The sequence below is a fragment of the Pseudomonas sp. CCNWLW23 genome (assembly GCF_037095675.1).
Classification (GTDB): domain Bacteria; phylum Pseudomonadota; class Gammaproteobacteria; order Pseudomonadales; family Pseudomonadaceae; genus Aquipseudomonas; species Aquipseudomonas atacamensis.
On sequence record NZ_JBAWKM010000015.1, the window covers coordinates 115,344 to 157,390 of the forward strand.

Annotated in this window: 40 protein-coding genes and 4 tRNA genes (1 of these 44 only partly in view); 16 read left to right on the forward strand and 28 right to left on the reverse strand. The window is 59.7% G+C overall.

Annotated elements, in window-relative coordinates; translation table 11 throughout:
- A protein-coding gene (locus V8J63_RS19145) for an FAD-dependent oxidoreductase (protein ID WP_336464497.1) crosses the window boundary here: on the reverse strand, positions 1–865 show its 5' portion. It extends 527 nt beyond the left edge of the window; only the first 865 of its 1,392 coding nucleotides appear in the window; it begins with the start codon at positions 863–865; its stop codon lies off the left edge, out of view.
- 72 nt (positions 866–937) lie between these two features.
- The gene (locus tag V8J63_RS19150) at positions 938–2,263 is read right to left on the reverse strand and encodes an MFS transporter (RefSeq protein WP_336464498.1); all 1,326 of its coding nucleotides are present in this window, start codon (positions 2,261–2,263) and stop codon (positions 938–940) included.
- 271 nt (positions 2,264–2,534) lie between these two features.
- Between V8J63_RS19150 and V8J63_RS19155 the strand changes: the two genes are divergently transcribed.
- Positions 2,535–3,407, forward strand: coding sequence for a LysR family transcriptional regulator (locus tag V8J63_RS19155; RefSeq protein ID WP_336464499.1), 873 nt, complete (start codon positions 2,535–2,537; stop codon positions 3,405–3,407).
- A gap of 125 nt (positions 3,408–3,532) precedes the next feature.
- On the opposite strand, the gene V8J63_RS19160 is transcribed toward V8J63_RS19155, so the two are convergent.
- Positions 3,533–4,399, reverse strand: a complete 867-nt coding sequence (locus V8J63_RS19160; RefSeq protein WP_125927383.1) for a LysR substrate-binding domain-containing protein — start codon at positions 4,397–4,399, stop codon at positions 3,533–3,535.
- Between the two features lie 113 nt (positions 4,400–4,512).
- On the opposite strand from V8J63_RS19160, the gene V8J63_RS19165 reads away from it, so the two are divergent.
- Both V8J63_RS19165 and phnX read left to right on the forward strand, forming a co-directional pair.
- Positions 4,513–5,622 carry a 2-aminoethylphosphonate--pyruvate transaminase gene (locus V8J63_RS19165; protein WP_336464500.1) on the forward strand — a complete coding sequence of 370 codons (1,110 nt, stop codon included), beginning with the start codon at positions 4,513–4,515 and terminating at the stop codon, positions 5,620–5,622.
- Between the two features lie 141 nt (positions 5,623–5,763).
- A complete protein-coding gene (gene phnX, locus V8J63_RS19170) occupies positions 5,764–6,591 on the forward strand; it encodes a phosphonoacetaldehyde hydrolase (protein ID WP_150634910.1) in 828 nt (275 codons plus the stop codon).
- Positions 6,592–6,675: 84 nt separating this feature from the next.
- Here phnX and V8J63_RS19175 read toward each other — a convergent pair whose 3' ends face one another.
- From V8J63_RS19175 to V8J63_RS19185, 3 genes are all read right to left on the reverse strand, one after another.
- Complete coding sequence (locus V8J63_RS19175) at positions 6,676–7,374, reverse strand: hypothetical protein (RefSeq protein ID WP_277751624.1); 699 nt, start codon at positions 7,372–7,374, stop codon at positions 6,676–6,678.
- A gap of 211 nt (positions 7,375–7,585) precedes the next feature.
- Positions 7,586–8,509: a 1-aminocyclopropane-1-carboxylate deaminase/D-cysteine desulfhydrase gene (locus tag V8J63_RS19180; RefSeq protein ID WP_130889200.1), complete on the reverse strand. Its 924-nt coding sequence runs from the start codon at positions 8,507–8,509 to the stop codon at positions 7,586–7,588.
- A 162-nt stretch (positions 8,510–8,671) separates the two neighbouring features.
- The gene (locus tag V8J63_RS19185) at positions 8,672–10,711 is read right to left on the reverse strand and encodes an NADPH-dependent 2,4-dienoyl-CoA reductase (RefSeq protein WP_336464501.1); all 2,040 of its coding nucleotides are present in this window, start codon (positions 10,709–10,711) and stop codon (positions 8,672–8,674) included.
- Between the two features lie 208 nt (positions 10,712–10,919).
- Here V8J63_RS19185 and V8J63_RS19190 point away from each other — a divergent pair, with 208 nt between their 5' ends.
- Positions 10,920–12,050 carry a nitrilase-related carbon-nitrogen hydrolase gene (locus V8J63_RS19190; protein ID WP_122612106.1) on the forward strand — a complete coding sequence of 377 codons (1,131 nt, stop codon included), beginning with the start codon at positions 10,920–10,922 and terminating at the stop codon, positions 12,048–12,050.
- A 3-nt stretch (positions 12,051–12,053) separates the two neighbouring features.
- Positions 12,054–13,094 carry an AraC family transcriptional regulator gene (locus V8J63_RS19195; protein WP_122612105.1) on the forward strand — a complete coding sequence of 347 codons (1,041 nt, stop codon included), beginning with the start codon at positions 12,054–12,056 and terminating at the stop codon, positions 13,092–13,094.
- Positions 13,095–13,481: 387 nt separating this feature from the next.
- Here the strand turns inward: V8J63_RS19195 and V8J63_RS19200 are convergent, their stop codons facing one another.
- From V8J63_RS19200 to V8J63_RS19255, 11 genes are all read right to left on the reverse strand, one after another.
- On the reverse strand, positions 13,482–14,336 hold the full coding sequence (locus V8J63_RS19200; RefSeq protein WP_110600741.1) for a DUF2242 domain-containing protein: 855 nt from the start codon (positions 14,334–14,336) through the stop codon (positions 13,482–13,484).
- Positions 14,337–15,081: 745 nt separating this feature from the next.
- Positions 15,082–16,953, reverse strand: a complete 1,872-nt coding sequence (locus V8J63_RS19210) for a SurA N-terminal domain-containing protein (protein WP_110646902.1) — start codon at positions 16,951–16,953, stop codon at positions 15,082–15,084.
- Positions 16,954–17,180: 227 nt separating this feature from the next.
- The gene (locus V8J63_RS19215) at positions 17,181–17,453 is read right to left on the reverse strand and encodes an HU family DNA-binding protein (RefSeq protein WP_016775333.1); all 273 of its coding nucleotides are present in this window, start codon (positions 17,451–17,453) and stop codon (positions 17,181–17,183) included.
- Positions 17,454–17,602: 149 nt separating this feature from the next.
- Positions 17,603–19,999 carry an endopeptidase La gene (gene lon, locus V8J63_RS19220; RefSeq protein WP_016775334.1) on the reverse strand — a complete coding sequence of 799 codons (2,397 nt, stop codon included), beginning with the start codon at positions 19,997–19,999 and terminating at the stop codon, positions 17,603–17,605.
- Positions 20,000–20,162: 163 nt separating this feature from the next.
- Positions 20,163–21,446, reverse strand: a complete 1,284-nt coding sequence (gene clpX / locus V8J63_RS19225) for an ATP-dependent Clp protease ATP-binding subunit ClpX (RefSeq protein ID WP_016775335.1) — start codon at positions 21,444–21,446, stop codon at positions 20,163–20,165.
- 112 nt (positions 21,447–21,558) lie between these two features.
- Positions 21,559–22,194 (reverse strand): ATP-dependent Clp endopeptidase proteolytic subunit ClpP, encoded by a 636-nt coding sequence (gene clpP / locus V8J63_RS19230; protein ID WP_016775336.1) that lies wholly within the window; start codon positions 22,192–22,194, stop codon positions 21,559–21,561.
- 92 nt (positions 22,195–22,286) lie between these two features.
- Entirely contained in the window at positions 22,287–23,597 is a 1,311-nt protein-coding gene (gene tig / locus V8J63_RS19235) for a trigger factor (protein WP_016775337.1), read from the reverse strand.
- A 401-nt stretch (positions 23,598–23,998) separates the two neighbouring features.
- Positions 23,999–24,074 (reverse strand) — tRNA-His (locus V8J63_RS19240).
- Positions 24,075–24,151: 77 nt separating this feature from the next.
- Positions 24,152–24,236: transfer RNA gene (locus V8J63_RS19245), tRNA-Leu, on the reverse strand.
- Positions 24,237–24,293: 57 nt separating this feature from the next.
- Positions 24,294–24,369: transfer RNA gene (locus tag V8J63_RS19250), tRNA-His, on the reverse strand.
- A gap of 32 nt (positions 24,370–24,401) precedes the next feature.
- Positions 24,402–24,478: transfer RNA gene (locus V8J63_RS19255), tRNA-Arg, on the reverse strand.
- Between the two features lie 275 nt (positions 24,479–24,753).
- Between V8J63_RS19255 and folD the strand changes: the two genes are divergently transcribed.
- Positions 24,754–25,608, forward strand: coding sequence for a bifunctional methylenetetrahydrofolate dehydrogenase/methenyltetrahydrofolate cyclohydrolase FolD (gene folD, locus V8J63_RS19260; protein ID WP_110600737.1), 855 nt, complete (start codon positions 24,754–24,756; stop codon positions 25,606–25,608).
- A gap of 230 nt (positions 25,609–25,838) precedes the next feature.
- A complete protein-coding gene (gene pbpG, locus V8J63_RS19265) occupies positions 25,839–26,777 on the forward strand; it encodes a D-alanyl-D-alanine endopeptidase (protein WP_016775339.1) in 939 nt (312 codons plus the stop codon).
- A gap of 54 nt (positions 26,778–26,831) precedes the next feature.
- Here pbpG and V8J63_RS19270 read toward each other — a convergent pair whose 3' ends face one another.
- The 3 genes from V8J63_RS19270 to V8J63_RS19280 all read right to left on the reverse strand — a co-directional run bounded on the left by V8J63_RS19270 (position 26,832) and on the right by V8J63_RS19280 (position 28,019).
- Positions 26,832–27,038, reverse strand: coding sequence for a hypothetical protein (locus V8J63_RS19270; protein WP_016775340.1), 207 nt, complete (start codon positions 27,036–27,038; stop codon positions 26,832–26,834).
- A 12-nt stretch (positions 27,039–27,050) separates the two neighbouring features.
- On the reverse strand, positions 27,051–27,257 hold the full coding sequence (locus V8J63_RS19275) for a DUF6021 family protein (protein WP_024013462.1): 207 nt from the start codon (positions 27,255–27,257) through the stop codon (positions 27,051–27,053).
- Positions 27,258–27,347: 90 nt separating this feature from the next.
- Complete coding sequence (locus tag V8J63_RS19280; RefSeq protein ID WP_024013463.1) at positions 27,348–28,019, reverse strand: peptidase C39 family protein; 672 nt, start codon at positions 28,017–28,019, stop codon at positions 27,348–27,350.
- 235 nt (positions 28,020–28,254) lie between these two features.
- Between V8J63_RS19280 and V8J63_RS19285 the strand changes: the two genes are divergently transcribed.
- The gene (locus V8J63_RS19285; protein WP_024013464.1) at positions 28,255–28,422 is read left to right on the forward strand and encodes a hypothetical protein; all 168 of its coding nucleotides are present in this window, start codon (positions 28,255–28,257) and stop codon (positions 28,420–28,422) included.
- A 126-nt stretch (positions 28,423–28,548) separates the two neighbouring features.
- Here the strand turns inward: V8J63_RS19285 and V8J63_RS19290 are convergent, their stop codons facing one another.
- Entirely contained in the window at positions 28,549–29,298 is a 750-nt protein-coding gene (locus V8J63_RS19290) for a TerC family protein (RefSeq protein ID WP_016775343.1), read from the reverse strand.
- 29 nt (positions 29,299–29,327) lie between these two features.
- Positions 29,328–29,570, reverse strand: coding sequence for a hypothetical protein (locus tag V8J63_RS19295; protein WP_024013465.1), 243 nt, complete (start codon positions 29,568–29,570; stop codon positions 29,328–29,330).
- 133 nt (positions 29,571–29,703) lie between these two features.
- Here V8J63_RS19295 and nhaR point away from each other — a divergent pair, with 133 nt between their 5' ends.
- On the forward strand, positions 29,704–30,603 hold the full coding sequence (nhaR, locus tag V8J63_RS19300; RefSeq protein ID WP_130889170.1) for a transcriptional activator NhaR: 900 nt from the start codon (positions 29,704–29,706) through the stop codon (positions 30,601–30,603).
- On the opposite strand, the gene V8J63_RS19305 is transcribed toward nhaR, so the two are convergent.
- Positions 30,598–31,755: an MFS transporter gene (locus V8J63_RS19305; protein ID WP_024013467.1), complete on the reverse strand. Its 1,158-nt coding sequence runs from the start codon at positions 31,753–31,755 to the stop codon at positions 30,598–30,600. The genes nhaR and V8J63_RS19305 overlap by 6 nt on opposite strands.
- Before the next feature lie 306 nt (positions 31,756–32,061).
- Between V8J63_RS19305 and sstT the strand changes: the two genes are divergently transcribed.
- Entirely contained in the window at positions 32,062–33,294 is a 1,233-nt protein-coding gene (gene sstT / locus V8J63_RS19310; RefSeq protein ID WP_125927603.1) for a serine/threonine transporter SstT, read from the forward strand.
- Positions 33,295–33,452: 158 nt separating this feature from the next.
- Here the strand turns inward: sstT and V8J63_RS19315 are convergent, their stop codons facing one another.
- Positions 33,453–33,962 carry a DUF1993 domain-containing protein gene (locus V8J63_RS19315; protein ID WP_016775348.1) on the reverse strand — a complete coding sequence of 170 codons (510 nt, stop codon included), beginning with the start codon at positions 33,960–33,962 and terminating at the stop codon, positions 33,453–33,455.
- A 125-nt stretch (positions 33,963–34,087) separates the two neighbouring features.
- Here V8J63_RS19315 and V8J63_RS19320 point away from each other — a divergent pair, with 125 nt between their 5' ends.
- Positions 34,088–34,732 carry a YceH family protein gene (locus V8J63_RS19320; protein WP_125927601.1) on the forward strand — a complete coding sequence of 215 codons (645 nt, stop codon included), beginning with the start codon at positions 34,088–34,090 and terminating at the stop codon, positions 34,730–34,732.
- 132 nt (positions 34,733–34,864) lie between these two features.
- Here the strand turns inward: V8J63_RS19320 and V8J63_RS19325 are convergent, their stop codons facing one another.
- Together V8J63_RS19325 and V8J63_RS19330 are read right to left on the reverse strand one after the other, a co-directional pair.
- Positions 34,865–35,383, reverse strand: a complete 519-nt coding sequence (locus V8J63_RS19325; RefSeq protein WP_130889168.1) for a cupin domain-containing protein — start codon at positions 35,381–35,383, stop codon at positions 34,865–34,867.
- 186 nt (positions 35,384–35,569) lie between these two features.
- Positions 35,570–36,388 carry a shikimate 5-dehydrogenase gene (locus tag V8J63_RS19330; protein WP_071172956.1) on the reverse strand — a complete coding sequence of 273 codons (819 nt, stop codon included), beginning with the start codon at positions 36,386–36,388 and terminating at the stop codon, positions 35,570–35,572.
- 243 nt (positions 36,389–36,631) lie between these two features.
- Here V8J63_RS19330 and V8J63_RS19335 point away from each other — a divergent pair, with 243 nt between their 5' ends.
- The 3 genes from V8J63_RS19335 (at position 36,632) to V8J63_RS19345 (ending at position 37,722) form a co-directional block, all read left to right on the forward strand.
- Positions 36,632–37,012 carry a hypothetical protein gene (locus V8J63_RS19335; RefSeq protein ID WP_024013471.1) on the forward strand — a complete coding sequence of 127 codons (381 nt, stop codon included), beginning with the start codon at positions 36,632–36,634 and terminating at the stop codon, positions 37,010–37,012.
- Positions 37,013–37,241: 229 nt separating this feature from the next.
- Positions 37,242–37,436 carry a hypothetical protein gene (locus V8J63_RS19340; RefSeq protein ID WP_016770691.1) on the forward strand — a complete coding sequence of 65 codons (195 nt, stop codon included), beginning with the start codon at positions 37,242–37,244 and terminating at the stop codon, positions 37,434–37,436.
- Positions 37,437–37,539: 103 nt separating this feature from the next.
- Complete coding sequence (locus V8J63_RS19345) at positions 37,540–37,722, forward strand: hypothetical protein (protein WP_016770690.1); 183 nt, start codon at positions 37,540–37,542, stop codon at positions 37,720–37,722.
- Here the strand turns inward: V8J63_RS19345 and V8J63_RS19350 are convergent.
- Positions 37,719–38,780 carry an AI-2E family transporter gene (locus tag V8J63_RS19350; protein WP_024013473.1) on the reverse strand — a complete coding sequence of 354 codons (1,062 nt, stop codon included), beginning with the start codon at positions 38,778–38,780 and terminating at the stop codon, positions 37,719–37,721. The two genes, V8J63_RS19345 and V8J63_RS19350, sit on opposite strands and share 4 nt — an antisense overlap.
- A gap of 156 nt (positions 38,781–38,936) precedes the next feature.
- Between V8J63_RS19350 and trhP the strand changes: the two genes are divergently transcribed.
- On the forward strand, positions 38,937–40,265 hold the full coding sequence (gene trhP / locus V8J63_RS19355; protein ID WP_130889167.1) for a prephenate-dependent tRNA uridine(34) hydroxylase TrhP: 1,329 nt from the start codon (positions 38,937–38,939) through the stop codon (positions 40,263–40,265).
- Positions 40,266–40,484: 219 nt separating this feature from the next.
- Here trhP and V8J63_RS19360 read toward each other — a convergent pair whose 3' ends face one another.
- Positions 40,485–41,351, reverse strand: a complete 867-nt coding sequence (locus V8J63_RS19360) for a LysR family transcriptional regulator (protein WP_336464502.1) — start codon at positions 41,349–41,351, stop codon at positions 40,485–40,487.
- Between the two features lie 101 nt (positions 41,352–41,452).
- Between V8J63_RS19360 and V8J63_RS19365 the strand changes: the two genes are divergently transcribed.
- Positions 41,453–42,047: DMT family transporter (locus V8J63_RS19365; RefSeq protein WP_336464503.1), on the forward strand; the 595-nt coding region annotated here is incomplete at its 3' end.

Consider the following 42,047-nt stretch of genomic DNA (forward strand, 5'->3'; position numbering starts at 1 on the left):
GGTAGTAGTGCACGAAGATCCGCGAATCGAGGACGCTGACGCCGCTGGTCAAACCGATTTGCTGCAGCAGGTCCGGGCGCGGTTCGGTGATCAGCATGTCACTGGAAACGATCGCCACACTGCGCTCGAACTGAGGAAACGCGCGGGCCATCCACGCATTCATCGCCAGCACCACGCGGTCGGCGATGACCTTGCCGCTGGGTGTGTGGATGCGTGCCGGGCGGCCCTCTTCCAGACCGGTCATCGCCGTGCCTTCATGTATCTTCACGCCCAATTGCAGCGCCACCCGGCGCAGACCGCGTACCAGCTTGCCCGGTTGCACGCTGGCAGCCGCCGGGGAAAACCAGCCCTCCAGATGTTTTGCTGAGCCAGCCATGCGCTGCACATCGGCAAGCGGGCGCTGGCTGAACGAGTTGATGCCGTTACGCTCCAGCGCCGCGATCACCGCGTCAGTTGCGCCGACCTGGGCGCGATTGGTCGCGGTGTACAGCGTGCCGTCGAGGCGGTAGTCGGCATCGACGCCGTACTGCTCGCAGAACTCGCCGATCGCATGGATGCTGCGCTCCGACTCCCTGACCAGACGCACCGCTTCTTCGACGCCGAACAAGCGCTCCAGGGTGAAATACTTGGCCGACCATGACAGTGCGCAACCACCGTTACGGCCACTAGCGCCGGCACCGCAGATGTCTGCTTCGATCAGCAGCACCTCCAGCTCCGGGTTTTGCTGCTTGAGCATGATCGCCGTCCACAATCCGGTGTAACCACCGCCAACGATGCACACATCCGTGCGCACCTCGCCTTGCAGCGGTGGACACTGCTCGGATGGGTCGGCCTGCAAGGCTTGCTCGAGCCAGAACGGTCGCATGGGAAATCTCCAGTCAGATAGCCACGACGCAGCCTGCCGCGCACCGCGCAGCAGGCCACGGGGCGAAGGGTTTCAGGAACGCAGCGGTTTGACGCTCAGCGGGCAGTTGGGGATCGCCGCGCGCGGCTCCATCACGCCGACCGGCCGACTGTTCCAGTGCGGAATCAGCACCAGCGCCGAGAACAGCGCGCATCCGGCGAAGACGATAAACACCGTCACCGAGTCGAAGTAGCCCGGCAGCAAACCGCCGAGCACCGCGCCAACGGAGCCGCAGCCGTTGACGAAACCGGCGGCGGTGGCACCGGCCTTGGCCTTGCCGAAATCGATGGCCGCCGCACCGCTGATCATCGAGTCCGGGCCGTACAACGTCAGGCCCATGACGAACAGCAACGCGACAACGAGCAACACGCTGCCGGTGTTCAGCGCAGCCATGAACAGCGCCAGCGTCACGGTCAGCGCCAGCAGACTCAGCACGCAGGCCGGCATGCGTCGGGCGCCGAACAGTTTGTCCGAGGCCAGGCCGATCATGATCGGCCCGAGCAATCCGGCCAGTTCAAACGCGGTGGGAATGATCGCCGCGCCGACCTTGCCGACACTGGGCATCTGTTCGAAAACAATCACAGGGCCCCACAACAGAATCGCGTAGCGCGCCGGTTTCAGCAGGAAATACGCCAGGCCCAGCACCAGCACCGTGCGGTTGCGCAGGATTTCCTTCAACGGCTCCCAGACGCTGAGTTTGCTGTTGGCTGCGGCTTCTTCGGCGGTCAGTTCCGGCTCGGGCTCCACCGCCGGCAAGCCGACGTCTTCCGGTTTGTTGCGCTGGAAGATAAAGAACAGCACGGCGACCACCGCGACCACCGCCGCGCTGGAAATGAATGCCGCGTGCCAGGTGCCGACCAGCGTGTAGGCCCACCAGCCGGCGAACGGCGAGGCGACCAGACCACCAAACGCGTAACAGGAACTCCACAAGCCGAGCACGCGCCCGCGCTGCTCTGACGGGAAAAAGCTGCCAAGGTTTTTACACAGCCCGGACCAGCCAGTGGACTGCGCCAAACCTTGAATCAACATGCATGTGGCGAAGATCGGCAATGTAGCGAAACTGCCCATCACCAGCGCCGCAGCGGCGGATATCAGCAAGCCGCCAAACACCACCACTCGCGGGCCAAAGCGATCGGCGAGCATGCCCCAGGTGAACTGTCCGAGGGCATACGCCGCCAGATAGATCGCGTCGAGGTTGGCCATGGCCATTTTGTCGAGGGTGAAATCAGGGTCTTCGGCGATGCCCAGTTTGGCTACCGAAAAGGCTTTGCGGGTGAAGTAGAACGCGGCGTACGCGAGCCAGGTAATAGCGAAGATCTGCACGCGCCAACGCGCCAGGGTGCCGATGTGCTTGTTCATGGTGGTTCTGACCTCAGGGTGTGAGTGTGCCGGCAGAATCGATTAAGAAAAACGCCTGTGTTTTTTATTGTTGAGCACTGCGTTACCGCCCCTTCCCTTCGGCGATAACGGTCAGATGAGTCTGCTGTTGCACGCACAGGCTCATGGGCCGGCGCTGCTGTTCGACCGAACAGTCAGCGATGGCGTGAGCCGATCAAAGCAATTACTGTTTAATAAATAAAATCGATTTATCGTATTTCACACATAAGCTGAGCTTGTTACTGGAGCCACCATGTCCGTCTCTCATGCCCAACTCAAAGCGTTCCATGCGGTGGCCGTCCATGGCAGCTTCACCCGCGCCGCCGAGCGGCTTTATCTGACGCAACCGGCGATTTCCGACCAGGTACGCAAACTCGAAGAACGCTTCGGCGTGCTGCTGTTTCACCGCAATAAACGTTCCGTGCGCCTGACCGACCTGGGCGAGCGCCTGCTGGCGATCACCCAGCGCCTGTTCGTGATCGAAGCCGAAGCGCAGGAATTGCTGCAGGAATCCCAGGCCCTGCAGACCGGCAGCCTGATTCTCGCCGTGGACGCGCCGATCCACGTGTTGCCGCAGATCGCGCGGTTCTGCGAGCGCTACCCGGGGATCAGCGTGAAAATCGAAACCGGCAATACCGATGAATCGCTGTTTCGCCTGTTCAACTATCAGGCCGATCTGGCGCTGCTCGGCCGCGACGTGACCGATGAACGCTTGCTGTGCGTGCCGTTGCGCAACGATCCGATGGTGGCGTTCGTTTCGCGCAATCATCCGTGGGCAGAGCGCGAATCGATCTGTCTGGCCGATCTGGATGACACGCCACTGGTGCTGCGTGAGATCGGTTCAGTAACCCGGCAGACCCTGGAAGAGGAAATGGCCCGAGCGGGCTTGCGCATTCGCCCGGCGATTCAGGTTGAAGGTCGGGAAGCGGCGCGCGAAGCCGTCGTGGTGGGGATCGGGGTTGGTATGGTTTCAGCGGCGGAGTTCGGCGCCGACTCACGGGTCTGCGCGTTGCCGATCACCGACTGCACGAGGCGCCTGACCGAAACCCTGGTGTGCTTGCGCGAACAGAGTTCGCGGCGGGTGGTGGCGACGTTTCTCGATATGGTTCGCGAGAGCCTGACCTGACTCACTCCCTGTCCTGATCGTTCCCACGCTCTGCGTGGGAATGCCTCAACGGACGCTCCGCGTTCGGCTATTGGATGGGACGCAGAGCGTCCCGGGCTGCGTTCCCACGCAGAGCGTGGGAACGATCACGGTGCGGCTGGCGCCAGATCAAAAAACGCCTGAATCAGGCGCAACTCGCGCCGGCGCTCCATGCAGCCAATCATGTGCCGGTTCACCAGCCCTTCCCCGCCAATCGGGACCGCCACCACGCGCGGGTCATGACTGACCTCCACCGATGACACCACACCGACCCCCAACTCGGCCGCGACCGCTTCGGTCACCGCCTCGCGACTGTCCAGCTCCAGCAACACCCGCGGCTGAATCGACGCCTGCATACACGCCTGGTCAAACGTGCGCCGGGTAATCGAAGTCGGCTCGCGCAGGACCATGATCACTTGGTCCAGCTCCTTGAGTTTCACTTCCCCGGAGCGATTCGCCCAGCGATGCCCCGCCGGCACCAGCGCGCAGATCCGCGATTCGCTCAGCGCTTGCAGATGCAGGCCCTTGCGCGGCTCGACCTCGGTCAGCACCGCGACATCGGCGTGTTCCGACAACAGCGCCGCCAGGGTTTCCTGCGCGTTGCCCAGACGCAGGTTGACGGTGATGCCCGGATAGCGTGCGCGCAGGCTTGCCAGCATCGGCATGACCATGTGCGGCCCATCCGCCGCCACCTCCAGACGCCCGGTCAGTAACTGCCGATTGGCCTCGAGCAGCGTCTGCGCTTCTTCCGCCAGGCCGAACATGGCGCGGGTGATCGCTGCCAGTTTGGTGCCCTCCTCGGTCAATTCCACCCGTCGCGCGGTACGCCGCAGCAAAGTGATCTGGTAATGCTCTTCCAGTGCCTTGATGTGTCCGGTGACTGCCGGCTGGCTGATGAACAACCGCGCAGCCGCGCGGGTGAAGCTGCCTTCGCGGGCCACGGCATCGAAGGCGCGCAGCTGAAACAGGTTCATGGATAACCCTCACTGATGGCTGGCATAACAACAAACAATTTGATTGATGCAACGGCGAATTGCAACGTAGGCCCCGTAGCTTCATCCCACAGCGTTTTCGCGAGGACACACGAATGAGTACCGCCGCACCGATTCTGCTCACTCCCGGCCCGTTGACCACTTCGGCCCGCACCCGTCAGGCCATGATGGTCGACTGGGGTTCGTGGGATGACCGCTTCAACCAGCTGACCGCCAGCCTGTGCGAGCAATTACTGGCCATCCTCAACGGCGCCGCCAGCCACCATTGCGTACCGTTACAGGGCAGCGGCACCTTCGCTGTCGAAGCGGCGATCGGCACGTTGGTGCCGCGCGACGGCAAAATCCTCGTGCTGATCAATGGCGCGTATGGCAAGCGTCTGGCGAAGATCTGCGAAGTGCTCGGCCGGTCGTTCAGCACCTTCGAAACCGCCGAAGACGAACCGACCACCGCCGCCGACGTCGACCGCTTGCTGCGCGCCGACTCTGACATTACGCACGTGGCGCTGATCCACTGCGAAACCAGCACCGGCATTCTCAATCCGCTGGCAGAAATCGCCGAGGTCGTTGCGCAACACGGCAAACGTCTGATCATCGACGCCATGAGCTCATTCGGCGCATTGCCCGTGGATGCGCAAAACGTACCGTTCGACGCGCTGATCGCCGCCTCCGGCAAGTGCCTGGAAGGCGTACCGGGCATGGGTTTTGTCTTCGCCCGCAAGGAATCGCTGGCCGCCGCGGCTGGCAACTCGCACTCGCTGGCGATGGACCTGTACGACCAGCACGCCTACATGATGAAAACCGGGCAATGGCGCTTCACCCCGCCCACCCATGTGGTCGCGGCGCTGCACGAAGCGCTACTGCAATACAGCGAAGAAGGCGGCCTGCCAGCGCGGCATGCGCGGTATGCGGCGAACTGTCAGGCGCTGATGGAAGAGATGAACAAGCTCGGTTTGCGCAGCTTCCTGCCGGCGGCGATTCAGGCGCCGATCATCGCGACTTTCCATGCGCCGCAGGATCCGCGCTACCAGTTCAAGGACTTCTATGAGCGGGTCAAGGCCAAGGGTTACATCCTCTACCCCGGCAAACTGACCCAGGTCGAAACATTCCGCGTCGGCTGCATTGGCCACGTCACCCCGGACGAAATGCGCAAGGCCGTAGCAGCAGTGGGTGAAGTGCTGCGCGAGATGGAAGTGCTCGACATCTGAGCCTCACCTCAAATCCCCTGTGGGAGCGAGCCTGCTCGCGAAAGCGTCGTCCCAGGCGACACATAGGCTGATGTCAGACCGCTTTCGCGAGCAGGCTCGCTCCCACATTTTGATCTCATATTCAAATCAGGAATTCACGCCATGAACTACACCAATCCAAGCAAGCTGCAAGCCGCGATCCTCGACTGGGCCGGTACCGTGGTCGATTTCGGCTCGTTCGCGCCGACGCAGATCTTCGTCGAAGCCTTCGCCGAGTTCGATGTCCAGGTATCGATCGAAGAAGCCCGTGGGCCGATGGGCATGGGCAAGTGGGACCACATCCGCACCCTCTGTGATCAGCCGCAAGTGGCCGAGCGTTATCGCAAGGTGTTCGGTCGCACGCCGACCGACGATGACGTCACCGCTATCTACAACCGCTTCATGCCGTTGCAGATCGAGAAAATCGCCGAGCACTCGGCCCTGATTCCCGGCGCGCTGGACGCCATCGCCCAACTGCGCGCGCAAGGCATCAAGATCGGTTCCTGCTCCGGCTACCCGAAAGCGGTGATGGACAAAGTCGTCGAACTCGCCGCCAGCAACGGCTACGTCGCCGACCACGTGGTCGCCACCGACGAAGTGCCCAACGGTCGTCCATGGCCGGCGCAAGCGTTGGCCAACGTGATCGCTCTGGGCATCGACGATGTTGCAGCGTGCGTGAAGATCGACGACACCGTGCCGGGCATTCTCGAAGGTCGCCGGGCTGGCATGTGGACGGTTGCGCTGATTTGCTCGGGCAACGCGCTGGGTCTGGACTATGAAGGTTTCCGCGCGTTGGGCAGCGACGAACTGGCCAGCGAACGCCAGCGCATCCACGCGCTGTTTGAAAGCTCGCGCCCGCATTACATGATCGACACTATCAGCGATTTGCCGGAAGTGATCGCCGACATCAACAAGCGTCTGGCCAACGGTGAGATGCCGCAAAACGCCTGAGGCTGGAAAACTAAAACACCGCTGATGGTAATCAGCGGTGTTTTTTTTGCACGGCCTTGAATGAAGACATCGCTTGGTTATGACTTATTCGGAAATAAGGTTACCTTGCGCATCGTACGCAAGACCATCGGGATGTTTAACACTTCCGTCCGGCAATTGTTCAGTTCCATCTTCCCAGACAATACGGCCATCCGGATATTCAACGGTATTATCCGGCCAGACGATTCGCCCGTCCGGATACTCTACCCGGCCGTCTTCATATTGAATGATGCCGTCGGGACGCTTGATCGAAGTTTTATCTACAGCGACTACGCTGCCGTCAGGCAGTGTGGTGGAGCCATCGACATTGACTTTCGCACCAATTGTTTGAATCAGCGTTATCAAGGCCACAGGATCGATGTTGATGTTAAGGGTCGGCCATGGCATTGGCGGACGCTTGGTGTCAACCGGGGCCACTGGTTTGGTTGGCGCCACTGGCTTGGTTGGCGCTACCGGCTTGGTTGGCGCCACTGGCTTGGTCGGCGCTACCGGCTTGGTCGGCGCCACTGGCTTGGTTGGCGCCACTGGCTTGGTCGGCGCTACTGGCTTGGTTGGCGCTACCGGCTTGGTCGGCGCCACTGGTTTGGTTGGAATTACTGGCTTGGTTGGCGCAACTGGTTTGGTTGGCGCAACTGGCTTTGTTGTTACCGGCTTTGACGTAGTGGTAATAGGGCGAGGCTTCGAGATCGGACTTTTCATATTCACACTCAAATTGATAAATATAGTTTTGATCTTTAATAACAAACTAAAGAGCCGACCCGACAATAATCACGCACAACCAACTATTCAAACCAAAAGAAACCACAAGATATAAACAACATAGAGTTACGCTGCACAGACCAACGTACAACAATAACTTTCAATAAACAGAAGTCATAAACCGTAAAACTCGCACTTCGATTGATTGCAAATATCATCACGCCGCAGGTTGGCATGTATTGATCGCGACCATCGGCTACATCGCTGCAAATCCGCGCCGTCCCTGCAGGCCACCCGTGTGGGCAAAGACCAGACGCGTGCCGACCGCGAATTCGCCTGACTCGACATGCTGCTTGAGCGCCAGCAAGGCCTTGCCGGTGTACAGCGGTTCCAAAGGGATGCCGCTGGTTTGCTCGGTCTGATCGATGAAGGTCAGCAACGCCTGGTCAACTTTGGCGAAACCACCACGGCTGGCATCGATCAGTTGATAGTCAGCCGCAGGCTCGGTGGCGTGCGCGAGGATCGACTCGATGTTCGGCGCTACGCCGTGATCATCCGGCACTGCCAGAGCACCGTACACCACGCGCTTGCCTTGCTCGGCGAGCGCCAGTCCGGCCAGTGTCGTGCCGGTGCCACAGGCCAGCCACCAGGCGTCGAAATCATTCCAGCCCAGCTTGGCCAATTGCTCTTCGGCCTGCTGCCTGATCGCTGCGCAACCCAAGGCGCCGGCCAGTCCACCACCGCCCTCGGGCACCGCATGCAGCGTAGGAAATTGCGCTTGCCATGGCACCCAGAATCCCGCTTCGTGCCGCGCGCGGTAGCCGGCGTAACCGAGCCAATGCAACTGCATGCCGAACGTTTGCAAATCCCGCACTGTCGGCGTGTCCTGCGGGTGCCCGCGCAGCAGTCCCACGGTTTTGAATCCCAGCCGCTTGCCCGCCGCCGCCAGCGCGTGCAGGTGATTGGAATGCGCACCGCCAAGGCTGATGATGCCCTCGGCGCCGGCACGCTCGGCGGCTTTGAGATGTTCAACGAGTTTGAACCACTTGTTGCCGCTGATCAGCGGGTCGATGCGGTCCAGGCGCAGGATCGCGACCTCGATGCCGGCGTCTGCCAGCCAGCCTAGACGGAGCGGTTCGAGGGGGGCTTGGGCTAGCCAGTCGGGGGGAGGCAAAAGCATAAATGCCGGCTCTGTCTGCAGAGCCGGCATCTTAACAGCAGTGGCAAAAAACCTGCTGTTTGCAAGCGAACCTGCTCGCGAAGGCGTCGTGTCAGGCGAAATCCTCATAGCTGACGCTCCGCTTTCGCGAGCAGGCTCGCTCCCACAGGTGATGCGGTGCGCTTACAACTCAGCCGCCAGCCGCGAACCCTGATTAATCGCGCGCTTGGCATCCAGCTCCGCAGCCACATCCGCGCCGCCGATCAAGTGTACGTTCTGCCCGGCCTCAACCAGACCATCGTGCAACTCACGCAACGGATCCTGCCCCGCACAGATCACGATGTTGTCCACCGCCAGCAGTTGCGGCTCACCGCTTTCGCCGATGCGAATGTGCAAGCCTTGGTCATCGATGCTCAGGTATTCGACGCTGTTGAGCATCTGCACCTGCTTGTTCTTCAGACCGGTGCGGTGAATCCAGCCGGTGGTTTTACCCAGACCGTCGCCGACCTTGGTTTTCTTGCGCTGCAACAGGAACACCTCACGGGCCGGCGCATCCGGCGCCGCATTGATGCCCGCCACACCACCACGGGCCTCCAGTTGCGTGTCGATGCCCCACTCTTTCCAGAACGCCGCGCGATCCAGACTGGTGGCCACGCCTTGATGAACGAGAAATTCCGAGACATCGAAACCGATCCCGCCCGCACCGATCACCGCGACACGCTTGCCGACCGGCTTGCGCTCGAGGATCACATCCAGATAACTCAGGACCTTGGCATTCTCGACGCCCGGAATCGCCGGCACGCGCGGGGCGATACCGGTGGCTAGGATGATCTCGTCGTAACCGCCTTCAACCAACTTGGCCACGTCGACGCGTGTGTTCAGGCACACCTCGACATGGGTGGTTTGCAGCTTGCGGTTGAAGTAGCGCAGGGTTTCGAAAAACTCTTCCTTGCCCGGTACGCGCTTGGCGATGTTGAACTGGCCACCGATCTCGCTGGCCGAATCGAACAGCGTCACCTGATGACCGCGCTCGGCGGCCACGGTGGCGGCGGACAAACCGGCAGGGCCGGCACCGACCACGGCGATTTTCTTGATCTGCTGCACCGGCAGGTAATTGAGTTCGGTTTCGTGGCAGGCACGCGGGTTGACCAGGCAACTGGTGAGCTTGCCGCCAAAGGTGTGGTCGAGGCACGCCTGGTTGCAGCCGATGCAGGTGTTGATTTCGTCGGCGCGGCCTTCGGCGGCTTTGTTGACGAAGTCCGGATCGGCGAGGAATGGTCGGGCCATGGAGACCATGTCGGCATCGCCCTCGGCAAGAATCTGCTCGGCAATTTCCGGGGTATTGATGCGGTTGGTCGTGATCAGCGGAATGCTCACCGAGCCGCGCAACTTGGCCGTGACCTTGCTGAACGCTGCACGCGGAACCTTGGTGGCGATGGTCGGAATCCGCGCTTCGTGCCAGCCGATACCAGTGTTGATGATGGTCGCACCAGCCTGCTCAATGGCTTTGGCCAGCATGACGATTTCATCCCAGGTGCTGCCACCTTCGACCAGATCGAGCATCGACAGGCGGAAGATGATGATGAAATTCGGCCCGACCGCTTCGCGCACACGACGGACAATTTCTACCGGCAGGCGCATGCGGTTTTCGTAGCTGCCACCCCAGCGGTCGGTGCGGTGGTTGGTGTGCGCGGCGAGAAACTGGTTAATGAAGTAACCTTCCGAGCCCATGATCTCGACGCCGTCGTATTCGGCGGTTTGCGCCAATACCGAGCAGGTGACGAAATCGCTGATCTGCTTTTCGATGCCCTCTTCGTCCAGCTCTTTGGGCTTGAACGGGTTGATCGGCGCCTGAATCGCGCTCGGTGCTACTTGTTTCGGGCTGTAGGCGTAACGCCCGGCGTGAAGAATCTGCATGCAGATCTTGCCACCCGCCTCGTGCACCGCGCGGGTGACGATGCGGTGCTTGAGCGCCTCTTCTTCAGTTGTGAGCTTGGCCGCGCCGGAATACACGCCGCCCTCGTCATTCGGGCCGATGCCGCCGGTGACCATCAGGCCGACACCGCCACGGGCACGTTCGGCGAAGTACGCCGCCATGCGCTCGAAGCCGCCCGGCTTTTCTTCAAGGCCAGTGTGCATCGAGCCCATCAGGGTACGGTTGCGCAGCGTGGTGAATCCCAGGTCCAGCGGGGCCAGCAAATGCGGGTAATGAGCGGCGGTCATCGGTAACTCCACAACGAGCGATCACGGAAAAGTTGCGGGAGCTCTGCGTCCCCCGTCAGTCATGTTCGACAGACTAAGAGTCGCACCGCTGTCACTCAATGACCGTAACTGACAAGTTATTGATCCAAATGCGCAGCGCCCCTTGGCAATCAGGGCCATGGGCCCTACCCTAGGCGCCACACTCTGTACCCGGCTGTTGTTGGTTTTCATGCGCAAACTTCTGTATCTGTTTTTCTCCATGGCCCTCGTTGCCGCCCTGACCACCTACGCCATGTGGGCGGCAGACCGGCCGGCGGGACATTACCTGTCGGACCTGCGCATCAAGCTCGCCGTCAATCAGGGCACGCCCGCCGACCGTGGCAATCTGCTCGGCATTCAGCCCGAACTGTTCCCCACCGATTACCAAAGCTCCGCACGCCTGCACCGCAAACTCGCGGCGTATCTGCAGCAGGCCCGCGATCAGGGCTTGCTCAACGAAAAAACCGTGGTGGTGTTGCCCGAGCACGTCGGCACCTGGCTGATGATCAGCGGCGAGAAAGACGAGTTGTATCAGGCGCCAACGCTGGCGGAGGCAATGAACTGGCTGGCGGCGAGCAATCCACTGCTGTTTGCCCGTGCCTGGCTGCGGGCCAAGGGCGAGCAACGTCTGGATGACGCTTATCTGCGGATGAAAGCGAAGGCCATGGCCAAGGATTACCAGGCGCTGTTCGGCGGTCTGGCCAAGGAGTTCCAGGTCACCCTGGTGGCCGGCTCCATCGTGCTGCCGGAGCCAAGCATCCGCGACGGCCGGCTCAAGCCCGGCAGCGGCGCCCTGTTCAACAGCAGCGTGGTATTTGGTCGCGACGGCGTACCGTTGGGCCAGCCGCAGCGGCAGATGCATCCGATCTTTGATCAGCAAGGTGTGATTCAGGCCGAAGACAAACACGCCATACAGGTCGTCGATACCCCGGCCGGACGCCTGGGCATCCTGATCGGCAGTGACAGCTGGTACCCCGCCAACTACCGCACCCTCGATGAGCAAGGCGCGCAACTGGTGGCGGTGCCGGCGCAGGTTATCGGCCAAGGCGCATGGGACAAGCCATGGCGTGGCTACAAGGGTTCGAGCACGCCGGGCTCGGTCAGCCTCAAGCCCGGCGACCTCAGTGAAGGTCAGGCCTGGCACCGACTGACCCTCACCGCACAACCACCGAGCAGCCACGCGATTGCCGGCATGAGTGTGTTCATGCGCGGGCAGTTCTGGGACAAGCCGAGTACCGGCACAAGCTTTCTCAGCAGCAACGGCCAGCAGTTCGCCGATGGCGAGGCCCGTGGTGCGCGCTTGCTGAACGTCTGGCTGTAAACCATGAAGCCGCAGCCGATGCGCCTCGGGGATCTGTCGGTGGGCTTCGTCCACAGTCTGGCCGACGCCGTGCGCAGCCACGACGCCGATCCGCTGCCTCTGCTCGAGCAATACGGCCTCGATGCCGCGCGACTGGCCGAGGCCGGGGCACGCTTGTCGATCCCGCGTTACATGCGCCTGGGCCATGCGGCGATTCAACTGACCGGCGATCCGGCCCTGGGCCTGCGCATGGGCCGGATGATCCGCTTGAATCAGGCTGGGCTGGCCGGCATCACCGCCGCGCAAGCACCCACCGTGCGCGAAGCGGCCCGCTGCCTGACGCGCTTCGAACCGCTATACGGTTCCAACTATCGCGGGCAGTCCAGTTTCCACGAAGACGCCAACGGTGCGTGGCTGCGCTTCTACTCGATCAGCCCGTACAACGCCTATAACCGCTTCGTGGTCGACTCGATCCTCGCCGGCTGGCTGCATCAGTTGTCGAGCCTGTGCGGCGAAACGTTGCGCGCCGAGAGAATCGAAATCGAATTCGAAGCGCCGGATTACCGCGACGCCTACACAATGCTTGGCGACTGCCCGATCCAGTTCAGCGCCGAACGCAATCAGCTGCGCCTGAGCCTGAACAGCCTTGCCCTGCGCAACCCTGAACATTGCCCGAGCACCTGGCGACATCTGCTGCAATTGTGCGAGCGGGAGCTGGAACAACTGACCCGCACCCGCAGCCTGCGCGAGCGCATCACTCAGTTGCTCGGCCCGCTGCTGAACGGCGGCCGCGAGCCAGATCTCGAGGAAGTCGCGGCACGCCTGAAACTGCCGACCTGGACCCTGCGGCGCAAACTAGCAGAGGAAGGCACGCAATTTCGCGCGATCCTCAATGACACACGCCGCGATTTGGCGATGACCTACATCCGCGACACCGAACTGGCGTTCGGCGAAATCGCCTACCTGCTGGGCTTTGCCTCAGCTGAAGCCTTCCAGCGTGCATTCAAACGCTGGAGCGGGCAGACGCCCGGCGAATCCCGACGAAATTACCGCTCGGGAGCCTGAAGCTCAGAGCTCCGTCGCGTCGTCTGCAGGCTCTGGTTGATCCAGCTCAAAGGCCTGGTATTCGAGCAGTTCTTCCTGATACTCATCCATCGTATGAATCCCCCGACTACTCGCTATGAAAATGGCCTGATCAATCGACCTGTGCCCCGAGCATAAAGTGCCCGTGTGAAGGAAAAGTGAAACGCAGCCTTCATGAATAAAACGTAGCAGGTGGCTGGGGATTTATCGCGGCGATGATGTCGCAGGTATGTAACCAGATCTTAAGCCAACCCGAAAACCACTGTGGGAGCGAGCCTGCTCGCGAAGGCGGTGTCTCAGTCTGATCATCTGTCGACTGATACACCGCTTCGCGAGCAGGCTCGCTCCCACAGGGTCTCGCTTGGTTTCTTATTGGCCCGACGCAGGCATCGCCGGAATCGGCTCGGACGGTGGAGGAATATCCGGGTTGGTCGGTGGCGTGATGGTTTCGCTGGCCGGCGCGGGCTCTTCCACGGGCGCTGGCGCAGGCGTAATCGGCGTCGACTCCGCTGGCGGTACCACCGGCTCGGAACTCACCGGCGCGGCTTCAATCGGGGCCGGTGCAGGTTCCGCAACCGGCGCAGGGGCCGGTTCTGCTGCCGGTGTCGGCACCAGAGGCGCAGGTGCAGGTGCCGCTTTTGGTTCTGGCACACCAAGATCGGTTTTCGGCTTTTCTTCGATGTGTGCAGCTTTCTTCGCATCGGCGGGCAGGAACTGCTCTACCAGAGTGAAGAAGCGCTCGTAGAACTTCTGCGCCGTGACCGTCTCACTGGCGACCTTGACCATCGAATCATCCGAGGAGCCGATCGGCATCGACACCGAGCCCAACACACCAACCCCGAGGCTGGCCGAGTTGTTGGTCTTCTTCAACGCATAACGATCCTGCAAGGCGTTGGCGAACACCGTCGCATGATGGCCGGCGCTGCCATCTTCGGCGCAGACCACGTTGAAGCTGATCTCGAGATGGGTCTCGCCGGTCTGCTGGAAGCTCTTGTGACCGCTGACCAGCTTCGGATCACTGCTGGTAATGATGTAGCCCTGACTGAGCAACGCGCGCCGGGCCGCTTCGCAACTGGCGGTGTCGGTCACCGGATAATTGCGCGAAAAGGTGCCGGAGTCATCGAAGTTCTCATGCTCATAGATCGGCTTGTCCTTCGAACAACCGGCCACCGCAGTCAACAAAAGCGCCAGCCCGACAACACGCATGGGAGTGGAAATCAACATTGAACATCCTGAGGGAAAACAGTCCGGGGCGTATTGTGCAACAGATCGCCGCCCCATGGCGCATGGAATAGTGTCAAGAATCGGTTACAACTTTACCGGTCATGAGCGCCAGGAAAAAGCCGCGTGGACAAATGATCGATCAACGCGCGCAATTTCGCCGTGGCTTGTCGGCTCGACGGCCACAACACCCTAGCCGCCCGACGTGTTCTAAACGCCAAGGGACGGTGTATATCCAAGAATCAGGTCGGCTGTCAGGCCGCCTTCGCGAGCAGGCTCGCTCCCACAGAAAAGCAAAGCAGCGCAGCTGCCCGCGGCAAAGCCGACCCACTCAACAATGAGCGCAAGCTCGAGTGCTTCTGATCTTGCTTTTGATCCATCGGCGACGTCGGAAGGCTGAGCGGAGGGATTGATCCGGGTGTGGGAGCGTAGCGACCGTCTGGCGCAGCCAGACACAGCGGAAGGAGGTGCAGCGAAGCAAACCGGAGCCGCTGCGCCCGGATCGATCCCGCAGCGAAGGAACCCGAGCCTGCGAGGGCCGAACGTAGGAGCAAGCCTTTTCGGTTACCTTTTCGGCGTTTGGAAAAGGTGACCCGCCGTAAGGGCGGAACCGTAATCAGCAACCCCGCAGCAACGGATATTCACCCAAACCACCCAGAGCATGGCCGGCCCAAAGGCCGCCAAGCCACCAAAAACAAAAAAGCCCCGACCAACCAGGCCGGGGCTCCTTCAAACGTCAGTCAAAAGATCAGAACCGCTCGATCTCCGCCTCAGCTTCCAACTGCTTGCGATACGCCGCAAAGTCCTGCTGCCCTTCACGGGAAGCCAGGAAGCGACGATATTGCGCCTTCTCTTCATCAGTAGGCGCGGCAGCTTCGTTAACACCGTTGAGTCGCACAACCATCAGACTGCCATCCGGCAACGTAACACTGGAGAACGTCGGCTTGTCCTTGGCAGCCGGCTTCGGCATCCGGAACAGTGCCTGCAGCACAGCCGGATCAACCCCTTCCTGACCACGGGTGGCCGCTTCGGTGATCTTCCAGTTCTGACCGTCAATGGCCTTGTCCAGCGGCGCCTTGCCATCGCGCAGATCAGCGATCAGCTTCTCGGCACGGGTCTTGGCCTCGGCACTGGCGTGCTCCTTGGTCAGCTGAGTGCGGATCGCCGCGCTCACACTTTCCAGCGGCAGTTGCGCAGGCTTCAGGTGCTCCTTGGAACGCAGCACGATCACGGTTTCCGGGTCCAGCTCGATGGCGGTGCTGTTGGCACCTTCATCAATCACTTCCGGACTGAAAGCGGCAGTGACCACGGCACGGTTGGCTGCAACACCTTCGCCACCTTCACGGCCGAACGGTTTGGAAGTGTGCACGGTCAGTTTCAGATCCGCTGCTGGCTGCGCCAAGTCAGAGGCTTCGAACGCCGAGTCTTCCAGTTGCTTGGTCGCCTCAACGAAACGCTGCTCGACCTGAGCGGCTTTCAGCTCGCGGGTCAGCTTGTCTTTCAGGCTGGCCAGGGTCGGCACTTCAGGCGCTTCCACGCCCAACAGCTTGATCAGGTGATAACCGAAGTCGGTACGAATCGGCTCGGACACCTGGTCTTTCGACAAGGAGTACAGCGCTTTTTCAAAAGCTGGATCGTAAACGCCAGGACCGGCATAACCAAGGTCACCGCCATTGTTGGCGGAACCCGGGTCCTGCGAGAACTCTTTGGCCAGCGCTTCGAACTTCTCGCCCTTGGCCAGACGCGCCTGGACTTCGTCGATCTTCGCCTTAGCCTGCGCTTCGGTAGTCTTGTCGTTCACTTCGATGAGGATGTGCGCGGCACGACGCTGTTCCGCCAGGTTGGCGATCTCTTTCTGGTACGCCGCCTCAAGGTCTTCATCCTTGACCGCAACCTGATCAAAGAACGACGACTTCTTCAGCTCGACGTAATCGATGATCACCTGATCCGGCGTCATGAATTCCTTGGCGTGTTCGTCGTAGTAAGCCTTGACCTCGTCATCGGTCAGCTTGACCGCAGCCGGGTCGGCCTTGACGTTCAGAGTGGCGAAATCACGGGTCTGTTTTTCCAGACGGGCGAATGCCAGCACTTCGGCGTCGGTGACGAAACCGCTGCCGGCAACGCCAGCGCGCAATTGGCCGATGAGCATTTCCTGAGCCAGCATCTGGCGGAACTGCATGCGGCTGTAGCCCAGTTGACGGATCACCTGGTCGAAACGCTCGGAGCTGAACTTGCCATCGACCTGGAATTCAGGCGTCTGCAGGATCACTTGATCCAGCGCGGCTTCGGAGAACGAGAACTTCGCCTGTTCGGCGCCTTGCAGCAGCAACTTGCGGTCGATCAGGCCTTTGAGCGCCGATTCGCGCAGCATCTTTTCGTCGAGCAAGGAAGCATCGAAGTCCTTGCCCAGCTGTTGCATCAGCTGACGGCGTTGCATATCAACGGCCTGGCTCAGCTCGTTCTGGCTGATTTCGTCACCGTTGACCTTGGCCGCCTCGTTCTTGTGAGTCGTGGCCTGGAAAATGGCATCGAAACCGGTCAGGGCCATCAGTGCAACGATGACCCCGATAATGGTCTTGGCAATCCAGCCTTGTGAATTGTCCCTGATATTCTGCAGCATGCGTCCCCCAGAAACGGTTGAACTTCAATTTAGGCAACCGTGGAGCGTGGGTAGAATCCGGATAGAAGAAAGGCGCATCCGAGGATGCGCCTTCTCGTAACTGGCGGAGCGGACAGGGCTCGAACCCTCGATCCCGGCGTTACAGGTGGCTCTTTCAGCCACCTGCTCTACCGCTCCGCTGCCAAGTCAGGCTTGACCCCGACCCGGATGGGTAAAAACCTGGAAACTCAGTTAACAGCTTCTTTCAGCGCTTTACCGGCTTTGAAACCTGGCTTCTTGGCAGCCGGGATTTCCAGAGACTTGCCGGTTTGCGGGTTGCGACCGGTACGAGCCGGACGGTCAGTCACGGAGAAAGTACCGAAACCAACCAGAACAACGGAGTCGCCAGCCTTCAGAGCGCCAGTGACGGATTCGATTACAGCGTCCAGCGCACGGCCAGCAGCAGCTTTCGGGATATCAGCGGATGCAGCGATAGCATCAATCAGTTCCGACTTGTTCACTCTAAGTCCCCTTATATCTATTTTGAGATGTTTCTAAGTTTTTTGGTGAAAGCAAAAACGAGTGCTGAATGGCCTACAGACACTTAAGAGCCGCTTTATAACAAGGGCTCTAAAATGCTGTCAAGGAAAGCCCCCCAGGCTAAAACGTATTAATGCGTGCTAATTCTTTCCTTGGCATCAGACTCGCGTTTTTCGTCCTTGGCAACTATCTCCGGAGCCACATCCGGCAAGGGCTCCGGCGCGTATTGCAGCGCAATTTGCAGGACCTCGTCAATCCATTTAACCGGTTTGATCTGCAGATCCTGCTTGATATTGTCAGGAATCTCCTTCAGATCGCGGACGTTTTCTTCCGGAATAATCACAATCTTGATTCCGCCGCGATGTGCCGCCAGCAGTTTTTCTTTCAAACCGCCAATTGCCAACACCTGACCACGCAAAGTGATCTCACCGGTCATGGCGACATCGGCGCGCACCGGAATGCCGGTCAATGCCGAGACCAGCGCGGTGCACATGCCCACGCCAGCGCTAGGGCCGTCTTTCGGCGTAGCACCTTCCGGCATGTGAATATGGGTGTCGCGCTTCTCGTGGAAGTCCAGCGGGATGCCCAGGCTCTTGGCGCGGCTGCGCACAACGGTCTGTGCGGCAGTGATCGATTCGACCATCACATCACCGAGCGAACCGGTCTTGATCAGTTGCCCTTTACCCGGAATCACTGCGGCTTCGATGGTCAGCAATTCGCCGCCAACCTGAGTCCACGCCAGGCCAGTCACCTGCCCCACCTGATCCTGCTGCTCGGCCAGGCCGTAGCGGAACTTGCGCACGCCGAGGAAATGCTCGAGCAGATCAGCTGTCACTTTTACCGAGAAGCGTTTTTCCAGCGCATGCTCTTTCACTGCCTTGCGGCAGACCTTGGCGATCTGCCGCTCGAGGCCCCGCACGCCCGCTTCACGGGTGTAATAACGGATGATGTCGCGGATGGCTTCCTCGTCGAACTCCAGCTCGCCCTTCTTCAGACCATTGGCGGCGATCTGTTTCGGCGAGAGGTATTTCACGGCGATGTTGATCTTCTCGTCTTCGGTGTAACCCGGCAGACGGATGACTTCCATCCGGTCCAGCAGCGCTGGCGGGATGTTCATCGAGTTCGAGGTGCACAGGAACATCACATCAGAGAGGTCGTAATCGACTTCCAGATAGTGATCGTTGAAGTTGTGGTTTTGCTCGGGATCAAGCACTTCCAGCAACGCCGACGCCGGGTCGCCACGCATGTCGCTGCCCATCTTGTCGATTTCATCGAGCAGGAACAGCGGGTTGCGTACGCCCACTTTTGTCATCTTTTGAATCAATCTTCCCGGCATCGAACCGATGTAGGTCCGGCGGTGACCACGAATTTCCGCTTCGTCACGCACGCCGCCCAAGGCCATACGTACGAATTTACGGTTGGTGGCATGGGCAATCGATTCCGCCAGCGAGGTTTTACCCACGCCTGGTGGACCGACCAGGCACAACACCGGGCCACGGATTTTCTTCACGCGCTTCTGCACGGCGAGGTATTCAAGGATGCGCTCCTTGACCTCTTCGAGGCCGTAGTGATCGGCGTCGAGAATGTCTTCTGCACGGGCCAGGTCGAGGCGTACTTTGCTCTGCGCCTTCCACGGCACCTGCACCAGCCAGTCGATGTAGGAACGCACCACGGTGGCTTCAGCCGACATCGGCGACATCTGCTTGAGCTTGTTCAGCTCGGCAGTCGCCTTTGCCAGCGCGTCTTTCGGCAGGCCGGCAGCATCGATGCGCTTTTTCAGCTCTTCGATTTCGTTGTGGCCTTCGTCGCCGTCACCGAGTTCTTTCTGAATGGCCTTCATCTGCTCATTCAGGTAGTACTCGCGCTGACTGCGCTCCATTTGCTTTTTGACGCGACCGCGAATGCGTTTTTCAACCTGCAGCAGGTCGATTTCGGCATCCAGCAGCGCCAGCACGTGTTCGACACGGGCCGACAGATCGATGATCTCGAGGATTTCCTGCTTCTGCTCGATTTTCAGCGCCATGTGCGCGGCCATGGTGTCGACCAGACGACCCGGCTCATCGATGCTGTTGAGCGACGACAGGACTTCAGCCGGAACCTTCTTGCCCAGCTGGACGTATTGTTCGAACTGCGACAGCAGTGTGCGCACGAAGACTTCCGACTCGCGCTCGGCGGCGTCGACTTCTTCGATCAGAGACACTTCGGCGCGGCAGTGGCCATCGACTTCGCTGAAGCGCTCGACAGTACCACGCTGCTCGCCTTCGACCAGAACCTTGACGGTGCCGTCAGGCAGCTTCAGCAGTTGCAGAACCGTGGCAATTGTACCTACGCGATAGAGAGCGTCTTCACCGGGATCATCGTCAGCCGGGTTTCGCTGGGCCAGCAGCAGAATCTGCTTGTCACCCGTCATCGCTGCCTCGAGGGCTTCGATGGATTTCTCGCGCCCCACGAACAGCGGGATAACCATGTGCGGATAAACCACGACATCACGCAATGGCAGGAGAGGCAATTCGATGGTTGTCTTCATGATTTCGCCTCTACGGCGGCCGTATGGCCGTAATCAGATGGAATTAAGCTTAAAACCAAGATGGGGGCTGCCTCGAAAAAAAACAAGCGCAAAGCGGAGGTAAAAAACGACTTAAAAAAAAAGAGGCCCGAAGGCCCCTTCTTTGTTGCGGCGCTGTGAACGCTTACGCGTCCGGCGCTGCCTTGGCCGTCGGCTCACTGTTTTCGTAGATATACAGTGGCTTGGACTTGCCTTCGATCACGCTTTCATCGATCACGACTTTGCTCACCTCGGACTGCGAGGGGATCTCATACATCGTGTCGAGCAATACACCTTCGAGAATCGAACGCAGGCCACGGGCACCGGTTTTACGTTCCAGGGCACGCTTGGCGACCGATTTCAGCGCGTCGGAGCGGAATTCCAGATCCACGCCTTCCATCTCGAACAGCTTGGCATACTGTTTGGTCAGAGCATTTTTTGGCTCGGTGAGGATTTGCATCAGCGCAGCCTCGTCGAGCTCGTCCAGTGTCGCCAGGACCGGCAGACGACCGACGAATTCCGGGATCAGACCGAACTTGACCAGATCGTCAGGCTCGACTTCACGCAGGGATTCACCAACCTTCTTGCCCTCTTCCTTGCTGCGCACTTCGGCGTTGAAGCCGATGCCGCCTTTGGTGGAACGGTTCTGAATGACCTTTTCCAGGCCGGAGAACGCACCACCGCAGATGAACAGGATGTTACGGGTGTCGACCTGCAGGAATTCCTGCTGCGGATGCTTGCGGCCACCTTGCGGCGGTACCGAAGCGACCGTGCCTTCGATCAACTTGAGCAAGGCCTGCTGCACGCCTTCACCGGAAACATCACGGGTGATCGACGGGTTGTCGGACTTGCGGGAAATCTTGTCGATTTCATCGATGTAGACAATGCCCATCTGGGCTTTCTCTACGTCGTAATCGCACTTCTGCAGCAGCTTCTGAATGATGTTCTCGACATCTTCACCCACGTAACCTGCCTCGGTGAGGGTGGTTGCGTCAGCGATCGTGAACGGAACGTTCAGCAAGCGGGCCAGTGTTTCGGCCAGCAGGGTTTTACCGGAGCCTGTCGGGCCGATCAGCAGGATGTTGCTCTTGCCGAGTTCGACGTCGTCAGCCTTTTTGTCACGCTGGTTCAGGCGCTTGTAGTGGTTGTACACCGCTACGGCCAAAACCTTTTTCGCACGCTCCTGACCAATGACGTACTGGTCAAGGATGCCGCTGATTTCTTTAGGCGAAGGCAATTTATGCGCGCTGCTTTCGGCCTGTGCTTCCTGCACCTCCTCGCGGATGATGTCATTGCACAGGTCGACGCACTCGTCGCAGATAAAGACCGAGGGGCCGGCAATCAATTTGCGCACTTCATGCTGGCTTTTGCCACAGAAGGAGCAATAGAGCAGCTTGCCGTTGTCCTCGCCGTTGCGGGTGTCAGTCATTCGTTCGATCCAAATCCGATAGGCTTGCAACACAAGATGAAGGCTATTGCGGGCTTTTTCAAGCCCGCCGCTGATCGGACGTGCCGATCAGGCCTGTTTTGCGCTGCTTATATTAAGCTGGACGCTGGTTGATCACTTCGTCGATCAGGCCGTATTCCTTCGCAGCTTCGGCACTCATGAAGTTGTCGCGATTGGTATCGCGCTCGATTTCTTCCAGAGTACGGCCGCTGTGCTTGGCCATCAGCATGTTCAGACGCTCGCGGATGAAGAGGATTTCCTTGGCGTGGATTTCGATGTCCGACGCCTGGCCCTGGAAACCGCCCAGTGGCTGGTGAATCATCACGCGCGAGTTCGGCAGGCAGAAACGCTTGCCCGGTGCACCTGCGGTGAGCAGGAATGCACCCATGCTGCAGGCCTGACCGATGCAGGTGGTCGATACGTTCGGCTTGATGAACTGCATGGTGTCGTAGATCGACATGCCGGCAGTCACCGAACCGCCCGGCGAGTTGATGTACAGATGGATGTCCTTGTCCGGGTTTTCCGCTTCAAGGAACAGCAGTTGCGCACAGATCAGGTTGGCCATGTAGTCCTCTACCGGGCCCACCAGAAAGATCACTCGCTCCTTGAGCAGGCGCGAGTAGATGTCGTAGGCGCGTTCGCCACGAGCGGACTGCTCGACAACCATCGGGACCAGGCCGCCAGCGGCCTGGATATCAGAGTTCTGCTGAATATAAGAATTACGGAACATGCTCTGCAGTCGCTCCCAAATAGTTATGTCTTGAATACGCATAAGCCAGCTCGAGAGCTGGCTTATGGTGTGCACTTCTAACGCAAAATCAATCAGTCGGCTGCTGGAGCTTCTACCGGCTTGACTGCTTCTTCGTAGGAGACCGATTTGTCGGTCACACTAGCTTTCTGCAGAACAGTATCCACAACTTGTTCTTCCAGCACAACCGAACGCACTTCGTTCAGTTGCTGCTCGTTTTTGTAGTACCACGACACGACCTGCTCTGGCTCCTGGTAAGCGGAAGCCATTTCCTGAATCATTTCGCGAACGCGAGCTTCGTCAGGCTTGAGGTCGAACTGCTTGACCACTTCAGCAACGATCAGGCCCAGCACGACGCGGCGCTTGGCTTGTTCTTCGAACAGCTCGGCCGGCAGTTGGTCTGGCTTGATGTTGCCGCCGAACTGCTGAACAGCCTGCACGCGCAGACGGTCAACTTCGTTGGACAGCAGAGCCTTTGGCACTTCGATCGGGTTGGTGGCCAGCAGACCGTCCATTACCTGATTCTTGACCTTGGATTTGATCGCCTGACGCAGTTCACGCTCCATGTTCTTGCGAACTTCGGTGCGGAAACCGTCGATGCCGCTTTCCTTGATGCCGAATTGAGCGAAGAACTCTTCGTTCAGCTCAGGCAGCTTAGGCTCGGACACAGTGTTGACGGTCACGGTGAACTCGGCGGTTTTGCCAGCCAGGTCCAGGTTCTGATAGTCCTCAGGGAAGGTCAGGTTCAGAACGCGCTCTTCGCCAGCCTTAGCGCCAACCAGGCCTTCTTCGAAGCCCGGGATCATGCGGCCGGAACCCAGTACCAGCTGAGTGCCCTTGGCGGAGCCGCCAGCGAATACTTCGCCGTCAACCTTGCCAACGAAATCGATGTTCAGCTGATCTTCGTTCTGCGCGGCACGGTCGGCCACTTCGAAACGGGTGTTCTGCTTGCGCAGGATGTCGAGCATCTTGTCCAGGTCAGCGTCAGCCACTTCAGCGCTCAGACGCTCAACGGTGATGCCTTCGAAGCCAGCAACGGTGAACTCAGGGAAGACTTCGAATACAGCAACGTATTCCAGATCCTTGCCCGCTTCGAGCGACTTTGGCTCGATCGAAGGCGAACCGGCAGGGTTGAGCTTTTGCTCGACCACAGCTTCGTAGAAGGAAGACTGGATGACGTCGCCTACCGCTTCCTGACGCGCATCAGCACCGAAACGGCGCTTGATTTCGCTCATTGGCACTTTGCCTGGACGGAAGCCAGCAATTTTGGCCTTTTGGGCAGTCTGCTGCAGACGCTTGTTGACCTGAGTCTCGATGCGCTCTGCCGGCACGGTGACGCTCATGCGGCGCTCGAGAGCAGTAGTATTTTCAACAGAAACTTGCATGGATATTCCTCGTTGCACAGACGTTAGCCGGCCGTTTCCGACCCCAGAATCAAGGGCATGCATTCTAGTGGGTCAAACTCAAGAAGTCACCCTACTGGAAACGGGTAAAAAAACAGCAGGCAATTTATAGGGAGCGCCGCACGAATGCCGTGCACTCCACTGGCGAATACAAGCGATCACGTCAGGGCTCTGCAGCAACGCTTCTATATATAGAAGCAACTATCAAATCCGCCCCGACAGACGTTCCGGCAAAACCGGAACGACGAGCAGTTCAGCGTCATCCGATCCTTTAAAAGCGATGAAGTGCCCTGCCCTGCGCTTCGAAATCGGCCATGGCCGGATTTCGAAACCGCTAAAACAAAAAAGGCGCCAGACTGTTAAATCTGGCGCCTTTCGGAATATGGGGTGGACGATGGGGATCGAACCCACGACAACGGGAGTCACAATCCCGTGCTCTACCAACTGAGCTACGCCCACCATATTGCGTAACAAAAAAGCCAAACAACTTCTTTGTCGAAACTGCATCAGGCCCGAGGCACAGATGAAGCTTTATTTGGTGCGGATGAAGAGACTCGAACTCTTACGCCTCGCGGCGCTGGAACCTAAATCCAGTGTGTCTACCAATTCCACCACATCCGCGGATGAAGCTTTTAAAGCAAAGGCGCCAGACCGTTAAATCTGGCGCCTTTCGAAATATGGGGTGGACGATGGGGATCGAACCCACGACAACGGGAGTCACAATCCCGTGCTCTACCAACTGAGCTACGCCCACCATATCGCGTTACTTGTGCCAAAGCTGCCTAATGGCGCACCCGGCAGGACTCGAACCTGCGACCATCCGCTTAGAAGGCGGATGCTCTATCCAGCTGAGCTACGGGCGCCTTGTTAATCTGTACTCTTAAAGGACTACAAACTAAGTGCTTTCCAGCGTCGCAGAACCTTGATTCCGCTCCACCTTCTTAACCAGTGCTAGGCTGTGCCCGACAAGTGCGACGAATAGTATAGAGGGCTCCAAAGGTCGTCAAATCCTTTTTGAAAAAAATTCATTTAATTAAAGGAGTTAGAGGAATTTGCTGACCAAGCGCCTTTGCCCTCACCGCTCGACATGCGAGAATGCGTTCTCATTTTTTCCCCTCTCGATGGTTAATCACGCGCAATGACTGCACAACTAATCGACGGCAAATCGATCGCCGCCAGCCTGCGCCAGCAGATCGCCCAACGAGTTGCCGAGCGTCGCCAGCAAGGCCTGCGCACCCCCGGCCTCGCGGTGATCCTGGTCGGCAGCGATCCTGCCTCTCAGGTTTATGTCTCGCACAAGCGTAAAGACTGTGAAGAGGTTGGCTTCCTCTCTCAAGCCTACGACCTGCCCTCCGACACCACTCAGGAAGCCCTGACCGATCTGATCGATCGCCTTAATGACGATCCGGCCATCGACGGCGTGCTCCTGCAGTTGCCTCTGCCCGAACACCTCGATGCGTCCAAGCTGCTGGAACGCATCCGCCCGGACAAAGACGTCGACGGCTTCCACCCGTACAACGTCGGTCGCCTGGCCCAGCGCATCCCGCTCCTGCGCCCCTGCACCCCGAAAGGCATCATGACCTTGCTGGAAAGCACTGGTGCTGATCTTTACGGGATGGACGCGGTAGTCGTGGGCGCCTCGAATATCGTCGGTCGCCCGATGGCTATGGAGCTGCTGCTGGCCGGCTGCACCGTCACTGTCACTCACCGCTTCACCAAGGACCTGGCCGGTCACGTCGGTCGTGCCGATCTGGTAGTCGTTGCCGCCGGCAAACCGGGCCTGGTCAAAGGCGAGTGGATCAAGGAAGGCGCGATCGTGATCGACGTCGGCATCAACCGTCAGGAAGACGGCAAACTGGTCGGTGACGTCGTCTACGAAACCGCCCTGCCCCGCGCTGGCTGGATCACTCCGGTACCGGGCGGCGTCGGCCCGATGACCCGCGCCTGCCTGCTGGAAAACACCCTCTACGCGGCAGAAACCCTGCACGTCTGACCGGTTTTTTCCGCCGCATCAGAACCCCGACTCGTGCGGGGTTTTTAATGCCTGAGAAAAAACTTCAACCGTTCGCCGGAAACCGCTCTTTTAACAGGCCTTTTCACGAGATTTTCAGGTCTTACAAACAACCATCGACAGTTCTTCAGCCATACTCCTAAAATGCGCCGGTTTTAAGAAATAACCCGTTACAAACTAACGGTATATCCAACCTTTTAGAGTTCGCCCGCGTGAAAATTCGTCTCTCGATTCTGAGCCTGTTGTTTGCTGTTACAGGCACATTCATCACGCCAACGATCAACGCTGCGGAAACCACCGCTGTCCCACGTGACGCTTCGACTTTGAAGATCGCGTCCGGCAGCGCCCTGCTTATGGATATGCAGACCAATAAAGTCATCTATTCCAGCAACCCTGACGTGATCGTGCCGATCGCTTCCGTCAGCAAGTTGATGACGGGCCTGGTCGTGGTAGAAGCTCGACAGAACATGGACGAATGGATCGATGTCGACATCAGGAACACTCCGGAAATGAAGGGCGTGTTCTCCCGGGTCAAACTCAAGAGTGAGCTGCCGCGCCGCGAGATGCTGCTGATCGCCTTGATGTCCTCGGAAAACCGCGCTGCCGCCAGCCTCGCCCATCACTATCCGGGCGGCTACGCTGCTTTTATCGCGGCAATGAACGCCAAGGCCAAGGCGCTGGGCATGACCAGCACGCACTTTGTCGAGCCGACCGGCTTGTCGGAGCGCAACGTTTCCACCGCCCGCGACCTGAGCAAACTGCTGGTGGCTGCGCACAAGCAACCGCTTCTGGTGCAACTGACCACCACCAAGGAAAAAACCGTGGCGTTCCGCAAGCCCAACTACACCCTGGGCTTCCGCAATACCGACCACTTGGTCAATAAGGCCGATTGGGACATCAAGATCACCAAGACCGGCTTCACCAACCCGGCCGGCCATTGCCTGGTGCTGGTGACGAAGATGGGCAACCGTCCGGTCGCCCTGGTGATTCTCGATGCGTTTGGCAAATACACGCATTTTGCCGATGCCAGCCGCATCCGCAGCTGGGTGGAAACCGGGCGCAGCGCCAGTGTTCCTGCGGTGGCACAGCAATACAAAGCCGACAAGAACCTCAAGAGCCGTCAGAGCGGCGTGGTTGAGGCGGCCAAGTAAATCCAGCGTTCATGAAAAAGCCCCGAATCTTCGGGGCTTTTTTTCGTCTGCGCATCAGTCGTTGGGCAGCGGCATCTTGTCGTCATCGGGGATGCCATCGCCCGAGCTCGGCTCTGGCGAAACCTCCGGCGTCAGCACATTGGGCCGGGCCAGCGGGTCACGCATCGGGCTGTCCGGGTCCAGCACCGGATCAACCTCAGGCTCCGGCGTGGTCGGCACGCTGTCAGGTTTGTGGTCATCGAAGCTTGAATCGGTACTCATACGCACCTCACATCAAGGTTTCAGATCGGCTAACGGATCATAGGGCTTGGCCGGTTTCTTCGGATCTTCACCGGGCTCGACATCCAGCGGCGCTTTAGCCGGACCGACCGGATCGACTTGCGGATCGTCAAGGTCCGGCGAATCCGGATCGAATCCCAGATCATCACCCGAGGAATGTTCGGACGAGTGCGGGCCTTTCGGGTTTGGGGAATCTGCCATGTTGCCTCCTTGATTCACCCGCGAAGCACGGGCATTAATCTTCAGAGGCTGGCCGGGCGCAGTCGTGCCCGGCAGATGACGAACGGAGGTTTATTGCGCTGCCAGAGCCTTTCGCGCCTGCGCCGCAGCGTTTTCTTCACCGGCCTGGGCCAGTTCATCGGCGGCTTTCAGCCAACGGGAGCGGTCGACGGCTGCCGGGATCTGCGACGGTTTCTGAATCAGGATCGCCCAGCCACCGGCCTTTTCGAGCGCTGCTTGAAAGCTGGCGAAATCCATCAACTGCCGACGGTTCATGCCGGCGCGCAGCAGGACCTTCTGTTTATTGCGATCGTAGCCGGACAGGATCGCGTAACGCGGCTCGGCCCAGAATGCCGAACCTTCACTGAAACGCACCATGACCGGGTAGCCCGCTGCGACCTGGGTCAGCAAGGCCGGCAGCTTGCTGTCGAGCGGATAAACCACCAGACCGTACTCGCGGGCGAGGTTCTGCATGTTCTGCTGCAGCTTGTCCTCAGCGCCCGGCAAGTGCAGCGGTTTTTCCAGAAGGCCTGGGGTGATGACGATGCCTTGTTGCGACAGCAGACTGGCGAGTACCTGCGGCCCACTCTGGTTGGCTTCGCCACGATAGAAGGTGCCACTGAGCTCAACCCGCTCCGGCAAGCGCTTGACTTCCGGGGCCACGTTGCCCGCGCATCCGCTCAGCACCACCGCGCAAACGCCGGCAAGCAACGCTCCGCGCACTCGAGAAAATACCTGCACCATCAATCACTCTCTTCCAGACGCCGGTCATCGTGTTCCGGCAACGCCAGCGATCATAGAGCCGCACCCGCCTGCGGTATAGCCTTAAACCGCAGACTCTGCGATTGCATAGAGCAAACTGATTGGTGACTAACGACCTTTGGTCAATAGCTTGAAACACCCCATTGACTAGACTGTCACTGAAATAGAGCGAATTGCGAAAAGCGGGCGCCCGATGCAGGGCGAAGAGGAGGCACCAATGAGCCTGACCATGACCATCGTGATGTTGATAGCCGGCTGGCTGGCCGTGGCGACTGCCATGTTGTGGGGCGTGCTGCGGATTTCGCGACGCCATCATCATCCGGTGCAGACGATGCCGGTTGAGAAGACAGAGAAGCACCCAGTGCGGCACATTGCTGCGCATTGAAGACCAACAAGGTCTTCCCCTCATGCGAGCGCTCAGCAGCACCAAGCTCTCGACAACTCAGCAAAAGGTGAATAAAAAAACCGCCTGAGCTCAACCAGCCCAGGCGGTTTTTTGTGTTCTCAGCAATTACGCCTGCTGAGCAACCTTCTTCTGCTTCGCCCGGCGCGACAGCATGTTCAACACCTCAATGCCCGCCGAGAACGCCATGGCCGCGTACACATAGCCTTTCGGTACGTGGGCGCCGAAGCCTTCGGCGATCAGCGTCATGCCGATCATGATCAGGAAGCCCAGCGCCAGCATGACCACCGTCGGGTTATCGTTGATGAACTTGGCCAGCGGATCAGCCGCGAGCAGCATCACCAGCACCGACACCACCACCGCGATGATCATGATCGGCAAGTGTTCGGTCATGCCGACAGCGGTAATGATGCTGTCGATCGAGAACACCATGTCGAGCATCAGGATCTGACCGATAGCTGCGGCAAAACCAAGCGTTACGGTCGAAGTCGCTGTTTTCGGGTCTTCCGGCGACGGGTCCATGCTGTGATGGATCTCGGTCGTGGCTTTCCACACCAGGAACAGGCCACCGGCGATCAGGATCATGTCCTTCCAGGAGAACGCCTGGCCAAGGATTTCGATCACAGGCTCGGTCAACTGCACGATGAATGCGATGGTGCTCAACAACGCCAGACGCAGAATCAGGGCCATGCCGATACCGATACGGCGCGCCTTCTGCCGATGCTGTTCGGGCAGCTTGTTGGTCAGGATCGAAATAAAGATCAGGTTATCGATGCCAAGCACGATTTCCATTACCACCAGTGTGGCCAAAGCAACCCAAGCGGTGGGGCTGGCGGCGAGTTCTAACAGATATTCCATGGGTCAGTCCTGACTCTGTGTAAGACGGTTTAGATGGTCTTGGAGGAAGATTCGGATTCTTCCGCTTGTTTTTCCGGTGTTTCTTTTTTCTCGATCAAACCACCGGTGGCATCACTGAGCGCTTGCTCAGCGGCTTTATGGGTGTCGTCAATCGCTTGCTTGGCAGTTTCAGCCGCCGCGCCCATCAGTTGCTGGGCGCTTTTTTCCGCCTGATCACAACCGGCCAGAACCAGTAAAGACGCAAACATCACTGCGGGAAATGTGTATTTCATAAGGTTTCCTTCGAATGAACAGACAGGCGCACACACCGGCCGTCGATGGCTGGGCATTCTAGGGAGATGAACACTTCAGGAAAATTCGTATTTTTAGCGGCTATACTTCGGTTTTCACGAAGTGGCGACCGATATGCTCAATTACCGACAACTGCATTACTTCTGGGTTGTAGCCAAAACCGGCAGCATCGTCCGCGCCTGCGAGCAGCTGAACCTGACGCCACAGACCATCAGCGGACAGATCTCACTGCTTGAACAAACCTATGGCGTGGACTTGTTTCGCCGGGTTGGCCGCCAGTTGGAGCTCACCGAAGCCGGGCGCCAGGCCCTGCCCTACGCTGAGCAGATGTTTCAGTTGGGCGGCGAGCTGGAGCTGATGCTGCGTGCGCAGCCCAACGAGCAGCAGATCCTCTTTCGCGTCGGGGTGGCCGACGTGGTGCCCAAATCGATTGTTTATCGCCTGATCGCGCCGACCATGGAATTGAGCGAGCCGCTGCGCATCACCTGCCGCGAGGACAAACTCGAACGCCTGCTCGCCGATCTGGCCATTCAGCGTCTGGATCTGGTGATTTCCGACAGCCCGATGCCCTCGCATCTGGACATCAAAGGCTACAGCCAGAAGCTCGGTGAGTGCGGAATCAGTTTCTTCGCCACCGCCGAACTCGCCGCGCAGTATGGCCAGGATTTCCCGCGCAGCCTGCACGGCGCGCCGCTGTTGATTCCCGGCGCGGAAACCGTGGTGCGCAGCCGTTTGCAGCGCTGGTTCGCCGAACAGCAGATCCAGCCGCAGATTGTCGGCGAATTCGATGACAGTGCTTTGATGCAGGCCTTCGGCCAATCCGGCAGCGGGATCTTTATCGGTCCGAGCGTGATTGCCGAGGAAGTGAAGCGCCAGTACGGCGTCGAGTTGATCGGCCAGACCGACGCGGTGAGCGAGTCGTTCTATGCCATTTCGGTGGAACGCAAGGTCAAGCACCCTGGCATCGTAGCGATTACCGAGGGTGCCCGACGCGAGCTGTTTACCGGGTTATGAAGCGCAGACTTCACGCGGCTTCAGCGTCATCAGCACCATGGCGAGGAACACCGACAGCAAAATGAAGCCGGCAGCGGCAAAGCCCAAGAAGCCCAGCCCGGCACTGTCGATCACCCGGCCGCCGACCATCGCGCCCAGACCAATGCCGAGATTGGCCCCGGCGATGTTCAGCGACGCGGCGAAGGCCGGCGCTTCCGGTGCGGCTTTCATCAGGCGCACATGGCTGACCAGGAACAGCGCCGCCTGAGTCACGCCCCAGATGCCCATCGCCACCGCCAGACCCACTGGCGAATGAATGTTCGGCACCAGCGAAACCATGCCGGCGATCATGAACGCACAGAACAACACCGACGCCCCCAGCGGATGCCGATCCACCGCTCGCCCACCGAGCGAGTTGCCGATCAGCCCGACTGCGCCAAACGCCATCAGGCACCAACCGACCACGGTGCCGTTGAAACCGGCAAGTCGTTCGAGGATGTCAGCAAGGTAGGTGTAAGCGGTGAACATGCCGCTGAACACCAGAATCGACAACAAGATATGGCCGAGCATCAGCGGGCTGCGCAGGATCTTGAACTGCGAACGGAAGCTGACCTGATGCTGGTGCAGACTGGTTTTCGGCAGGTAGACAAACAGCAGCAAGGCTTTGGCAAACGCGATCAACGCCAGAATGCCGAATGCGCTGCGCCAGCCGAACGCGTCGGAAATCAGCGTGCCGACCGGAATGCCGAACACCGTGGCGCAGACGATACCGAAGCCGATCTTGGCGATGGCGCGGCCGGCGAAATCCGGGCCGACGATGTCGACGGCGGTTTCACTGGCCAATGCCCAGAATACTGGCAAACCCAACGCCGGAATCAACCGTGCGATGGCCATCACCCAGATATTCGGCGCCAACGCTGCAACGGTATTGGCCAGACCGAACATGATCAGAATGCTGATGAACAGTTTGCGCCGTTCAAAACGGGCGAAATAAGCGGTCAGGAACGGGCCGAACAGCGCCACGGTAAAGGCGAACAAGGTCACCAGCAGCCCCGCTTGCGGGATGCTGACTTCGAGGTCTCGGGCAATCGCCGGCAACAGGCCGACAATGACGAATTCCGTGGTCAGCACCGTGAACCCGGCGGCGGACAACAGAAGAATAGGCAACAGCATGCGCGACTCCAGCAAAACGACGACACCAGCGTTGACCCGGAGGCCCGCTGGCAGAACTTGAAAATGAGGATGGCGAAGCTTAACAGACTGCGTCCGCACTGAGTTGCCCAAAACTGCCGATCTGCCGGGCCGATCCGGTGGCAGATCGTCACAGGCCTGAAGGTTCACGCCTACGCTGTGATAAAGTCCGCGCCCTGAAAATCGTACAGCTATTCAACGTGCCGTTTGGCGGCGTTGATGTCACTTCGACAGGCGTTTCGTGACTGCCCACGACGCTTCGCACCCTATAAAAACAGAGATGCCGCTATGACCGCTTCATCCCCTTCGTTACTGCAACGCCTGAAACGCCTGAGTCTGGTGACCCAGATCGTCATTGGTCTGATCGCCGGTATTGCCCTGGCCCTGATTGCACCGGAGCTGGCGAGGTCCACCGCGTTCATCGGCAAGGTGTTTGTCTCGGCGTTGAAAGCCGTGGCGCCGATTCTGGTGTTCGTGCTGGTGATGGCCTCGATCGCCAACCACAAGCACGGTCAGGAAACCCACATCCGCCCGATCCTGTTCCTCTACCTGCTGGGTACATTCAGCGCTGCGGTGGTGGCCGTGGTCGCCAGCATGGCGTTCCCGTCGAATCTGGTGTTATCGACCGAGAACGTTGCCGTGACTGCGCCCGGCGGCATCGGCGAAGTGCTGCAAAGCCTGTTGCTGAGCGTCGTCGACAACCCGGTCAGCGCACTGATGAATGCCAACTTCATCGGCATTCTGGCCTGGGCGATCGGCATGGGCATTGCCATCCGCCACGCTGGCGACACCACTCGCGAGGTACTGGGTGACTTGTCCAATGGCGTCACCGTGATCGTCCGCGTGGTCATTCGCTTCGCGCCGCTGGGCATTTTCGGCCTGGTCGCGTCGACACTGGCCACCTCCGGTTTCGGCGCGCTGCTCGGATACGCGCACCTGCTGGCGGTGCTGCTGGGCTGCATGCTGTTCGTCGCGCTGGTGATGAACCCGCTGATCGTGTTCTGGAAGCTGCGCCGCAATCCGTACCCGTTGACCCTGATGTGCCTGCGCGAAAGCGGCATCACCGCGTTCTTCACCCGCAGCTCGGCGGCAAACATTCCGGTCAACCTGGAATTGAGCAAGCGCCTGGGCCTGCACGAAGACACCTACTCGGTATCGATCCCGCTCGGCGCGACCATCAACATGGCCGGTGCGGCGATCACCATTACCGTGCTGACCCTGGCGGCGGTGCACACCTTGGGCATCGCTGTGGACATTCCGACCGCAATCCTGCTCAGCGTCGTCGCAGCCATTTGCGCCTGTGGTGCTTCGGGTGTGGCCGGTGGGTCGCTGCTGCTGATTCCGCTGGCGTGCAGCCTGTTCGGCATCCCGAGCGAGATCGCCATGCAGGTCGTGGCGGTGGGCTTCATTATTGGCGTGCTGCAGGATTCGGCGGAGACCGCGCTGAACTCGTCGACTGACGTGCTGTTTACAGCGGCGGCTTGCCTGGGCGAAGAAGAGAAGGCTCAGCGTACGGCGTAACCGCCTTACCTTGTGGGAGCGAGCCTGCTCGCGAAAGGGGCGAGACATTCAGCATTAATATCGCCTGATACGCCGCATTCGCGAGCAGGCTCGCTCCCACAGGAAAACAAAAGCCCGCCAAGGCGCGAACCTTGGCGGGCTTTTTCGTATCCGAGTGTTTAGAACGCACCCATGTAATCGCGCTTGCCCACTTCCACGCCGTTATGACGCAGCAACGCATAGGTGGTGGTGACGTGGAAGAAGAACTGCGGCAAGCCGTAAGTCAGCAGATACGCCTGACCACTGAAGCGCTTCTCTTTCGGCGTGCCCGGACGGGTGACGATTTCGATGCCTTCCTTGCCATCGATCTGCTCTGGCTTGATCTCGCCGATGAAGGCCAGGACCTTGGCGATCAACGCTTGCAGCTCGGCGAAGGTGGTTTCAGTGTCGTCGTACTTCGGCAGTTCGACTTCGGCCAGACGCGCCGACACGCCTTTGGCGAAATCCACGGCGATCTGCACCTGGCGCACCAGCGGGAACATGTCCGGGTACAGACGCGCTTGCAGGAAGACGCTCTGGTCGATGTTTTTCGCGCTGGCGTGGGCTTCGGCCTTTTTCAGCACATCGCTCAGGGCGTTGAGCATTTGTTGAAAAACCGGGACGGATGCGGCGTACAGTGAAATGGTCATGGCAATCTCATGTGATGGCTGGGTAATACGTGGTGGCGATTATAGCCATGCTTGATGAGCACACGGCTTGCCTTTTGTTTGGCAAGGATTAGGCTAGGCGGCTTCGACTGCAGAGGGAACGCGCGATGAGCAACGAACAAGAATCCACCTCCGACCAGCCACGGCTCAATGCCACGGAAATCCGCATTCTCGGTGCGCTGATCGAAAAACAGGCCACCAGCCCGGAAACCTATCCGCTGACCCTCAACGCGCTGGTGCTGGCCTGCAATCAGAAAACCAGCCGCGAACCGGTAATGAACCTCAATCAAGGCCAGGTCGGCCAGAGCTTGCGGGCGCTGGAGGGGCGTGGTTTTACCCGGCTGGTGATGGGCAGCCGTGCCGACCGCTGGGAGCACAAGGTCGACAAGGCGCTGGAACTGGTGCCGGCACAGGTGATTCTGACGGGTCTGATGTTTCTGCGCGGTCCGCAGACCGTCAACGAACTGCTGACCCGCAGCGGACGCATGCACGAGTTCGAGGACGCCGAGCAGGTCGTGCATCAGCTTGAACGCCTGATCGCACGCGGCCTGGCGGTGTTGATTCCGCGTCAGGCCGGGCAGCGTGAGGATCGCTACACCCATGCCTTGGGCGATCCGGCAGATATCGAAGCGATCCTGGCGGCGCGGCAGAATCCTGGGGAGCGCTCGAGCGCTGGCGTTTCCCTGGAGCGTATCGAGGAACTGGAAGCGCGGATCGCAGCGCTGGAAGAACGCCTGGCCCGCCTCGAATAACCACCGCAAAGCCATTGTGGGAGCGAGCCTGCTCGCGAAAGCGTAGTGTCAGTCACCACGATCTCGGATGACCCGCCGCCTTCGCGAGCAGGCTCGCTCCCACAGGATCTGCGCGATATTCAGCTGCCCGCTTCATTCCCCATCCCAATAATCCACCCCATCCACCTGCCGCGCGACAGCGACAAAACCCGAGGCATTGCCGTCGGCATCCACCGCGAAATTATCCATCACCGCATACTTGTTCGAGTCCGGATACTCGCAGATCTCCGGCTGCTGCTGAGTGCTCACCGCCAGATAACGCAGTTCGCCCGCGCTGGTATTGATGATCTGATGTGCCTTCTCGGGTCCGCCCGGTGGGCAGGCGATCACATCACCGGCGCGGATCGGAAAACGCTCGCCTCCCAACCGCACCTCGCCCTCCCCGGCCACCACGTAGAACATCTCCTCATTGACCCGATGGCTGTGGAACGGACTGCCGCGCATGCCCGCTGGCAGCGCATACAGGCGATAACCGAGTTTCTGCGCACCCAGTTGCTGACCGATCCGCGCGATACGCTGCTGATAACGCCCGGCGGTTTCGCCTTCAGGGGCCAGGGCTTCGGGAAGGGCTTCGAGTTCGACCTCGTTCAGGTTGAGGATGGGCGGATGCATGGGCGGCCTCGGTTAAGGTTTTTGTGGTGGCACGTCTGTGCGTGCTGGCGAGGATTATAGATAGTGATCCAGAACCGCAGCGCCGCCTTCGCGAGCAGGCTCGCTCCCACATTCAATCGCATTCCAGCTCAACCTGTGGGAGCGAGCCTGCTCGCGAAGAGGCCAGCCCAGCCACTAAAAGATCAATCAGCTGCGCGCAAAATCCACCGCCGCCGCAAATTGCGCCTCATTCGGCCGCACCCCGGTGTACAGGACAAATTGCTCCAGCGCCTGAATAGCAATCACCTCAAGCCCGGTGATCACGCGCTTGCCCTCGGCCCGCGCCCGCACGATCAGCGGCGTTTCCGAAGGGATCGCCACCACGTCGAATACAGTCTCAGCCGCTTTGATCACTTCAGGCTCGAACGCCAGTTGCCCCGCCTCCGGCCCGCCGTCCATGCCTACCGGGGTGACATTGATCAGCATCTGCGGGCGCTCGTCACCCAGCTCGGCCTGCCAGCGATAACCCAGCGAATCCGCCAGGGCGCGTCCGGCCCGCTCGTTACGGGCGACAATCAAACCGTTCTGGTAGCCACCATCGCGCAGGGCGCTGGCCACCGCTTTGGCCATGCCGCCGCTGCCGCGCAGGGCGAAGGTCGAATCTTTCGGCACCGCGTGGCTTTCCAGCAATTGCGCGACGGCGATGTAATCGGTGTTGTAGGCCTTGAGGTGGCCGCCAGTGTTGACGATGGTGTTGATCGACTGGATCGCCGCCGCCGACGCATCCAGCTCATCGACCAGCGCAATGCAGGCTTCCTTGAACGGCATCGACACGCCGCAGCCGCGAATGCCCAGTGCCCGGATGCCGCCGACCGCGCCGGTCAGGTCCTGGCTGCTGAACGCTTTGTAATAGAAATTCAGGCCCAGCTGTTCATACAAATGGTTGTGAAAACGCAGACCGAAATTCCCCGGCCGCCCCGATAGGGACATGCACAGTTGGGTGTCTTTGTTCGGGTTCATCTGCATGAAACTTCTCCTTCAAACGCACTTTCGGATGGACGGGATTGGCCAGCCCACCGGGTTCTGAATCATCATTGCGGCTTGTCTGTGGCGCCGCGCAGCCGGGTAAAGAAGCCGCTACAGACCTTACACAAAATTTACCCAGCGGCTGTGCTGAATTTCGCAAATTTGCTGTCTTAGCTGTATCCCCGCGACAACTGTGGGCCTGATTCAGGCCGCGGCGCCGGGTCGAAGAACCGAGGACTTATCATGATTCGTAAACTTCCCATCATGGCTTTGTTGATTGGCGCACTTGCCGTCACCGGTCAGGCTGAAGCGGGTGGTGGCCATGGCTGGCAGGGCCCTGCAGTGTTTGGCGCGATCGTCGGCTCGGCCATCATCGGCTCGGCACTGATCAACCAGGATCGGCCGGTGTATGTGCAGCAACAACCGGTTTATGTGCAGCCGCAACCGGTCTACGTGCAGCAACCGCCGCCACCGGTTTACTACCAACCGGCGCCGGTGTATGTACAACAACCGGTCTACGTGCAACCGGCCCCCGTCTATTACGGCCCGCCTCGTGGTTATTACGGTCGCCCCCACGGCTACTACGGCGGCCCGCATGGCTACTACGGCGGTCCACGCTGGTAAGCGCAACACAGAGCCCTGCTTTCGAGCGGGGCTTTTTTATGACCGTTGGTCGGGCAACGTCTGAAAAAATCGCGCCAAGGTCGCTGTGAGGACAATTCGACCAGCTAAAGTCGGCATGATGGAATCGACCGTCGGGCTTTTTTCATCAAACGGTCACCGCTTTGTCATGACGGAACCGCAATCTGAATCCGTCCGTAAACAACAGATCGATAACAACAAGGACGACTGTATGCCCACACAAAACCCGCACCGCATCGTCGGTCTGTGCACCTCGAGCAAGGTGTACAGCGCACTTACCGAGCTCAAGCATCTGGAAGGCCATCGCTGCGCCAAGCTGCTGTCCCTGCTCGCCGAAAACCTCGTGCACAAGGGCCTGCTCAATGAGCGCGAAGTCATGCACATGCTCGATCAAGTGGTCGAATGACGCCAGACCTCACTGGCATCAATGACCACTATCGAAAGCGTTGATTGTCCGTCGTGCCGGCAAATCCCTAAGGTAGCCCCATCAGTTTGATGGAGTTTTTCCCATGGCACAGGTTCAAATCATGTCGGTGATCGGCAGCGCAGTTCCCGCTTCGCTGCGTGCATCCGGTTTGCTCGCTTGCTGGTATCTGGTGCGCGATGGCGAGCCAATCAGCGGCCCGCTCACCTCCTTGCCAGCAGCGCAGGCCTTGTCGCAACAGGTCGCCAGCAACACGTTTCATGCCTAAGGCAGCTGCACCTTGGGCTTGGTCTCGACGAACAGCGCCCAGCTCGACAGGAACAACGCGGCAATCAGCGGTCCGATCACAAAGCCGTTGAGGCCGAAGACCGCGAGGCCGCCGAGGGTGGAAACCAGAATCAGGTAATCGGGCATTTTCGTATCCTTGCCCACCAGAATCGGGCGCAGCACGTTGTCGACCAGGCCGATCACGAATACCCCGAACAAGCCCAGCACCACGCCCTGCCAGATCATGCCGCTGAGCAGGAAGTACACCGCCACCGGCGCCCAGACAATCCCCGCGCCCACCGCTGGCAACAGCGACAGAAACGCCATCAGCACCGCCCAGAGCAGCGCGCTGGGAATGTCGAGAAACCAGAAAATCAACCCGCCCAGCGCGCCTTGGGTCACGGCCACCACCACGTTGCCTTTGACCGTGGCGCGCACCACGCGGTTGAACTTCAGTTGCAGGCGGCGCTTGTGGTTTTCTTCCAGCGGCACGGCAGTGCGCATCTTGCGCGCCAGCTCAGGGCCGTCACGCAGAAAGAAAAACAGCAGATACAGCATGATGAAAAAGCTCACCACGAATTCGAACGTGCCCTGGCCGAAACTGAAAGCCTGAGTCGCCAGCGCCTGGCTGCCCTGCATCGCCGCTTTGACGATCTTCTCGCGCAAGCTGTCGAGTTCGCCCATGCCGAAGCGGTCGAGCAAGTGCTGAAAGTACGGCGGCAGGCTGTGCTTGAACTGCGCCAGATACGCAGCGATGTCCAGCTCGCCGCTTTCGATGTTCTTGTAGACCGTCGCGCCTTCCTGCACCAGCAGGATGCTGACGATGATCACCGGCAGAATCGCGATCACCAGGCACAGGCTCAAGGTGCACAGCGACGTCACGTTGCGTTGCAAGCCGAACTTCTGCTGCAACCTGCGCTGTACCGGCGCAAACAGAATGCCGAGGATCACAGCCCAGAACACCGCGCCGTAAAACGGCAGCAGAATCCAGATAAAAGCCACCGTGACCAGCACCAGCAGCACTGTCAGGGATTTGAATTGCAGACTCTTTTCGTTCATATCCGGTCCATGTCAGTCAGGCGTCACGCACGCCCGCCCCACTTAGTCAGCCGCCGAGCGCGCGAGTGCCATGTTTATTCATGGAGCATAGATCCAGATCAATAAACCCTCGCAACAGCTGCCCTACCCTGCGCGGCTTTTGCGACCGACACCCAAATGCAGACTCTCATCGCCCCCGAGCTTCTCGCCCCCGCCGGCACCCTGAAAAACATGCGTTACGCCTTCGCTTATGGCGCCGATGCGGTCTACGCCGGCCAGCCGCGCTACAGCCTGCGGGTGCGCAACAACGAATTCGACCACGCCAACCTGGCGCTGGGCATCCGTGAGGCGCAGGCGCAGGGCAAGCGCTTCTACGTGGTGGTCAACATCGCCCCGCACAACGCCAAGCTGAAGACGTTTCTCAAGGATCTGGCGCCGGTGATCGAGATGGCCCCGGATGCGCTGATCATGTCCGACCCCGGCCTGATCATGCTGGTGCGCCAGCACTTTGCGCAGATGCCGATTCATCTGTCGGTGCAGGCCAACACGGTGAATTGGGCGAGCGTCGAGTTCTGGCAGCAACAGGGACTGAGCCGGATCATTCTGTCGCGCGAACTGTCGCTGGAAGAGATCGGCGAAATCCGCGAGCAGGTGCCGGGTATGGAGCTGGAAGTGTTCGTGCACGGCGCGCTATGCATGGCCTATTCCGGGCGCTGCCTGCTTTCCGGTTACATGAACAAGCGCGATGCCAATCAGGGCACCTGCACCAACGCCTGCCGCTGGAAGTACACGGCGCAAGAAGCCACACAAAACCAGCTCGGCGAGATCGTCCAGACCTTTCAACCCGAGCCCACGCTAGGCCTCGGCGCACCGACCGATCAGGTCTTTCTGTTGCAGGAAGCCAATCGTCCCGATGAATTGATGCCGGCTTTCGAAGACGAACACGGCACCTACATCATGAACGCCAAGGATCTGCGCGCGGTGCAGCATGTCGAGCGGCTGACGCGCATGGGCGTGCATTCATTGAAGATCGAAGGCCGGACCAAATCGCATTTCTACTGCGCACGCACCACTCAGGTGTATCGCCGGGCGATCGATGATGCCGTGGCCGGACGCGAGTTCGATCGCAGCCTGATGCTGGATCTCGAGTCGCTGGCCCAGCGCGGCTATACCGAAGGTTTTCTGCGCCGCCATGTGCACGACGAATATCAGAACTATCAGCACGGCAGTTCGGTGTCGGAGCGGCAGCAGTTCGTTGGCGAGCTGACCGGCGAGCGCCGGGACCGCCTGGCCGAGGTGAAAGTGAAGAATCGTTTTGCCGTGGGCGATCATCTGGAACTGATGACGCCCAAGGGCAATTTCCATTTTGATCTGCATGAATTGCAGAGTGTCAGCGGCCAAGCGATCGAAGTGGCGCTGGGGGACGGGCATACGGTGTACGTGCCGATACCGGATGCGGTGGACTTGCGCTTTGGGTTGTTGATGCGGGATTTGCCGCGGACCTGAATCCCACCCTAGCCCTCTCCCAGAGGGAGAGGGGACTGATCGGGGGATATTTCAGAGGTACGCTGACCTGAACGGGGACCGCTGAATCCGCAAACTACACAGCGCTGGTTGTGCTCGTGAATCCATAAGCGGCTCGGACTTTCAGGTCGATGTCTGGCGCAAGACACCTCGGTTGGCCCCCTCTCCCTCCGGGAGAGGGCTGGGGTGAGGGCCGCTTTTCTATTGGGCAAACTCCTCCCGCAACATCGCCACAAATGCATCTCGCGCCGGGTGCACGCCGGCGTTTTCATGCCAGTAAAACAAATTCTCGATCGCCATCAGTTCAGCGAACTCGTAACCCTCGCAGCCCGCGCCTTTGGCGTACTGCTCGAACACGCCCCTGGGCACCAGCGCCACCCCCGCGCCGGCGCTGACGCAGCCGACAATCGCTCCGTAACTGGCCAGACTGACAATCGGCAGCGCCTGCCCTCGGCGCAGTAACCAATGCTCAAGTGCCGCGCGGTATGGGCAACCCGGTGGCCACATGAACAGGGTTTTGTCTTGCAGATCCGCGATGTCACGCACCGGGCCGAATGAAGTCGAGGCGATCAGTAACAATTCCTCTCGATACATCGGCGTGCGTTTGAGCTGAGCACGTTCGACATCTACCGCCACGATCGCACCATCCAGGCGATGGTTGACGGTGTCGTCGAGCAACTGGCTCCAGGTGCCGGTGGTAAGTTCCGGTGCCACTTGCGGGTAGCGCTTGTGGAATTTCGCCAGCAGGCGCGGCAAGCGCCCGGTCGCCGAAGACTCGATGGCGCCGATGCGCAGCGGTCCGGACGGCTCGGCGGCCGGGTCGAGCGCGCGTTTGGCTTCGACGGTCAGCGCCAGAATCTTTTGCGCATAAACCAGAAAGGTCTGCCCCGCCGGGCTGATGCGCAGTCCGCGCCCCTCGCGCAAGAACAGCGCCACGCCCAACTCGGCCTCCAGCGCTTTGATCCGCGCAGTGATGTTCGACGGCACGCAGAACAGCTTTTCGGCGGCCCGGGCAATGCTGCCGACATCGGCAACAGTCTTGAACATGCGGATTTGCGCCAGCTCCATAATCATCACTCTGAGTGAACAGTCAGCGCAGTATAAGTCAGTTGTGGCGAATTATCGGGCGCCCGGATACTCGGCGCATCCACTGCCCTGGTGCCTCGATCATGACTTCCACTTCTACCTGCAAAATCATCCTGGCCATGGCGTTTGTCATCGGCTGCTGGGGCTATTCGCCCACTGGCATTCACATCGGCTTGCAAGGGTATGAGCCCGGACATCTGGCCTTGCTGCGTTTTCTGCTGGCGTCGCTGTTGATGGCGCTGATCGCAATTTTCAAAGGCATTCGCCTGCCGCAGTGGCGCGATGTGCCGTTACTGTTTGCCTTGGGCTTCTTTGCCGTCAGCCTGCATCACGTCGCGTTGAACATCGGCCAGCAAGGCATCAGTGCCGGGGCTTCCAGCGTGCTGGCGCAATCGAGCCCGTTATTCAGCACGCTGCTGGCGCGGTTTGTGTTCAAGGACCGCGTCAGCATCTGGCGTTGGGGTTGTGTGCTGCTTGGATTTGTCGGCGTGGTGATCGTGGTCAGTGGCGACAAGGGCCTGGGCGCTATCAATGCCCATGGCTTGTTGATCTTGTTGGCGGCGCTTTCCTGGAGCCTCTATTTCGCCCTGCAAAAACATCATGCGCGGCGCTACGACGGTTTCAGTCTGGGCTGCTACGCGGTGTGGTCGGGGACGTTGCTGTTGCTGATTTATCTGC

Excerpts from the sequence above, each read along its gene's own strand:
- V8J63_RS19200 (WP_110600741.1), bottom strand. The coding sequence starts at position 14,336 with ATGTTGATTTCCACTCCCATGCGTGTTGTCGGGCTGGCGCTTTTGTTG.
- clpP (WP_016775336.1), bottom strand. The coding sequence starts at position 22,194 with ATGTTCCGTAATTCTTATATTCAGCAGAACTCTGATATCCAGGCCGCT.
- V8J63_RS19280 (WP_024013463.1), bottom strand. The coding sequence starts at position 28,019 with ATGGTGCAGGTATTTTCTCGAGTGCGCGGAGCGTTGCTTGCCGGCGTT.
- phnX (WP_150634910.1), top strand. The coding sequence starts at position 5,764 with ATGAACTACACCAATCCAAGCAAGCTGCAAGCCGCGATCCTCGACTGG.
- V8J63_RS19150 (WP_336464498.1), bottom strand. The coding sequence starts at position 2,263 with ATGAACAAGCACATCGGCACCCTGGCGCGTTGGCGCGTGCAGATCTTC.
- V8J63_RS19360 (WP_336464502.1), bottom strand. The coding sequence starts at position 41,351 with ATGGAGCTGGCGCAAATCCGCATGTTCAAGACTGTTGCCGATGTCGGC.
- V8J63_RS19340 (WP_016770691.1), top strand. The coding sequence starts at position 37,242 with ATGCCCACACAAAACCCGCACCGCATCGTCGGTCTGTGCACCTCGAGC.
- V8J63_RS19155 (WP_336464499.1), top strand. The coding sequence starts at position 2,535 with ATGTCCGTCTCTCATGCCCAACTCAAAGCGTTCCATGCGGTGGCCGTC.
- V8J63_RS19295 (WP_024013465.1), bottom strand. The coding sequence starts at position 29,570 with ATGAAATACACATTTCCCGCAGTGATGTTTGCGTCTTTACTGGTTCTG.
- V8J63_RS19270 (WP_016775340.1), bottom strand. The coding sequence starts at position 27,038 with ATGAGTACCGATTCAAGCTTCGATGACCACAAACCTGACAGCGTGCCG.
- V8J63_RS19210 (WP_110646902.1), bottom strand. The coding sequence starts at position 16,953 with ATGCTGCAGAATATCAGGGACAATTCACAAGGCTGGATTGCCAAGACC.
- nhaR (WP_130889170.1), top strand. The coding sequence starts at position 29,704 with ATGCTCAATTACCGACAACTGCATTACTTCTGGGTTGTAGCCAAAACC.
- V8J63_RS19350 (WP_024013473.1), bottom strand. The coding sequence starts at position 38,780 with ATGAACGAAAAGAGTCTGCAATTCAAATCCCTGACAGTGCTGCTGGTG.
- V8J63_RS19320 (WP_125927601.1), top strand. The coding sequence starts at position 34,088 with ATGAGCAACGAACAAGAATCCACCTCCGACCAGCCACGGCTCAATGCC.
- trhP (WP_130889167.1), top strand. The coding sequence starts at position 38,937 with ATGCAGACTCTCATCGCCCCCGAGCTTCTCGCCCCCGCCGGCACCCTG.
- V8J63_RS19180 (WP_130889200.1), bottom strand. The coding sequence starts at position 8,509 with ATGCTTTTGCCTCCCCCCGACTGGCTAGCCCAAGCCCCCCTCGAACCG.
- tig (WP_016775337.1), bottom strand. The coding sequence starts at position 23,597 with ATGCAAGTTTCTGTTGAAAATACTACTGCTCTCGAGCGCCGCATGAGC.
- V8J63_RS19305 (WP_024013467.1), bottom strand. The coding sequence starts at position 31,755 with ATGCTGTTGCCTATTCTTCTGTTGTCCGCCGCCGGGTTCACGGTGCTG.
- V8J63_RS19165 (WP_336464500.1), top strand. The coding sequence starts at position 4,513 with ATGAGTACCGCCGCACCGATTCTGCTCACTCCCGGCCCGTTGACCACT.
- sstT (WP_125927603.1), top strand. The coding sequence starts at position 32,062 with ATGACCGCTTCATCCCCTTCGTTACTGCAACGCCTGAAACGCCTGAGT.
- V8J63_RS19195 (WP_122612105.1), top strand. The coding sequence starts at position 12,054 with ATGAAGCCGCAGCCGATGCGCCTCGGGGATCTGTCGGTGGGCTTCGTC.
- V8J63_RS19185 (WP_336464501.1), bottom strand. The coding sequence starts at position 10,711 with ATGACCGCCGCTCATTACCCGCATTTGCTGGCCCCGCTGGACCTGGGA.
- V8J63_RS19290 (WP_016775343.1), bottom strand. The coding sequence starts at position 29,298 with ATGGAATATCTGTTAGAACTCGCCGCCAGCCCCACCGCTTGGGTTGCT.
- V8J63_RS19190 (WP_122612106.1), top strand. The coding sequence starts at position 10,920 with ATGCGCAAACTTCTGTATCTGTTTTTCTCCATGGCCCTCGTTGCCGCC.
- V8J63_RS19160 (WP_125927383.1), bottom strand. The coding sequence starts at position 4,399 with ATGAACCTGTTTCAGCTGCGCGCCTTCGATGCCGTGGCCCGCGAAGGC.
- clpX (WP_016775335.1), bottom strand. The coding sequence starts at position 21,446 with ATGACTGACACCCGCAACGGCGAGGACAACGGCAAGCTGCTCTATTGC.
- V8J63_RS19330 (WP_071172956.1), bottom strand. The coding sequence starts at position 36,388 with ATGCAGATGAACCCGAACAAAGACACCCAACTGTGCATGTCCCTATCG.
- V8J63_RS19325 (WP_130889168.1), bottom strand. The coding sequence starts at position 35,383 with ATGCATCCGCCCATCCTCAACCTGAACGAGGTCGAACTCGAAGCCCTT.
- folD (WP_110600737.1), top strand. The coding sequence starts at position 24,754 with ATGACTGCACAACTAATCGACGGCAAATCGATCGCCGCCAGCCTGCGC.
- V8J63_RS19285 (WP_024013464.1), top strand. The coding sequence starts at position 28,255 with ATGAGCCTGACCATGACCATCGTGATGTTGATAGCCGGCTGGCTGGCC.
- lon (WP_016775334.1), bottom strand. The coding sequence starts at position 19,999 with ATGAAGACAACCATCGAATTGCCTCTCCTGCCATTGCGTGATGTCGTG.
- V8J63_RS19345 (WP_016770690.1), top strand. The coding sequence starts at position 37,540 with ATGGCACAGGTTCAAATCATGTCGGTGATCGGCAGCGCAGTTCCCGCT.
- V8J63_RS19315 (WP_016775348.1), bottom strand. The coding sequence starts at position 33,962 with ATGACCATTTCACTGTACGCCGCATCCGTCCCGGTTTTTCAACAAATG.
- V8J63_RS19275 (WP_024013462.1), bottom strand. The coding sequence starts at position 27,257 with ATGGCAGATTCCCCAAACCCGAAAGGCCCGCACTCGTCCGAACATTCC.
- V8J63_RS19335 (WP_024013471.1), top strand. The coding sequence starts at position 36,632 with ATGATTCGTAAACTTCCCATCATGGCTTTGTTGATTGGCGCACTTGCC.